General features: G+C 68.3%; 52 protein-coding genes, 1 tRNA gene, 1 other RNA gene and 1 riboswitch (1 of these 55 cut by a window edge). Of the genes, 27 read left to right on the forward strand and 27 right to left on the reverse strand.

The window, feature by feature from the left end; translation table 11 throughout:
- Together V7Q48_RS04440 and V7Q48_RS04445 are read left to right on the forward strand one after the other, a co-directional pair.
- The coding region (locus tag V7Q48_RS04440) for an aminotransferase class IV (protein ID WP_333836520.1) at window positions 1-724 on the forward strand (724 nt) is incomplete at its 5' end.
- Between the two features lie 5 nt (window positions 725-729).
- On the forward strand, window positions 730-1,905 hold the full coding sequence (locus V7Q48_RS04445) for a pyridoxal phosphate-dependent aminotransferase (RefSeq protein ID WP_333836521.1): 1,176 nt from the start codon (window positions 730-732) through the stop codon (window positions 1,903-1,905).
- A 227-nt stretch (window positions 1,906-2,132) separates the two neighbouring features.
- Here V7Q48_RS04445 and rnpB read toward each other — a convergent pair.
- The 4 genes from rnpB to V7Q48_RS04465 all read right to left on the reverse strand — a co-directional run bounded on the left by rnpB (window position 2,133) and on the right by V7Q48_RS04465 (window position 5,087).
- An RNA gene (gene rnpB / locus V7Q48_RS04450) (RNase P RNA component class A) lies at window positions 2,133-2,550 on the reverse strand.
- 10 nt (window positions 2,551-2,560) lie between these two features.
- The gene (locus V7Q48_RS04455; RefSeq protein WP_333836522.1) at window positions 2,561-3,265 is read right to left on the reverse strand and encodes an N-acetylmuramoyl-L-alanine amidase; all 705 of its coding nucleotides are present in this window, start codon (window positions 3,263-3,265) and stop codon (window positions 2,561-2,563) included.
- 25 nt (window positions 3,266-3,290) lie between these two features.
- Window positions 3,291-3,932, reverse strand: coding sequence for a histidine phosphotransferase family protein (locus V7Q48_RS04460; protein WP_333836523.1), 642 nt, complete (start codon window positions 3,930-3,932; stop codon window positions 3,291-3,293).
- 66 nt (window positions 3,933-3,998) lie between these two features.
- Entirely contained in the window at window positions 3,999-5,087 is a 1,089-nt protein-coding gene (locus V7Q48_RS04465) for a Mov34/MPN/PAD-1 family protein (protein ID WP_333836525.1), read from the reverse strand.
- Between the two features lie 55 nt (window positions 5,088-5,142).
- Between V7Q48_RS04465 and V7Q48_RS04470 the strand changes: the two genes are divergently transcribed.
- From V7Q48_RS04470 to V7Q48_RS04480, 3 genes are all read left to right on the forward strand, one after another.
- Complete coding sequence (locus V7Q48_RS04470; protein ID WP_333836526.1) at window positions 5,143-6,087, forward strand: RluA family pseudouridine synthase; 945 nt, start codon at window positions 5,143-5,145, stop codon at window positions 6,085-6,087.
- 115 nt (window positions 6,088-6,202) lie between these two features.
- Complete coding sequence (gene rpoH, locus V7Q48_RS04475; protein WP_333836527.1) at window positions 6,203-7,117, forward strand: RNA polymerase sigma factor RpoH; 915 nt, start codon at window positions 6,203-6,205, stop codon at window positions 7,115-7,117.
- A 124-nt stretch (window positions 7,118-7,241) separates the two neighbouring features.
- The gene (locus tag V7Q48_RS04480; RefSeq protein ID WP_333836528.1) at window positions 7,242-8,225 is read left to right on the forward strand and encodes a cation diffusion facilitator family transporter; all 984 of its coding nucleotides are present in this window, start codon (window positions 7,242-7,244) and stop codon (window positions 8,223-8,225) included.
- Between the two features lie 3 nt (window positions 8,226-8,228).
- Here V7Q48_RS04480 and V7Q48_RS04485 read toward each other — a convergent pair whose 3' ends face one another.
- Together V7Q48_RS04485 and V7Q48_RS04490 are read right to left on the reverse strand one after the other, a co-directional pair.
- Window positions 8,229-8,459, reverse strand: coding sequence for a hypothetical protein (locus V7Q48_RS04485; protein WP_333836529.1), 231 nt, complete (start codon window positions 8,457-8,459; stop codon window positions 8,229-8,231).
- A 57-nt stretch (window positions 8,460-8,516) separates the two neighbouring features.
- Window positions 8,517-8,843, reverse strand: coding sequence for a hypothetical protein (locus V7Q48_RS04490; RefSeq protein WP_333836530.1), 327 nt, complete (start codon window positions 8,841-8,843; stop codon window positions 8,517-8,519).
- Window positions 8,844-9,062: 219 nt separating this feature from the next.
- On the opposite strand from V7Q48_RS04490, the gene V7Q48_RS04495 reads away from it, so the two are divergent.
- The 6 genes from V7Q48_RS04495 to V7Q48_RS04520 all read left to right on the forward strand — a co-directional run bounded on the left by V7Q48_RS04495 (window position 9,063) and on the right by V7Q48_RS04520 (window position 16,810).
- A complete protein-coding gene (locus V7Q48_RS04495) occupies window positions 9,063-10,094 on the forward strand; it encodes an ArsR/SmtB family transcription factor (protein WP_333836531.1) in 1,032 nt (343 codons plus the stop codon).
- Between the two features lie 5 nt (window positions 10,095-10,099).
- A complete protein-coding gene (metF, locus tag V7Q48_RS04500; RefSeq protein ID WP_333836532.1) occupies window positions 10,100-11,041 on the forward strand; it encodes a methylenetetrahydrofolate reductase [NAD(P)H] in 942 nt (313 codons plus the stop codon).
- The gene (locus V7Q48_RS04505; protein WP_333836533.1) at window positions 11,038-12,102 is read left to right on the forward strand and encodes a homocysteine S-methyltransferase family protein; all 1,065 of its coding nucleotides are present in this window, start codon (window positions 11,038-11,040) and stop codon (window positions 12,100-12,102) included. The genes metF and V7Q48_RS04505 overlap by 4 nt, the downstream gene beginning before the upstream one ends.
- Before the next feature lie 26 nt (window positions 12,103-12,128).
- Window positions 12,129-14,747, forward strand: coding sequence for a methionine synthase (gene metH / locus V7Q48_RS04510; protein WP_333836728.1), 2,619 nt, complete (start codon window positions 12,129-12,131; stop codon window positions 14,745-14,747).
- 300 nt (window positions 14,748-15,047) lie between these two features.
- Complete coding sequence (locus V7Q48_RS04515; RefSeq protein ID WP_333836534.1) at window positions 15,048-15,500, forward strand: DUF2231 domain-containing protein; 453 nt, start codon at window positions 15,048-15,050, stop codon at window positions 15,498-15,500.
- Window positions 15,497-16,810, forward strand: coding sequence for a PQQ-dependent sugar dehydrogenase (locus V7Q48_RS04520; protein WP_333836535.1), 1,314 nt, complete (start codon window positions 15,497-15,499; stop codon window positions 16,808-16,810). Before V7Q48_RS04515 ends, V7Q48_RS04520 begins: the two co-directional genes overlap by 4 nt.
- Before the next feature lie 84 nt (window positions 16,811-16,894).
- Here the strand turns inward: V7Q48_RS04520 and rplT are convergent, their stop codons facing one another.
- The 6 genes from rplT to V7Q48_RS04550 all read right to left on the reverse strand — a co-directional run bounded on the left by rplT (window position 16,895) and on the right by V7Q48_RS04550 (window position 21,986).
- A complete protein-coding gene (rplT, locus tag V7Q48_RS04525) occupies window positions 16,895-17,257 on the reverse strand; it encodes a 50S ribosomal protein L20 (protein WP_333836536.1) in 363 nt (120 codons plus the stop codon).
- A 12-nt stretch (window positions 17,258-17,269) separates the two neighbouring features.
- Window positions 17,270-17,473 carry a 50S ribosomal protein L35 gene (rpmI, locus tag V7Q48_RS04530; protein ID WP_022676503.1) on the reverse strand — a complete coding sequence of 68 codons (204 nt, stop codon included), beginning with the start codon at window positions 17,471-17,473 and terminating at the stop codon, window positions 17,270-17,272.
- A 151-nt stretch (window positions 17,474-17,624) separates the two neighbouring features.
- Complete coding sequence (locus tag V7Q48_RS04535; RefSeq protein ID WP_333836729.1) at window positions 17,625-18,530, reverse strand: homoserine O-succinyltransferase; 906 nt, start codon at window positions 18,528-18,530, stop codon at window positions 17,625-17,627.
- 53 nt (window positions 18,531-18,583) lie between these two features.
- Window positions 18,584-18,696, reverse strand: a riboswitch (SAM-I-IV-variant riboswitch).
- 305 nt (window positions 18,697-19,001) lie between these two features.
- Window positions 19,002-20,285 carry a Xaa-Pro dipeptidase gene (locus tag V7Q48_RS04540; RefSeq protein ID WP_333836539.1) on the reverse strand — a complete coding sequence of 428 codons (1,284 nt, stop codon included), beginning with the start codon at window positions 20,283-20,285 and terminating at the stop codon, window positions 19,002-19,004.
- 75 nt (window positions 20,286-20,360) lie between these two features.
- Window positions 20,361-21,125 (reverse strand): SDR family NAD(P)-dependent oxidoreductase, encoded by a 765-nt coding sequence (locus V7Q48_RS04545; RefSeq protein ID WP_333836540.1) that lies wholly within the window; start codon window positions 21,123-21,125, stop codon window positions 20,361-20,363.
- Window positions 21,126-21,206: 81 nt separating this feature from the next.
- Window positions 21,207-21,986, reverse strand: coding sequence for an inositol monophosphatase family protein (locus V7Q48_RS04550; protein WP_333836541.1), 780 nt, complete (start codon window positions 21,984-21,986; stop codon window positions 21,207-21,209).
- Between the two features lie 223 nt (window positions 21,987-22,209).
- Here V7Q48_RS04550 and V7Q48_RS04555 point away from each other — a divergent pair, with 223 nt between their 5' ends.
- Window positions 22,210-23,142 carry a helix-turn-helix domain-containing protein gene (locus V7Q48_RS04555; protein ID WP_333836542.1) on the forward strand — a complete coding sequence of 311 codons (933 nt, stop codon included), beginning with the start codon at window positions 22,210-22,212 and terminating at the stop codon, window positions 23,140-23,142.
- Window positions 23,143-23,178: 36 nt separating this feature from the next.
- Here V7Q48_RS04555 and V7Q48_RS04560 read toward each other — a convergent pair whose 3' ends face one another.
- The 4 genes from V7Q48_RS04560 to ftsE are packed head-to-tail and all read right to left on the reverse strand — an operon-like array spanning window position 23,179 to window position 26,150.
- Complete coding sequence (locus V7Q48_RS04560) at window positions 23,179-23,886, reverse strand: lysophospholipid acyltransferase family protein (RefSeq protein ID WP_333836543.1); 708 nt, start codon at window positions 23,884-23,886, stop codon at window positions 23,179-23,181.
- 5 nt (window positions 23,887-23,891) lie between these two features.
- Window positions 23,892-24,443 carry a YdcF family protein gene (locus tag V7Q48_RS04565; RefSeq protein WP_333836546.1) on the reverse strand — a complete coding sequence of 184 codons (552 nt, stop codon included), beginning with the start codon at window positions 24,441-24,443 and terminating at the stop codon, window positions 23,892-23,894.
- A 25-nt stretch (window positions 24,444-24,468) separates the two neighbouring features.
- Window positions 24,469-25,398 (reverse strand): cell division protein FtsX, encoded by a 930-nt coding sequence (locus V7Q48_RS04570; protein WP_333836547.1) that lies wholly within the window; start codon window positions 25,396-25,398, stop codon window positions 24,469-24,471.
- The gene (ftsE, locus tag V7Q48_RS04575; protein ID WP_333836548.1) at window positions 25,395-26,150 is read right to left on the reverse strand and encodes a cell division ATP-binding protein FtsE; all 756 of its coding nucleotides are present in this window, start codon (window positions 26,148-26,150) and stop codon (window positions 25,395-25,397) included. The genes V7Q48_RS04570 and ftsE overlap by 4 nt, the downstream gene beginning before the upstream one ends.
- Window positions 26,151-26,314: 164 nt before the next feature.
- On the opposite strand from ftsE, the gene V7Q48_RS04580 reads away from it, so the two are divergent.
- Together V7Q48_RS04580 and V7Q48_RS04585 are read left to right on the forward strand one after the other, a co-directional pair.
- Entirely contained in the window at window positions 26,315-27,232 is a 918-nt protein-coding gene (locus V7Q48_RS04580) for an MJ0042-type zinc finger domain-containing protein (RefSeq protein WP_333836549.1), read from the forward strand.
- A 146-nt stretch (window positions 27,233-27,378) separates the two neighbouring features.
- Window positions 27,379-27,465, forward strand: a tRNA-Leu gene (locus tag V7Q48_RS04585).
- A gap of 333 nt (window positions 27,466-27,798) precedes the next feature.
- On the opposite strand, the gene V7Q48_RS04590 is transcribed toward V7Q48_RS04585, so the two are convergent.
- A complete protein-coding gene (locus V7Q48_RS04590) occupies window positions 27,799-29,193 on the reverse strand; it encodes an MFS transporter (RefSeq protein WP_333836550.1) in 1,395 nt (464 codons plus the stop codon).
- A 175-nt stretch (window positions 29,194-29,368) separates the two neighbouring features.
- On the opposite strand from V7Q48_RS04590, the gene V7Q48_RS04595 reads away from it, so the two are divergent.
- The 7 genes from V7Q48_RS04595 (at window position 29,369) to V7Q48_RS04625 (ending at window position 37,613) form a co-directional block, all read left to right on the forward strand.
- Window positions 29,369-30,283: an alpha/beta fold hydrolase gene (locus V7Q48_RS04595; RefSeq protein WP_333836551.1), complete on the forward strand. Its 915-nt coding sequence runs from the start codon at window positions 29,369-29,371 to the stop codon at window positions 30,281-30,283.
- Between the two features lie 184 nt (window positions 30,284-30,467).
- The gene (locus V7Q48_RS04600) at window positions 30,468-32,627 is read left to right on the forward strand and encodes a TonB-dependent receptor (RefSeq protein WP_333836552.1); all 2,160 of its coding nucleotides are present in this window, start codon (window positions 30,468-30,470) and stop codon (window positions 32,625-32,627) included.
- A 68-nt stretch (window positions 32,628-32,695) separates the two neighbouring features.
- On the forward strand, window positions 32,696-33,541 hold the full coding sequence (locus tag V7Q48_RS04605; protein ID WP_333836553.1) for an alpha/beta hydrolase family protein: 846 nt from the start codon (window positions 32,696-32,698) through the stop codon (window positions 33,539-33,541).
- An 11-nt stretch (window positions 33,542-33,552) separates the two neighbouring features.
- A complete protein-coding gene (locus V7Q48_RS04610; protein WP_333836554.1) occupies window positions 33,553-34,320 on the forward strand; it encodes an SDR family NAD(P)-dependent oxidoreductase in 768 nt (255 codons plus the stop codon).
- A gap of 137 nt (window positions 34,321-34,457) precedes the next feature.
- Window positions 34,458-35,672, forward strand: coding sequence for a class I SAM-dependent methyltransferase (locus V7Q48_RS04615; protein ID WP_333836555.1), 1,215 nt, complete (start codon window positions 34,458-34,460; stop codon window positions 35,670-35,672).
- A 10-nt stretch (window positions 35,673-35,682) separates the two neighbouring features.
- Window positions 35,683-36,039, forward strand: a complete 357-nt coding sequence (locus V7Q48_RS04620) for a hypothetical protein (protein ID WP_333836556.1) — start codon at window positions 35,683-35,685, stop codon at window positions 36,037-36,039.
- Complete coding sequence (locus tag V7Q48_RS04625) at window positions 36,036-37,613, forward strand: FAD-binding oxidoreductase (RefSeq protein WP_333836557.1); 1,578 nt, start codon at window positions 36,036-36,038, stop codon at window positions 37,611-37,613. Before V7Q48_RS04620 ends, V7Q48_RS04625 begins: the two co-directional genes overlap by 4 nt.
- 22 nt (window positions 37,614-37,635) lie before the next feature.
- Here the strand turns inward: V7Q48_RS04625 and V7Q48_RS04630 are convergent, their stop codons facing one another.
- Window positions 37,636-38,136, reverse strand: coding sequence for a VOC family protein (locus tag V7Q48_RS04630; protein WP_333836558.1), 501 nt, complete (start codon window positions 38,134-38,136; stop codon window positions 37,636-37,638).
- Window positions 38,133-38,843: a hypothetical protein gene (locus tag V7Q48_RS04635; RefSeq protein WP_333836560.1), complete on the reverse strand. Its 711-nt coding sequence runs from the start codon at window positions 38,841-38,843 to the stop codon at window positions 38,133-38,135. The genes V7Q48_RS04630 and V7Q48_RS04635 overlap by 4 nt, the downstream gene beginning before the upstream one ends.
- A 171-nt stretch (window positions 38,844-39,014) precedes the next feature.
- Here V7Q48_RS04635 and V7Q48_RS04640 point away from each other — a divergent pair, with 171 nt between their 5' ends.
- On the forward strand, window positions 39,015-39,953 hold the full coding sequence (locus tag V7Q48_RS04640) for a polysaccharide deacetylase (RefSeq protein ID WP_333836561.1): 939 nt from the start codon (window positions 39,015-39,017) through the stop codon (window positions 39,951-39,953).
- Between the two features lie 62 nt (window positions 39,954-40,015).
- On the opposite strand, the gene V7Q48_RS04645 is transcribed toward V7Q48_RS04640, so the two are convergent.
- The 6 genes from V7Q48_RS04645 to V7Q48_RS04670 form a co-directional block, all read right to left on the reverse strand.
- On the reverse strand, window positions 40,016-40,834 hold the full coding sequence (locus V7Q48_RS04645; RefSeq protein ID WP_333836562.1) for an alpha/beta fold hydrolase: 819 nt from the start codon (window positions 40,832-40,834) through the stop codon (window positions 40,016-40,018).
- A complete protein-coding gene (locus V7Q48_RS04650; RefSeq protein ID WP_333836563.1) occupies window positions 40,831-41,955 on the reverse strand; it encodes a zinc-binding dehydrogenase in 1,125 nt (374 codons plus the stop codon). The genes V7Q48_RS04645 and V7Q48_RS04650 overlap by 4 nt, the downstream gene beginning before the upstream one ends.
- Complete coding sequence (locus V7Q48_RS04655) at window positions 41,955-42,815, reverse strand: isocitrate lyase/PEP mutase family protein (RefSeq protein ID WP_333836564.1); 861 nt, start codon at window positions 42,813-42,815, stop codon at window positions 41,955-41,957. Before V7Q48_RS04655 ends, V7Q48_RS04650 begins: the two co-directional genes overlap by 1 nt.
- On the reverse strand, window positions 42,812-43,414 hold the full coding sequence (gene leuD, locus V7Q48_RS04660) for a 3-isopropylmalate dehydratase small subunit (RefSeq protein WP_333836566.1): 603 nt from the start codon (window positions 43,412-43,414) through the stop codon (window positions 42,812-42,814). The genes V7Q48_RS04655 and leuD overlap by 4 nt, the downstream gene beginning before the upstream one ends.
- Window positions 43,411-44,790, reverse strand: a complete 1,380-nt coding sequence (gene leuC, locus V7Q48_RS04665; RefSeq protein WP_333836568.1) for a 3-isopropylmalate dehydratase large subunit — start codon at window positions 44,788-44,790, stop codon at window positions 43,411-43,413. The genes leuD and leuC overlap by 4 nt, the downstream gene beginning before the upstream one ends.
- 76 nt (window positions 44,791-44,866) lie before the next feature.
- Window positions 44,867-45,655 carry an IclR family transcriptional regulator domain-containing protein gene (locus V7Q48_RS04670; RefSeq protein ID WP_333836570.1) on the reverse strand — a complete coding sequence of 263 codons (789 nt, stop codon included), beginning with the start codon at window positions 45,653-45,655 and terminating at the stop codon, window positions 44,867-44,869.
- A 224-nt stretch (window positions 45,656-45,879) separates the two neighbouring features.
- Between V7Q48_RS04670 and V7Q48_RS04675 the strand changes: the two genes are divergently transcribed.
- The 4 genes from V7Q48_RS04675 (at window position 45,880) to V7Q48_RS04690 (ending at window position 52,155) form a co-directional block, all read left to right on the forward strand.
- Entirely contained in the window at window positions 45,880-47,388 is a 1,509-nt protein-coding gene (locus V7Q48_RS04675) for an aldehyde dehydrogenase family protein (RefSeq protein ID WP_333836572.1), read from the forward strand.
- 203 nt (window positions 47,389-47,591) lie between these two features.
- On the forward strand, window positions 47,592-49,640 hold the full coding sequence (locus tag V7Q48_RS04680) for a hydantoinase/oxoprolinase family protein (protein ID WP_333836574.1): 2,049 nt from the start codon (window positions 47,592-47,594) through the stop codon (window positions 49,638-49,640).
- A gap of 14 nt (window positions 49,641-49,654) precedes the next feature.
- Entirely contained in the window at window positions 49,655-51,535 is a 1,881-nt protein-coding gene (locus V7Q48_RS04685; protein WP_333836575.1) for a hydantoinase B/oxoprolinase family protein, read from the forward strand.
- Window positions 51,532-52,155, forward strand: a complete 624-nt coding sequence (locus tag V7Q48_RS04690) for an isochorismatase family protein (RefSeq protein WP_333836576.1) — start codon at window positions 51,532-51,534, stop codon at window positions 52,153-52,155. Before V7Q48_RS04685 ends, V7Q48_RS04690 begins: the two co-directional genes overlap by 4 nt.
- Before the next feature lie 55 nt (window positions 52,156-52,210).
- Here the strand turns inward: V7Q48_RS04690 and V7Q48_RS04695 are convergent, their stop codons facing one another.
- Together V7Q48_RS04695 and V7Q48_RS04700 are read right to left on the reverse strand one after the other, a co-directional pair.
- Complete coding sequence (locus tag V7Q48_RS04695) at window positions 52,211-53,716, reverse strand: aldehyde dehydrogenase family protein (RefSeq protein WP_333836577.1); 1,506 nt, start codon at window positions 53,714-53,716, stop codon at window positions 52,211-52,213.
- Window positions 53,713-54,864, reverse strand: coding sequence for an FAD-dependent monooxygenase (locus V7Q48_RS04700; RefSeq protein ID WP_333836578.1), 1,152 nt, complete (start codon window positions 54,862-54,864; stop codon window positions 53,713-53,715). Before V7Q48_RS04700 ends, V7Q48_RS04695 begins: the two co-directional genes overlap by 4 nt.
- Before the next feature lie 231 nt (window positions 54,865-55,095).
- On the opposite strand from V7Q48_RS04700, the gene V7Q48_RS04705 reads away from it, so the two are divergent.
- A protein-coding gene (locus V7Q48_RS04705; RefSeq protein ID WP_333836579.1) for a maleate cis-trans isomerase family protein crosses the window boundary here: on the forward strand, window positions 55,096-55,354 show its 5' portion. It continues 512 nt past the right edge of the window; 259 of the gene's 771 nt are visible here — the first part of the coding sequence; its start codon is at window positions 55,096-55,098; the stop codon falls past the right edge of the window.

Genomic DNA, 55,354 nt, shown 5'->3' on the forward strand with positions numbered 1-55,354 from the left:
GGCCACCATGGGGGTGGGTTCGGCGGTGGTCGCGGATTCGGCGATGCTCGGCGAATGGCGCGAATGCGTCGTGAAGGGGAATTTCTTGCGCCTCAATGCCGGCAATGCCGACCTGATCGAGACCATGGCCTTCGATCCTGCCGAGGGCATCGCGCTGCTCGAGCGGCATCTCGAGCGGATCAAACAGAGCGCGCTGGCGCTGGGCTTCGCGTTCGATCGCCATGCGGTGCGCAACGCGATCCATGCGCTGTGCTTCGATCTCAATGCGCCCGCCAAGGTGCGGCTGGTGGTGGCCCGGAGCGGCGCCCATGCGCTGGAGGCCGCGCCGATGCCGGCCCCCTTTGCCAGCCCCGCGGTCTGTGCGGTGCTGTCCTTGCCGGTGTCCGAGAGCGACTGGCGCCTGCGCCACAAGACCAGCGACCGTGGTTTCTACGAAGCGGCGCTCAAGGCTGCGCGCCGTGCGGGTGCGCAGGAGGCCCTGCTGCGCCGCGACGACGGGCTGCTGACCGAGGGCAGCTTCACCAACCTGTTCGTCGAGAAGGACGGCGTGCTGGTCACCCCGCGCCGCGAACACGGCCTGCTGCCCGGCGTGCTGCGGGCCAGCCTGATCGAGGCCGGACGCGCGGTCGAGGGCGATGTCGTGCTGGATGACCTGGCGGGCGGTTTCTTCATCGGCAATGCGGTGCGCGGGTTGATGCCGGCCCGGCTTTTCGGGCAGGGCTGAGCGCCATGACCGACCAGACGACCAGCGCGGCATTGCGCCGCATCGCGCCCTCGCGCACCAATGCCATGACCGACCGCGCGATCGAGCTGCGCGCGGCGGGGCGCGACATCATCTCGCTCTCGGTGGGCGAGCCCGATTTCGCGACGCCGGCGCACGTGATCGAGGCAGCCAAGGCGGCGCTCGACGGCGGGCAGACGCGCTATACCGCGGTCGCCGGCACGGCCGCGCTGCGCGAGGCGGCGGCGCTGCATTTCGCGCGTGACCTCGGCATCGTGGTGCCGCCGGCGCAGGTCATCGTGACCGCCGGGGGCAAGCAGGCGATCTTCGAGGCATTGCTGGCGACGCTCGATCCGGGCGACGACGTGCTGATCCCGTCGCCGTGGTGGGTCAGCTATCCCGAGATCGTCCGCTTTGCCGGGGCGACCGTCGTCGACCTGCCGACCAAGGCAGCCGGTGGCTTCCGCATTACCGCCGCCCAGCTCGAGGCCGCGATCACGCCTGCCACGCGCTGGCTGCTGCTCAACAGCCCCGGCAATCCCACCGGCGCGACCTATCCGGCCGAGGAACTGGCGGCGCTGGGGGCGGTGCTGCGGCGTCATCCTCGCGTGCTGGTGCTGAGCGACGACATCTATGCGCCGCTGCGTTACGGCGCGGGCGCGCATGCCACGCTGAGCGTGGTCTGCCCGGACCTCGCCGATCGGGTGCTCACCGTCTCGGGCGTTTCGAAGAGCCACGCGATGACGGGTTTCCGCATCGGCGTCTCGGCGGGGCCGGCCTGGCTGATCGCGGCGATGGGCAAGCTGCAGTCGCACAACAGCGGCAATCCGTGCTCGATTGCGCAAGCGGCAGCGACCGCGGCACTCGCCGGCCCGCAGGACTTCCTTGGCGAATGGCGCGAACGCTTCCGCACCCGCCGCGACCGGGTGGTGGCGGCGATCAACGCGATCCCCGGCCTCAGCGCCCCGCTGCCCGATGGCGCCTTCTATTGCATGGTCGATGCCGCCCCGGTGATGGACCGCTTCGGGGATGACGAGGCGCTGGCGCTGCACCTGCTCGAACATGGCGTGGCGGTGGTCGCCGCCTCGGCCTTCGGCGGCGCGGCGGGCTTTCGCATCTCGTTCGCGGCAGACGATGCTGCGCTCGATGAAGCGCTGCGCCGGATCGCCACCGCGCTGGGCTGAGGCTGGAAATTTTTATGAGCCACCGCCGTTCGTCCTGAGCCTGTCGAAGGACGCTGACGCCGTGCGTGCCCTCGGGGCCCTTCGACAAGCTCAGGGCGAACGGGAAGGGGGACCGGCGTCGAACGCGCGATCTCCCTTATCCGCGGCACTCCAACTTCAAGCCACCGCCGCTCGTCCTGAGCCTGTCGAAGGACGCGCGCGCAACCTGCCATTCAAAACCGAAGATACGCGCCGGGGAGCCTGTAAGCCGGGTTCTGTCGTGCCGACGGTATCCCACGCGTGGACCGTATCGGCACGGGCAGCCATTCCTCTCGGCGACCTGTTGCCAGGCCGCTCCAGCAACCAACCCGGGCAACTGGCGCGAAACCCGCCTGCATTCGCGAGAATGCGTGTTGCCCCTATTCGGTCTTGCTCCGGGTGGGGTTTGCCATGCCGCTTCCGTTGCCGGTCGCGCGGTGCGCTCTTGCCGCACCCTTTCACCCTTGCCGGGGGCTGAAAGCCCCGTTGGCGGTCTGCTCTCTGTGGCACTTTCCCTTGCCCGGCTTGTGGCCGGGCCGGCGGGCGTTACCCGCCACCCTTGTTTCGTGGAGCCCGGACTTTCCTCGGCATCAGGCGAAGTGATGACGCGGCTGCCCGGCTCCCCGGTGCGTGGGCGTCACCTAGCATGGCCGAGGTCGCGCGCCAACAGCAGCTCGAACAGCAATGCACCGATCTGTCCGTCGACCTCGCCGTCGATCTTGTGCGGGCGCCAGCGGCGCTGGAACGCGGCGACGGCCGCGGCCTTGTCGCTGACGTCGTAGCCGAAGCGCTCGAGCGCCAGGAAGAACGCGCCCTCGTTGTCGTAGAGCAGGCGCATCTTGGGGCGCGGGCGCGAGAGCACGAGGTTGTAGCGGGCCAGCAGGTCCCAGTCGAACAGCTCGCCCGGATCCTGCTTGCGCGCCGGGGCCACGTCCGAATGGCCGACAACGTTGGCACGGGGAATGTCGTGCCGCCCGACGATGTCGCCCAGAAGCGGGACCAGTGCCTCCATCTGGGCATCGGCAAACGGGCGATACCCGAACTCGTGGCCGGGATTGACCAGCTCGATTCCGATGCTGGCGGAATTGACGTCGGTGATCCCGCGCCAGAACGCACGGCCGGCATGCCAGGCGCGCTGGCTCTCGTCGACGATGCGGACGATCGTGCCATCCTCGTCGATGAGGTAATGCGCCGAAACCTCGGCGGCCGGGTCCTTCAGCCGTTCCAGCGCTTCGGCGGCGGTGCGCATGCCGGTGTAGTGCAGCACGACCATCGACACCGGCAGCCGGCGCTCGTTGAAGTTGGGTGACGGCTCGTCGCGGTTCACCAGCCAGCGGTGCATGGCCAAGGCGGTGCCTCTCGCGCGGTCAGCGGACGGGGAGGACCGCGCCGAGCACCAGCGCCTCGGCTGCGACGTGGACCTGGAAGCCTCCGCCGAGCCCTTCGGCCAGCTGGTGCAGCATCGCGGCGGGCGCGGTGCGGCTGCTGAGGTCGGCAGGCGCCAGCGTTCCGGCGAGGGCCTGGCCCACGACGGGGTCGAAGGCGATGCGCGGCCCGGTGGCACGGATCACCAGTTCGCTCGCGCCGTTGCGCACTTCGCCGGCGATGTCGAGCACGCCGCCACGCACCAGCGCTTCCATGCCGATCAGCGCGAGGTTGAGCAGCGTCTTGATCGCGGCCTTGGGCAGCATGTCGTCGGGCATCGCCCATTGCACGGTGACGCGCGGATTGGCCGCGACCAACGCATCGACGAGGCCTCGCGCCTCGGCCACCGGCACCATCTCGCCAAAGCCGCCCGCCGCGCCGAACGCCAGGCGGAAGAAGCGCAGCTTGTTGGCCGAGCTGGCCGCGCTCTGCTCCAGCAGCTCGAAGCACTTCTGCCGCATTTCGGGGTCGCGCTCTTCGGCGAGCAGTTCGAGTCCGTTGGTCAGCGCGCCCACCGGGCTCAACAGGTCATGGCAAAGCCGCGAGCAGAGCAGGCTGGCGAGATCGAGGGAGGCGATGGTCATGGAACGTGGATAAGCCTTTGCCAAAACGCAGCGCGCGCTGTCGCGCCGCCATGCGCACTGTGCGCCTTACCCGTCCGCAACGCGATAGGAAAGCGCTGCGAAACCGGAGGGAGCGTCGCACCAGAGTGTAACCGCCCCTTGCGCGACGATCGCCCAGATCCGCCCATCGCCCGCAGCCTGCGCCTGATCGGTGGCGGAGGGGCGTGCAAGGCCGTTGGGGTGCGAGTGAAAATAGCCCAGCACCTGAGGGCCGCCTGCCCGCGCGGCGCGGTGTGCCGCGATCAGCGCGGCGGGGTCGATCTCGAAATGGCGCAGCGGATCGGGCGCCACGTTGGCGGTGGGGATCGCCTGGGCGATGTGGCTGCCGTGGCCGAGCAACAGGCCGCAGGCCTCGCACGGGTGCGCGGCGTGGGTGGCAGCGAGGATGGCGGCGTGAGCGGCACGGACGAGCGTGGCGTGGGGTTGCGGGGATTTCTGCCCTCCGTTCGTCCTGAGCTTGTCGAAGGACAAGGGCGCCGGGCGTGATGGCAGGAGCCCTTCGACAGGCTCAGGGCGAACGGTGCCTGGTGGGGTGTGGCTGGTGCCGGTTTGCGGGTGCTCCGGCCCTCCGTTTGTCTTGAGCTTGTCGAAAGACGCGGGCGTTGGCCGGGGCGGGATGGGCCCTTCGACAGGCTCAGGGCGAACGGAGTTTGGTGGGGTTTGGCTGGTGTAGACTTGCGGGCTTTCCCGCCCCCCGTTCGTACTGAGCTTGTCGAAGGACGCGGGCGCTGCGTGTGGTGGGGGATGCCCTTCGGCAGGATCACGACGGGCGGTCGATGGGGCATCCAGTCTATCCCCGTTCGGGCTGAGCTCGTCGAAGCCCCCTCCCGCCTGGCCCTGGCGGTTTTTGGCCAAGGCGCTTACCCTTGCCCAGTCCCCGGCAATCAGCGCTTCCTTCTTCGCGCGCGACCAGCCCTTGATCTTGCGCTCAGCGGCGAGCGCCTCCTCCCTGGTGCCGAACCTTTCGTGCCACACCAGCGTGACGGGGCGCCTCGTTAGGGTGTAGCACGGCATCGTGCCCGCATCGTGCTGCGCGATCCGGCGCTCCAGGTCGTCGGTGTGGCCGGCGTAGAACGATCCGTCCGCGCAGCGCAGCAGGTAGGCGTGGAAGCTCATCGCCCATGACCATACCCTTGTTTGCGGGCCCTTCCATCCCCATATCCCCTTTCCAATGGGGGATTTCGAAGACATTCTGACCGGCGCGATCGGGGCGCCCGGACGGCTCGACAAGGCACTGGCGGAGGCCAGCGGACTGTCGCGCGAGCGGGTCAAGGCGCTGCTCGAGGACGGGCGCGTCGAGCTTGATGGCAAGCCGGCGCGACAGGGCTCGCTCAAGGTGGCCGAGGGCGCCGCGTTCGCCATCCGCGTGCCGGCGGCCGCCCCGCTCGAGACCGTCGCGCAGGACATTCCGCTGACGGTGGCCTATGAAGACGCGGCGCTGATCGTGATCGACAAGCCGGCCGGGCTGGTCGTCCATCCGGCGGCGGGCAATCCCGACGGGACGCTGGTCAACGCGCTGCTGCATCATTGCCGGGGCGAATTGTCGGGCATCGGCGGCGTGGCGCGTCCGGGGATCGTCCACCGGATCGACAAGGACACCTCGGGCCTCTTGGTCGTTGCCAAGAGCGACGCCGCGCACGAGGGGCTGGCGCGCCAGTTCGCCGATCACTCGATCACGCGCGCCTATCGCGCCGTCACCGCCGGCCAGCCGATGCCCGCCGCCGGTACGATCCGCGGCGCGATCGCGCGATCGACGCACGATCGCAAGAAGATGGCGCTGGTCGAGGACGGGCGCGGCAAGCATGCCGTGACTCACTACCGGACGCTGGCACCGCTCGATGGCGCCGCATTGGTCGAGTGCCGGCTCGAGACGGGGAGAACCCACCAGGTGCGTGTTCACCTTGCATCAAGGGGTCATGCGCTATTGGGAGACCCTGTCTATGGACGCGCTCCTCCCCGTATTCGCCCCGTATTGGCCCGACTCGGCTTTGCCCGTCAGGCTCTTCACGCGGCAGAACTGGGGTTCATTCACCCGATCAGCGGTGAAGCGCTCCATTTTACCAGCCCGACGCCCGTCGACATGCAGGAACTGATAATCGAACTGGGCGGTTCTTGACGGTATTCATGGTCTATATCGATCACTGTGTACCAAAAGGATGTGTGGCCCCACCGGGGAATGCTCGTTAGAGGTTTTCCATCGGGGAACTGACGCGACGAAAGGATGTGTTCAGGTGAGCAGGAAGACTTCAGTGGCCAAGGCCCCGGCCAGCGTTCCGGCTCTGGGTGGCGAGGCCAGCCTCAATCGCTATCTCTCGGAAATCCGCAAGTTTCCCGTGCTGACGGCTGAGCAGGAATACATGCTCGCCAAGCGCTACCAGGAGCATGCCGATCCCGAGGCGGCCGCCCAGCTGGTGACCAGCCACCTGCGACTCGTCGCCAAGATCGCCATGGGCTATCGCGGCTATGGCCTGCCCGTGTCCGAGCTGATTTCCGAGGGGAACATCGGCCTGATGCAGGGCGTCAAGAAGTTCGAGCCCGATCGGGGTTTCCGCCTTGCGACTTATGCGATGTGGTGGATCAAGGCCTCGATGCAGGAATTCATCCTGCGCTCGTGGAGCCTCGTCAAGATGGGCACCACGGCCGCGCAGAAGAAGCTGTTCTTCAACCTGCGTCGCATGAAGAAGAACCTGGAGGCGTTCGAGGACACCGATCTCTCGGCCGAAGACGTGCGGACGATCGCGACCAACCTCGGCGTGCCCGAGCAGGAAGTGATCAACATGAACCGCCGCATGATCATGGGTGGCGATGCCAGCCTGAACGTGCCGCTGCGCGAGGACGGCGAAGGCACCTGGCAAGACTGGCTGCAGGACGATCGTCCGCTGCAGGACGAGACCGTCGCCGATGCCGAGGAAGCGCACTTCCGCCACGACATGCTGGTCGAGGCGATGGGCAGCCTCAACGAGCGCGAGCGCCACATCCTGACCGATCGCCGCCTCGTCGACGATCCCAAGACGCTGGAAGAGCTGAGCCAGGTCTACAACGTCAGCCGCGAGCGCGTGCGCCAGATCGAGGTGCGCGCCTTCGAAAAGCTGCAGAAGGCGATGCAGCGGATCGCCGGCGAACGGCACCTGTTGCCCGCCGCCTAAGGTCAGGCCGGAACTCGAGACAGGCCCGGTACCGCCCAGCGGTGCCGGGTCTTTCCGTTTCGGGCGCTTGCGCGTTGCCGGGTTTTAATTTTGCCGCGCCGCGCTTTGCCGGTAAGCGGGCGTTATGTCTGCCGGCCACCACCATCACGCGCACGATCATGCCCACGGCCACACACCCGGCCACAATCACGGGCATGGGCACGGGCACGGGCACGGGCACGGGCACGGGCACAGTCATGCCCCCGCGAGCTTCGGCCGCGCCTTTGCCATCGGCATCGCGCTCAACACCGCGTTCGTTGCGGTCGAGACCGGCTATGGGCTTGCCAGCGGGTCGATGGCGCTGGTCGCCGATGCCGGGCACAACCTGTCCGACGTCCTGAGCCTGTTCATGGCCTGGGGCGCCAGCGTGCTGGTCTCGCGCCCGCCGCAGGGGCGTTTCACATACGGCTTCAAGTCCAGCTCGATCCTCGCCGCGCTCGCCAATGCCGGGCTGCTGGCGCTGGCGCTGGGCGCGATCCTGGTGGAAAGCCTGCGCCGGTTGTGGGCGCCCGAGGCGGTGGCGCCGGGGCCGGTGATGATCGTCGCCGGTATCGGCATCGTCATCAACGCCGCCACCGCGCTGCTGTTCATGCGCGGCAGCGAGCACGACCTCAACCTGCGCGGTGCCTATCTGCACATGGTGGCGGATGCGGCGGTCTCGGCCGGCGTGGTGCTGGCGGGGCTGGCGATCTGGTACACCGGCTGGTCGTGGATCGACCCGGTGGTCAGTCTTGTCATCGTCGCGGTCATCGCGGTGGGCACCTGGGGCCTGGCGCGCGATTCGCTCAAGCTCGGGCTGCAGGCGGTGCCTTCGGGCATCGACCCGGCGGCGGTGTCGAACCATCTCGCGGCACTGCCCGGCGTCACGCGCGTGCACGACCTGCATATCTGGCCGATGAGCACGACCGAGACCGCGCTCACCGCGCACCTCGTCATGCCCGCCGGCCATCCCGGCGACCGCTTCCTGGTCGAGCTGGGCCATGCGCTCGAGCATGATTTCGGGATCGGCCATACGACCGTGCAGATCGAGACCACGCTCGATTGCGAAGGCTGCTCGCTCGGTTGCTGATTCTCAGCCGGCGGTGTCGTCGGCGGCTGCGCTGGCCGCATCGGCGGGCGCAGTAGCATCGGCTGGCGCCGTGGCATCGACCAGCGGCGGCGGGGCCGGGCGGCTGTCGAGCATCGCAGCGGCTTCGTCGAGGGCGCGCGCCTCGCCCCGGGTGACCCCGCCGGGGCCGGGATCGCTGTCCTGCTGGCACGCGGCGAGCAGGAGGCAGAGCGCAAGCGTCAGGGGATGCCGCATTGTCGGGCGCGTCGGGGCAAGGGACGGGCGGAGGCGCCTTGCCCCCGCCCGCGCCGCTTACATCTTCTGGCCAGCGGTGTCGGCAGCGGTGTTGCCGGCTTCGGCGGCGGCGGCTGCAGCCTTGGCAGCGTCAGCTGCGGCAGCGGCATTGTCGGCCGCGCTGCGCGCCGCATCCTCGGGCGTCTGCGCGGCGGCGCTGGCGTCGGCGGCCGGTGCGTCGACCGGGGCAGGCGCCGCAGCCGAGACGTCGGTGGCCGGCAGGTCGTCGGCGGGCATTTCCACGGTGTCGGCCGTCGCTTCCGACGAGGCATCGTCCGAGTGGCCGCAAGCGCTGAGCGACAGGGCGGCCGCGCCGAGCACGGCAAGCGGGAAGAGCTTCTTCATCGTGGGTCCATCCTTGTTCCGGTGAGCGAACGGCGGGGCGCTGCCCATGCCGTTCGATCCATCAGCATCGGTATTATCGGCGCACCACGATCAAGCCAATGGCAAACTTGGCAGTTCATCGCAGGGCATGCGTGGGGCCGGGGAGATCACGATCGTATGTGTTGCAAACGGATATAAGGAAATCTTTATATGCGTTGACCGATATAAAGAATGCTTTATATGGCCATGATCATGAACCTGCTAGAATCCTTGCGCGCCCTGGCAGATCCCACGCGGCTGCGGATCATGCGGCTGCTTGCCAGCATGGAACTTGCCGTGGGGGAGCTGGCACAGGTCTTGGGGCAAAGCCAGCCGCGTGTCTCGCGCCACGTCAAGATCCTGTGCGATGCCGGGCTGGCCGAACGCCGGCGTGAAGGCGGCTGGGTGTTCCTGCGCGCCGCCATTACCGAGCACGTCCAGCGCAGGGGCAGCCGCTCCGAACTCGGCGCCGCGCTGGCGCGGGTGCTGGCCCTGGCCGAGCAGGAGGACGAGGATTTCGCGGCCCAAGTGCGCGAGGATCGCCAGCACCTCGATGCCATCCGCGCCACGCGCGAGACCAGCGCCGCCGATTACTTCGCACGCCACGCGGTCGAATGGGATCGCCTGCGCAGCCTGCACATCGCCGATGGCCCGGTAGAGGCAGCCCTGCTCGCCATGCTCGAGGCCGCCTGTGGCACAGGCCCCGGCCACCTGCTTGACGTCGGCACCGGCACCGGGCGCATGGCCGAACTGTTCGCGGCGCGCGCCGCGCATGTCACCGCGCTCGACAAGAGTCCGGAAATGCTGCGTCTGGCGCGCACGCGGTTGCAGGATCTACCCGCGGGCCGGGTCGACCTGGTGCAGGGCGATTTCCTGGCGCTGCCCTTCGCCGCGGCGACCTTCGATACCGTGCTGTTCCACCAGGTGCTGCATTATGCCCTTGCGCCCGAAGCCGTGCTGACCGAGGCCGCGCGCGTCACCGCGCCGGGTGGGGTGATCGCCATCGTCGATTTTGCCGCGCACGACCGCGAGGACCTGCGCCTCGCCCATGCCCACGCGCGCCTCGGCTTTTCAGATGCGCAGATGGCCAAGCTGCTGGGCGATGCCGGCTTTGCCCCGCTCGCTGAACGTGCGCTTGCCGGGACCGAACTGATCGTCAAGCTGTGGACCGCACGCCGGCTCGAAAGCGAGGCCGCCGCCGCCCCTGCCACTCCTGCCTTTTCCAAGAGTTGACCGCCATGACCCGCTACGACCAGTTGCGCGAAGCCCGCACCGCGCTCGACACGCCGCTGTTCGCCGGCCTGCCCGGCGACATCCGCGTGAGCTTCGAATTCTTCCCGCCCAAGACCGATGCGCTGATGGCGCAGCTGTGGGACGTGGTCGAGACGCTGGCGCCGCTCCAGCCCGAATTCGTTTCGGTGACCTATGGTGCCGGCGGGTCGACCCGCGACCGCACGCACGACACCGTCGCGCGCATCATCCGTGAGGCGCGCCTGCCGGCCGCTGCGCACCTCACCTGCGTCGATGCCAGCAAGGCCGAGATCCGCGCCGTGGCCGAAGCCTATTGGGAGGCGGGCGTGCGCCACATCGTCGCGTTGCGCGGTGACATGGGCGCGCCGGGCGTGCCCTTCACTCCGCATCCCGAAGGCTTTGCCAATGCCGCCGAGCTGGTCGCCGGATTGAAGGCGATCGCCCCGTTCGACATCTCGGTCGCCGCCTACCCCGAAAGCCACCCGGATTCGCCCAGCGTCGAGGCCGACATCGACAACCTCAAGCGCAAGATCGACGCCGGGGCCAGCCGCGCGATCAGCCAGTTCTTCTTCGAACCCGAGACCTTCTTCCGCTATCAGGACAAGCTCGCCGCCGCCGGGATCACCGCGCCGGTGTTGCCGGGCATCCTGCCGGTCTCCAACTTTGCCCAGACGCGCAAGTTCGCGGCCGCCTGCGGCGCGGCGCTGCCGGGTTGGATGGAGAGCCTGTTTGCCGGGCTGGACACGCATCCAGCCTCGCGCCAGCTGGTGGCCGCGACCGTCTCGGCCGAGTTCTGCCGGCGGCTCTATGCGGGCGGGGTGCGCGATTTCCACTTCTATACGCTCAACCGGGCCGAGCTGAGCTACGCCATCTGCCACCTGCTGGGCCGCCGCCCGGCACCCGTCGCCACCCTGGAGAACGCGGCATGACCCGGCTAGCCCCGAGCGCAGCGCGCCAGGCGCTCTTCGCGCAGGCTGCGCAGCGCATCCTCATCACCGATGGCGCCTTCGGTACCGAAATCCAGAACCGCAAACTGACCGAGGCGGACTATGCCGGCGATCTGGGCCTCGGTCACGACCAGAAGGGCAACAACGACATCCTCGCCCTGACCCGGCCGGACGTGCCCGAGGCGATCCACCGCGCCTATTTTGCGGCCGGGGCCGACATCGCCGAGACCAACACCTTTTCGGCCAACCGCATCAGCCAGGCCGACTATGGCGCCGAGCATCTCGTGCGCGCCATCAATGTTCAGTCGGCCGCGCTAGCCCGCCGGGTCGCGGACGAGTTCACCGCGAAGGATGGCCGCCCGCGCTTCGTCGCCGGCGCGATCGGGCCGACCAACAAGACGCTGTCGCTCTCGCCCGACGTCAACGATCCCGGCTATCGCGAGATCGACTGGGACTTCCTGGTCGAGGTCTATCGCGAGCAGGCCGAGGCGCTGGTCGAGGGCGGGGCGGACTTCATCCTGGTCGAAACGGTGTTCGATACGCTCAATTGCAAGGCCGCGATCATGGCGGTGAAAAAGCTCGAGCAGCAGTTGGGGCGCGAGGTGCCGATCATGCTGTCGATGACGCTGACCGACCTGTCGGGGCGCAACCTGTCGGGCCACACGGTCGAGGCGTTCTGGTACGCGGTGCGCCATGCGCGGCCGATCACGATCGGGCTCAACTGCTCGTTCGGCGCGACCCAGCTGCGCCCCCACGTCAAGACGCTGGCCGAGATCGCCGACACGCTCATCATGATCTATCCGAACGCCGGCCTGCCCAACGAACTGGGCGAGTACGACGAGGCGCCCGACACCACGGCCGGCCTCGTCGGCGAATGGGCCGTGGCGGGACAGGTCAACGTGCTGGGCGGCTGCTGTGGCTCCACCCCGGCGCATATCGCCGCGATGGCGCGCAAGGTCGCCGGGCTGCCCCCGCGTGAGGCCGCCCGCCCCGAACCGCTGACCCGCCTTGCCGGCCTCGAACCTTTCGTGATGACCCAGTGATGACCACCGACCAGACCCTTCAGGATATGCCCGGCACGAACTCCGGCGCGCGCTTCGTCAATGTCGGCGAGCGCACCAACGTCACCGGCTCGGCCGCGTTCAAGAAGCTGATCCTGGCAGGCGACTATGCCAAGGCGGTCGAGGTCGCGCGCCAGCAGGTCGAGAATGGTGCGCAGGTCATCGACGTCAACATGGACGAGGGCCTGCTCGACGCGGTCGAGGCGATGACCACGTTCCTCAAGCTGATCGCCGCCGAGCCCGACATCGCGCGCGTGCCGGTGATGATCGACAGCTCCAAGTGGGAGGTGATCGAGGCCGGCCTCAAGTGCGTATCGGGCAAGCCGATCGTCAACTCGATCTCGATGAAGGAAGGCGAGGCCGCGTTCCTCCATCACGCGCAGCTGTGCATGGACTATGGCGCCGCCGTCGTCGTCATGGCCTTCGACGAGAAGGGCCAGGCCGACACGCGGGATCGCAAGGTGGAGATCTGCGCACGGGCCTATGACCTGCTCATGGGCATCGGTTTCCCGCCTGAGGACGTGATCTTCGACCCCAACGTCTTTGCCGTCGCCACCGGCATCGAGGAGCACGACCGCTACGCGCTCGACTTCATCGAGGCGACGCGCGCGATCAAGGCGCGCTGCCCCCACGTCCACATCTCGGGCGGGCTGTCGAACCTCTCGTTCAGCTTCCGCGGCAACGAGACGGTGCGCCGCGCGATGCACTCGGTGTTCCTCTACCACGCGATTCCGGCCGGCATGGACATGGCGATCGTCAACGCCGGCCAGCTCGACATCTACGACCAGATCGACCCCGTGCTGCGCGAGGCCTGCGAGGACGTGCTGCTGATGCGGCACCCGGAGGCGACCGAGCGCCTGATCACGCTGGCCGAAAGCTACAAGGGCCGCGACACCGTGGCCGAGAAGGCCGCCGAGGAATGGCGCGGCTGGGACGTGGTGCGGCGGCTGGAACATGCGCTGGTCAAGGGCATGGACCAGTTCATCGTCGAGGACACCGAGGAAGCACGCAGCCTGATCGCGGCGCGAAACGGCCGCCCGATCGAGGTGATCGAAGGCCCGCTGATGGAGGGCATGAACACCGTCGGCGACCTGTTCGGTTCGGGCAAGATGTTCCTGCCGCAAGTGGTCAAGTCCGCACGCGTGATGAAGAAGGCGGTGGCGCACCTCATCCCCTATATCGAGGCCGAGAAGGAAGCCGGCGCGCGCGCCAAGGGCCGGATCGTGATGGCGACGGTCAAGGGCGACGTCCACGACATCGGCAAGAACATCGTCGGCGTCGTGCTCCAGTGCAACGGCTATGAGGTGATCGACCTTGGCGTCATGGTGCCCTGGGCCAGGATCCTCGAGGTGGCGCAGGCCGAGGATGCGGACATCATCGGCCTGTCGGGCCTCATCACCCCCTCGCTCGACGAGATGGTGACCGTGGCCGAGGAAATGCAGCGCGCCGGGCTGACCATTCCGCTGCTGATCGGCGGGGCGACCACCAGCAAGGTCCACACCGCGCTGCGCATCGACCCGGCCTACGAGGGCGCGGTCGTGCACGTACTCGACGCCAGCCGTGCCGTCGGCGTCGCCAGCCAGCTTTTGTCCGACACCCAGGCCGAGAGCTTCATCGCCGCGACCGCGGGCGAGTACCAGCATGTGCGCGATGCCCGGGCGGGGAAGGGTGGCTCGAAGTTGCTTAGCCTCGAGGACGCGCGCGCCAACGGCTTCGTCGCCGACTTTGCGCACAAGCCGGCGCCGCCGGCGCAGCCGGGCCTGCATGTCTTCGACGACTGGAATCTCGCCGAGCTGATCGAGACGTTCGACTGGACGCCGTTCTTCCGCGCCTGGGAACTGGCCGGCACGTATCCCGCCATCCTCGACGATGCGGTGGTCGGCGAAAGCGCGCGCAGCCTGCATGCCGATGCGCTGGCGATGCTGGACCAGATCGTCCGCGAGAAGTGGCTGACGGCCAGGGGCGTCTGCGGCTTCTGGCCGGCGGCGCGGCATGGCGATGATGTCGTGCTGCATCCCGTGGACGACGAGCGCATGGTGCGCCTGCCGTTCCTGCGCCAGCAGTTCGCCAAGAGCCGGGGCCGCGCCAACTTCAGCCTCGCGGACTTCGTCGATCCGGCGGGCGACTGGCTCGGCGGGTTCGCGGTCGGCATCCACGGCATCGAGCCGCACCTCGCGCGCTTCCAGGCCGGGCACGACGACTATTCGGATATCCTGCTGAAAGCCCTCGCCGACCGCTTCGCCGAAGCCTTTGCCGAGCGTTTGCACAGCCACGTGCGCACCACGCTGTGGGGCTATGCCCCGGGCGAACAGCTGACCAACGAAGCGCTGATCCGCGAGGAATACCGGGGCATCCGCCCGGCGCCCGGCTATCCCGCGTGCCCCGACCACAGCCTCAAGCCGATCCTGTTCGACCTGCTCGACGCGCCCGGCAACGCCGGCATTACCCTGACCGAAAGCCAGGCGATGCTGCCGACTGCGGCGGTCTCGGGGTTCTACTTCGCGCATCCCGATAGCCAGTATTTCGGCGTGGCGACGATCGGCCGTGACCAGCTGGCCGACTATGCGGCAAGGCGCGGGGTGGATCTGGCGGTAGCGGAGCGCTGGCTGCGGCCTAATTTGGACTGAGGGGCGGGGCTCTGGGGCCCTTCGACATGCTCAGGGCGAACGGGGGTTGGGTAAGACGATTCCTCCCCCACCGCTCGGGCTGAGCCTGTCGAAGCCTCGGGCTGGCAAGCGCCGCGCTCGCGCCCTTCGACAACCTCAGGGCGAACGGGGGTTGGACAGGATGTCCTCTCCTGTACCGTTCGGGCTGAGCCTGTCGAAGCCCCAAGCGCGACACCCCAGCAACCTTTTGCCACACCACGCGTTTCGCGAAGCAAATCCGGTGCAACCCCTGTGCGCCGGCCCTCTTTGCGGAGACGCCTGATGGACTCTCGTCCTTTCCGGCCCCGGCTGACGATCGGCGGCGTGCCGGTCCATGCGATGCTGGTGCCATTCCCGATCGTCTGCTTCACCGGGGCGATGCTCACCGACATCGCCTATGTGAACAGTCCCCAGGTCCAGTGGGCCAACTTCTCGCAGTGGCTGCTCGCCTTCGGCCTCGGTTTCGCAGGGCTCGCCGCGATCTGCGGGCTGGTCGACTGGTTCGGCAATCGCACGGCGGCACGTCCGGGCAGCGGCTGGCTGCACATGGTCGGCAACGTGGTGGTGCTGGCGCTCGCGCTGATCAACAACTTCGTCCACTCGCGCGATGGCTGGACCGGCGTGGTGCCGACCGGGATTACGCTGTCAGTGCTGACCGTGGCGATCATGGTCGTGACCGGCTTCATCGGTCATCGCATGGCTTATGTGCACCAGCGCGCGCAGGTGCGGGCATGAGCGCGCGGCTGATAAGGGCGCTCGTCGCCACCGCGCTCGTCACCGGCGTCGCCGCCTGTTCCAAGCCGGAATTTCCGGCGCACGAGCAGTATGGCAACCAGCCTAGGCTGCCGGCGCCCAAGCAGTTCCTGTTCCCGCCGATGGGGCTGGCAACGCCGATCGGCTGGAAGGCGAACGAGACGCCGACCGTGCCGCGAGGCTTCGCGATCCAGGGTTTCGCCCGCAATCTCGCCAATCCGCGCTCGGTGTTGGGCCTGCCCAATGGCGACGTGCTGGTGGTCGAAAGCGGCGATCCGGGCCTGGCGCCGGTGCTGCGCCCCAAGGACATCGTGTTCGGTCTGACGATCGGCGCCGTCCATGGTGACACCAAGCCTGGGAACCGCGTACTCCTGCTGCGCGACACCAACGGCGACGGCGTCGCCGACCAGCGCTTCGTGCTGGCGGACAAGCTGTTCTCGCCCTTCGGCATCGCCGTGGTCGACCAGACGCTGTATGTTGCGGCAACCGATGCCATCCTGGCCTATCCGTTCCGCACGGGTGATACCAGGCTGGGCGGTCCGGCGCGGGTGCTGGCCGAGCTGCCCGGAGGGCCGATCGACCACCACTGGACCAAGAGCCTGACCGCAAGCCCCGATGGCACCAAGCTCTATGTCGGTGTCGGTTCGAACAGCAATATCGTCGAGAACGGGCACGAGGCCGAGAAGGACCGCGCGCGGATCTTCGAGGTCGATCGCCAGACCGGAGCGATGCGGCCCTACGCCACGGGCCTGCGCAATCCCAATGGCCTGACGTTCCGGCCCGGGACCAACGACCTGTGGACAGTAGTCAACGAGCGCGACGAGATCGGCAACAACCTCGTGCCCGACTACATGACGCACGTTAAGCCCGGCGCGTTCTACGGCTGGCCGTGGAGCTGGTATGGCCAGCATGTCGACGTGCGCGTCAAGCCCGAGCGGCCCGACATGGTCGCCCGCGCCACGCCGCCCGACTATGCGCTGGGGCCGCACGTGGCCGCGCTCGGCCTTGCCTTCGCCAATGGCGGTGCATTCCCGGCGCGCTATCAGGGTGGCGCCTTCGTGGGCGAGCACGGCAGCTGGGACCGCACCCAGCTCAACGGCTACCAGGTCGCCTTCGTGCCGTTTGCCAACGGGCGCCCCGCGGGCAAGCCCGAGGCCTTCGTCAGCGGCTTCCTCACCAAGGACGAGAAGTCGGCCCATGGCCGCCCGGTCGGCCTGGGCTTCGACGCCAAGGGCGCGCTGCTGGTGGCGGACGACGTGGGCAACACCGTCTGGCGCGTCACCGCGCGCTGACGAAATACCAGAGAAGGGCGCACGAAAAAGGCGCCCGGTCCTTGCGGATCGGGCGCCTTTTCCTGTGCATGTCGCGTGAGGCGATCAGGCGGCCGGAAGGGCTGCCTTGGCCTGCGCGATGACGGCCGCGAACACGCCGCCTTCGTTCATCGCCAGATCGGCCATCGTCTTGCGATCGAGTTCGATCCCGGCCAGCTTGGTGCCGTGAATGAACTGCGAATAGGTCAGGCCTTCGGCGCGGACCGCAGCGTTGATGCGCTGGATCCAGAGGGCGCGGAAGGTCCGCTTCTTGACCTTGCGGTCGCGGTAAGCATACTGGCCAGCCTTTTCAACGGCCTGGCGAGCGACGCGGATCGTATTCTTGCGACGGCCGCGGTAACCCTTGGCCTGGTCGAGAATGCGCTTATGCTTGGCACGCGTAGTCGTGCCGCGCTTGATACGGGACATGGATCAGCCTCCTCAGTTCAGCCCGTAGGGCGCCCACTTCTTGATAACCTTCGCGTCGGCGTCGGAAATCACGTCGGTGCCACGGTTCTGGCGGATGTACTTGGCGTTGTGGCTGATCAGGCGGTGACGCTTGCCGGCCACGCCGTGCTTCACCTTGCCCGTCGCGGTGAGCTTGAAGCGCTTCTTCACACCGCTCTTGGTCTTGAGCTTGGGCATTTTCGTCTCCTCGTTCAACGCGGTGTTCCTGCCGTGGCAGCCCTACATGGCCAGGCCGGAACGCGATACCGCGTGGATGAAGGGGCGGCCCTTAACGATGAGGGCCGGGTTTGGCAACTTGATTCGGGGACACACCCCAGAGCGGCGCGCCTCAGGCCTCCTGCCCGATCTGCGCGAGATCGAACGGCGTGGTCTGGTAGACCTCGTTGATCCAGTTGCCGAACAGCTGGTGGCCGTGCGTGCGCCAGGTGTTGCGCGGCAGCTGTGCCGGATCGTCGCCGGGATAATAATGCCGTGGCAGCACGCGCTCGCCGTCGCGGCGGTATTCGGTGTCGAGCGTCAGCGTATCGTACTCGAGGTGGTTGAGCATGTGCAGCGCCTTGTGCGCCGGATCGTCGATCAGGCACGGCCCGACCTCGACGCTGTCGAGCAGCAGGGTCAGCTGCGGCGGCAGGTCCTCGCGGCGGATCTCGCTCCAGCGCGAGACGGGCACGGGCACTACATCGGACAGCCCGCGCAGCCAGGGGCTGCTGGGGCGGCGGTTGTCGTGGTCGAACACGCCATGCGCCTTGGCACCCAGCGCATGCTTGGGCACGCCGTGGAAGTGCTGCAGCGCGGCCATCGCGCCCCAGCAGATCGTCAGCAGGCGATGGCAGTGGCTCTGGCTCCACGCAAAGATGCGGCTCAGTTCCTCCCAATAGGTCACGTCGCCGTAGTCCATGGTCTCGACCGGGGCGCCGGTGACGATGAGACCGTCGAAGCGCTCGTCCGCCACGTCATGGAACGGGCGGTAGAATTCCGAGAGGTGGCCGGCCGAGGTCGTCTTGCTGACATGGCCCGACAGGCGCACCAGCTCGAGCTCAATCTGCAGCGGCGTCGCACCGAGCAGGCGGGCAATCTGCGTCTCGGTGGTGATCTTGTCGGGCATCAGGTTGAGCAGCGCGATGCGCAAGGGGCGGATGTCCTGCCGCGCGGCTTCGCTCTCGCTCATGACGATCACGCCCTCGGCTTCGAGGGTGCGGCGGGCGGGGAGGGTATCGGCAATCCTGATGGGCACGGGCACGTCTTTCCACAAAGGGCACGCAACGCGAGCTGGAAAGAGACGCCGGGCTTGCTCCGCTTGGTTGCCGGATAGGCCACATCCTCCCTTGCGGGGAGCGCCACCTTGCCCGGAAACCGGCAGGTTGGCGTTGGGGCGTCATCCCCAACTCTTGATGCTGGTGGTGCGTTTAGCCTTGCCGGGCCTGCGTGGCAATGGGGTTATCGGGATGCTCGGGATCGGCGCGTATGGCCCGGCACGGGCGGCGCATGCGTCCTTCGACAGGCTCAGGACGAACGGAGGTTGGGAAGGGAGAAGGGCGTGATGGGTGGTGTGTGGATTCGCGCTGGCGGACCCACAACACCCATTCTCCCGTTCGCCCTGAGCCTGTCGAAGGGCCTCCGCCGGCACGGGCGGCGTTTGCGTCCTTCGACAAGCTCAGGACGAACGGAAAATGGGAGGGGGGCATCTCATTCCCCCTCCACCTCATTACTGCGCGGCTTTGACCACTTCGCCGCCCTTCATCACGAAGGCGACGTTTTCCAGCGTGCGCACGTCGGCCAGCGGGTCGCCGTCCACGGCGATGAGGTCGCCATAGCGGCCCGTCGCGATCGCGCCGACGTCGGCGGTGCGGTCCAGCGCTTCGGCGGCGCTCTTGGTGGCGGCCTGGATCGCCTCGATCGGGGTCATGCCCCACTCGACCATCTTGGCGAACTGGCGGGCGTTGTAGCCGTTGGGATAGACGCCGCCGTCGGTGCCGAACAGCAGCTTGACCCCGGCGGCATGGGCTGCGCGGAAGGTCTCGCGCTGCTTGCGGCCGATCATCTTCTCCTTGGCGAGGCTCTCGGCGAAGACGCCGTTCTTCTCGCCTTCCGCCAGGATGTAGTCGTCGTTGTAGATGTCCATGTCGAGCCAGGCGCCCTTGGCCTTAGCCAGCTTAAAGCTTTCCTCGTCGGCGAGGCTGGCATGTTCGATCGTATCGATCCCGGCGCGCAGCGCGTCGTTGATCCCTGCAGTGCCATGGGCATGGGCGGCCACGCGCATGCCGAGCATGTGCGCCTCGTCGGCCACGGCCTTGAGCTCGTCGAAGCTCATCTGCTGCGCGCCCACGGAGTCGGTCTTGGAGAACACGCCGCCGGTCGCGCAGATCTTGATGACCTCGGCGCCGTACTTGCGCATCTTGCGCACTAGCGCGCGGAATTCCTCGGGCGTGTTGGCGATCTGCGGCGAGGGCACGGTGATCGAGGGCGGGAACTCCGTGGAATCGCAGTGGCCGCCCGTCGCGCCGAGCGCATAGGTCGCGGGCACGATGCGCGGGCCGGGGACATAGCCGGCCTCGATGCCCTGCTTGATCGCGACGTCGTCGAAGTTGCCCGAGCCGACGTTGCGCACCGTGGTGAACCCGGCGTCGACCGTCTTTCGGGCATTGGCAACGCCGATCACGGTCGAGAAATTGTCCGTGAATTCGAGACCGCGATAGCCGCTCAGCGTCGGGTCCGAGGTCAGGTGGACGTGCATGTCGATGAGGCCGGGCAGCAGCGTGCGCTGGCCGAGGTCGATCACCTCCGCACCGGCGGGCACGGCATCGCCCTGGCGGCCGACCGCGGTGATGCGGCCGTCGGTGATGGTGACCTGGGCCTGGTCGACGCGCTTGCCGGCCAGGACGTCGATCATGTGCGCGGCGCGCACGACGACGGTCTTCGCGTTGGCCAGGCCACCGGTCATCGCGATCAGCGCGGCCGCTCCCAGCGCCACGCTCTTCAACTTGCTCATGGTACGTCCTCTTCTTCGGGGGATGAGGACAAGGTTGCATGCGCAACCGGGCGCGGCAAGCCGCTAGTTTGAGATCTATTGCGCGTAGATCATCCGCCGCGTCATGCCGCCGTCGACCACGATCTGCTGTCCGGTGACGAACCCCGCGTCGGGGCTGGCGAGCCAGGCGATGGTCGTGGCGATGTCTTCGACCGTGCCGACCCGGCCGACCGGATGCTGCGCCTTGTCGGCTTCGCTGTGCTGCGGCTCGCTGGCCTTGTCGCTGCGCTGCCACGGGCCTGTCTCGATCCAGCCGGGCAGCACGGCATTGACCCGCACCGCCGGGCCTAAGCCTACGGCCATGGCATGGGTCAGCGCGCAGAGGCCGCCCTTGGCCGCGGCATAGGCATAAGTGTCGGGCTCGGACTGCAGCGCGCGCGTCGAGGCGACGTGGACCACGCTCGCACCCTCGCGCCGGCGCAGCAGCGGCAGCGCGGCGCGGGTGCAGAGGAACGCGGCCGTCAAAGAGCTGTCGATCCAGCCCTGCCACGCCGCCAGCGTCAGGTCTTCGAGCGGGCCGCTCACCGGGTCGGCGATACCGGCATTGTTGACGAGGCAATCGACCCCGTCGGTCGCCCAGCCGGTGATGCGCCCGAACGCGCGCTCTACCGCCCGCTCGCGGCCGACGTCGCAGGCCACCGTCATGACGCGGCCGCGCGGCAGCATCGTGGCCAGTTCGCGCAAGCCTTGCGCATCGCGGTCGAGGGCGGCGACGCGCCAACCGAGCGCTGCGAAGTGGAGCGCGGTGCCGCGGCCTATGCCGGCGGCGGCACCGGTGATGACGACAGTGCGGGTGGTCATGGCAAGGCCATGACGATGGTGCGGGTGGTCATGGCCTAGCCAACGCGCCAGCCGCGCACGGCGTTCCTGAAGGGAGCGGGCTCAGTGGCCCGCGGCAAGTGCCTCGATCGCGTCGTCGAGCCGGGCCGGATCGCCGAGCGCAAGGACATGGCCCTCGGAGCCTGCATGCAGCGGCTCGCCGTTCCAGTCGGCCATGGTGCCGCCCGCGCCCTCGACCACCGGGACCAGCGCGGCCCAGTCATGGATCTTGAGCCCGGCCTCACAGACGATGTCGAGCTGGCCGGTGGCGAGCATGGCGTAGTTGTAGCAGTCGCCGCCCATCACCATGCGGCGGTAATCGGTCTTGCCGGCCAGCGCCATGAAGTGGTCGCCCTCGTGCTGGCTGAAGTAGTGCGGCCCGGTCGTGGCGATGGTCGCCTCGGACAATTCGCGGCAGGGGCGGGTGCGCACCGGCACGTCGTTGAGCGTCGTCGGCCGGCCCGAGGCGCCGATCCAGCGTTCGCCCGCGATTGGCTGGTCGATCACGCCGAGCACGGGAAATCCGTCGACCAGCAGCGCGATCAGCGTGCCGAAGATCGCGCGCCCGGCCAGGAAGCCCGCGGTGCCGTCGATCGGATCGAGCACCCAGGTGCGCCCGGTGCTGCCCTCGCTATTGCCGAATTCCTCGCCGATGATGGCATCACGCGGCACTTCGGCCTTGAGGATCGCGCGCATCGCCTCTTCCGCGGCGCGATCGGCGAGCGTGACCGGGGAGGCATCGCCCTTGCGCTCCGCTTCGACGTGGCGGAAGTGCGGCCGGATCGCAGCCCCGGCGGCGTCTGCCAGGCGGCGGGCGAGGGCGATGTCGTTGTCGAGGTTCATGAGGGCTGCTTCGCCGATCCCGCCGGGCGGGTCAAGCCGAGCGCGGACCCCCGCAACCCCGGTCTCGTTCAACCCGTCACACGGGCCAAATTGCGATTCCCGTCGCAACGTGGTTAAAGCGATCAACGCACGGCACGATGCGACGGGAAAGGGTCGCATTTTCGTGACAGCTGCCGTGAGCAGTACGGGTTTTCAGGGGGCTGAAACTTCGATGAACCGGCAGATGAAACCCGCCGTGGACCGGGCGCTCGCGCCGGCGGCGGGCGTGACACGCGATGGACAGCCGCTGTCCTACAACCGCGCGCCGGCGGCCGATCTCGCGCCGTGGGTGGCCCGGCTCTATGTGACCAAGGTGGACGTGCCGGCGGATTACACGCTGCAGTGCGGGCTTTTCGCCGACACCTCGTGCATCCGCGTCCAGCTGCGCGGCACGTGGACCGCCGGTACGCGTGACGGCCTGCGGCACGCGATGGAGGCGGCGCTGTTCTTCGGCCCCAACAGCCGCAGCATGCCGGTGGGCGTGACCGGCAGTTTCACCAGCGTCGGCCTCTTGCTGCGTCCCGGCGCCTGCCATGCGCTGTTCGGGCTGGCCGTGCCGGACTATCTCGATCGCTTCGATGCGGTCGAGGTGCTCGGGTTTTCGTCAGCGGCATGGATGGCGCAGTTCGCACCCGATGCGACGCCGGAGGACTGGTGCCTGGCGATGGAGGCGCAGATGCGCGCCGCGATCGCATGGCGCGGCGCGGTAGAGATCGACCCCGTCACCGCGCGCTTCGAGGCGGCGGCGCTGGCCGACCCGTCGATCGCCGTGGGGGAATTTGCCGAGCGCAACGGCATCCCGCAGCGCCGGCTCGAGCGCATCGTGCGCCGTGACTTCGGCATTCCGCCCAAGCAGGTGCTGCGCCGCGCCCGCGCGCTCGACATGGCCAGCCACCTGCGCGGCGTCGCGGACGCGGCGGAGGCTGATACGCTGGCGCTGCGCTATTACGACCAGAGCCACCTGATCCGCGAGTTCACGGCGCTGTTCGGCATCTCGCCGCGCCAGTTCGTCGAGCAGCCGCAGCCGCTGATGACGCTGTCGCTCGAGACGCGCCAGGCACGGCGCCTGGAAATGATCGAGCGGATCGCGCCCGGCGGTGTCAGGCCCTGGCAGTAGGGCGGGGGCAATACGCGAGGGCAGTGATGAGCGGCGTCAGTTTCGCGGCGCGATGGCGTCGAGCACGCGCGCCTCGATTTCCTCGCGCGGGAGGCCTGCCGGGATCGGCTCGCCGATGACGTAGCGGATCGTGCCGCGGCGCTTCCACCGGCGGTGATAGAGCGCCCCGCTGTGCACCGCGACCGGCACCACGGGGAGCGACAGCAGCTTGTAAAGCCCGGCAAAACCCGATTGCAGCGGATAGCGCGCGTCCGAGGGCACGCGCGTGCCTTCGGGGAAGATCGCCAGCGGTCGTCCGTCTGCCAGCCGCGCGCGTGCATGGGTCAGCATCGAGCGCAGCGTCTTGGCTCCGGCTTCGCGTTCGACGCCGATGAGGCCATAGGCCCAGCCCGCGCGTCCCCACACCGGGATGCGCATCAGCTCCATCTTGGCGAAGATGCAGGGGCGGTGGAACACCTGCGGCAGGTCGATCGCCTCGAAGAAGCTCTCGTGGCGGATGGCGTAGAGCACGGGGCCGGTGGCCTGGGTGCCCTCTACCTCGACGTGGATGCGCAGGACATGGCGCACCAGCCACCGGTGCGTGCCCGTCCAAGCCTGCACCATCGCGAAGACGCCGCGCGGCGCCACGGCCAGAACCACCGCGAGCGCCAGGAGCAGCCCCACGGTGAAGGTGTAAAACGCGACATAGAAGACGAGGCTGCGCACCACGTCACCGATGCTTGCTGGGCGGTCGGTCTTCGCCATCGTCTTCACCATCCCGCCAGCCACGCGATCATGCGCGCCAGCAGCTTGTTGTATTCGAGGAATAGGATGCGCAGGCTCGGCCGCGAGGGTACCGCATCGCGCACGATCGTCACCCCTCGCGGGGCGCTGACCCAGAGGTCGAACGTCGCGCGGCGCATGTGCCAGTCGGTGGTGACGAGGCGCACGCTGTGGATGTGGTTGCGCGCGATCCACGCCGTGGCCTCGCGCGCGTTGGAGCGGGTGTCGACGGAATCGAAGCCGAGCGTGATGCAGCACGCCAGCGCCCGGCGCGACACCTTGTATTCGGCGGCGAACTCGGCCGGGCGCACCTGGCGATCGACGCCGCTGACGAGCAGGCGGTCGGCTTTGCCTGCGGCCAGCACGTCGAGCGCACGCGGTATTCTCCCTCCGCCGCCAGTCAGCACTACGACGCCGTCGGTGCGCGTGCCCGCAGGCGCAGGCTGCGGCAGGAACCAGGCGAACCACAGGAAGCCCAGCATCCAGGCGAGCAGCACGGTCGCAGCGATGCGACGGAACAGGCCGGGCGGTTTTCTCATGACGGCTGGCTCATCGGTGGGCGCTTCATAGCATGCGCCGCAAGGCGGCAAGCACGGTCAGTCGGGCCGTGACCATCACCAGCAGCACCCCGGCGATCGGAATCGCGACCAGCACCATCCAGTCGGTCCAGGCCAGCGAGCCTTGCGCGACCATGCCCGATCCGAGTGCCGAGAACTGGCGCCCCAGGCCCAGCGTGGTGACGACGCCGGCGAGAAGCCCGACAAGCCCGCCCATCGCTGCATCGGTCGCCATGGAGCGCTGGAACACGCGGGCAATCTGCAGGTCGGTGGCGCCGAGCATGTGCACCACCTCGATCGTCTCGCGGTGAATGCCCAGCGCATTGCGCGCCGCCAGCAGCACGGCCGAGGCCGTGGCGAAGGCGAAGAGCGCGATCAGGCCGCCGGCGGCCCACTGCAGCGCGCCGATCGCGCGGAATACGGGGGCGAGCCAGCTCGACTGCGCATCGACGTGCGCCGCAGGGGCGTGCTTCGCGAGTGCTGTCCGCAGCGCGTCGAGGGCCGCAGGCGTGGCCGCTGCGCGCAGCCGTACATCGATCAGCGCCGGGATCGGCAGGGCATCGAGATCGTCGCCGGTGCGCGTCCCCAGCCAGGGTTCGACCAGCGCATTGAGCTGGTCCTGCGGCACCGCCTCGACGTGAAGGACGCCGGGCGCCCGGCGCAGCACGTCGAGTGCGGTTCGGCTCTGGCGCTGGCGTTCGGCGGGCGCGGCCGAGACGATCTGCACCGTGACGCCGCCCTCGAGATCGGCGCTGGCGGCGGCCGCTGCATGACGCAGCGCCAGCGCGCTTGCCGCGGCGACCACCGTCAGCGCGATCATGATGGCGATGACCCAGGGCATTGGTCCCGACAGGCGCGCCTCGGGCAGGAGGCGCGATTCGCCTTCTCCGCCGAGCGCGCGCAGGCGCCGGGGCAGGGTGGCCGCCAGCTGTTTCATGGCAGGTCTGCCGCGTCGAGCGCCGCGGCCGCGTCCTGCCGCTGGCGCCGCGGCGGATAGCGCAGCGCACCGGTCGGGTCGGCCAGCTTGCCCTTGTCGAGCCGCATGATCAGCGAATCCGGAACCTTGCGGATGAGGTGCAGATCGTGCGTGGCGACGACGACCGTGGTGCCGAGCCGGTTGAGGCTTTCGAACAGGCGCAGCAGCTTGATCGCCATGTCGGGATCGACGTTGCCGGTCGGCTCGTCCGCCACGAGCACGTCGGGCCGCGCGATCACCGCACGCGCGATCGCCACGCGCTGCTGTTCCCCGCCCGACAGCGTCGCGGGGCGGGCATCGAACCGGTCGCCCAGGCCCACCCATTCGAGCATGTCCGACACCGGCTTGGCGATGTCCTGCTCGGCCTGGCCGGCGACGCGCAGCGGCAGCGCCACGTTGTCCCACGCCGAAAGGTGCGGCACGAGCCGGAAATCCTGGAAAACGACCCCGATCCGGCGGCGAAAGCCGGGAAGCCGTTCACGCGGGAGCGTGATCGCGTCAGTGCCGAACATGCGGATCAGCCCGCGCGAGGGGCGCTGCGCGAGGTACAGCAGCTTGAGCAGGCTGGTCTTGCCCGCGCCGCTCGCCCCGGTGAGGAAGTAGAAGCAGCCCGGATAGAGCGTGAACGACACGTCCGCCAGAACCTCCCGCCCGGCGCCATAACGCAGCCCGACATTGTCGAACTGGACAATCTCGGCAGCAGGCTGGTTCATGGACGGAAGGACGGTTCCCTTGGGGTTTGCCAGCGCCATGCAGCGGTGCCGGCTCTGCAACAACGGCTATACGCAGCAATGCATGTGGAAAAAAGGGCGTAACGGCGTTTTGCACCCCTTGACCCTATTGTTTCGGCCCTGCGCGCCATGCTTAGACGGGCGTCATGATAATCGCCTGTCCCGCCTGTGCGACGCGCTATGTCGTTCCCGACAGCGCGATCGGTGTGGACGGCCGCACCGTCCGCTGTGCCCAGTGCCGGCACAGCTGGTTCCAGGCCGGCCCGGAACTTCCGCCACGTCCATCGTCTGATGCCCCGCCTGCAGCCGCCCCGGCGGCGCAGGCTGCGGCACCTGCGGGCCAGGTCGATCCCGCACCCGCCCCGGCGGCCCCTGCGCCTGACAATGCCCCCGCTCCGGCCGACCTGATGACGCCTGCGTCGGCAACCCGGACCAGCGGCGCGTCAGTGCCTCCGGCGGCGACGCCCGACATGGCAGCCATGTCCGCCCGCGCGTTGCCGGTCCGCGGCACGGCCGCGGCGAGCGAGGCCCCCGTTGCGCCGCAACCCGCGGCCCAGCGTCCTGCCCCGCGCGAGCCGGTCACCGAATTCGTCTCGCCCGTTTCGAGTTTCGAGCACGAGCCCCCGTTCCGCCCGCGTCGTAACCCGGCCCGGCTGTGGACTGCGGCGGGCATCACCTTTGCCGTGGCGGTCGCGCTGCTCATCGGGCTCGTCTCGTGGCTGGGCCTGCCTGACTGGCTGCCGGTCAGCCGCCCGACCTTCGGCAGCACGCGTCCCGACCTCGTGCTCTCCTTCCCGCCTGCCCGGCAGGATCGCCGCACGCTGCCCAACGGCACCGAATATTTCGGGGCCAGTGGCACGGTGACGAACGTCGGCAAGGAACTGCGCGAAGTGCCGCCGATCCTCATCGTGCTGCGCGATGCCAAGAACCGCATCGTCTACACCTGGGACGTCGCCCCGCCGCGCGAAAAGCTGCGTCCGGGTGAAAGCGTGACCGTGAACGAGGCCGTCACCGACGTGCCTCGCAGCGCAAAATCGGCGGAAATCGGCTGGAAGCCGGACTGAACGGCAGAAGGTGCCGGGCTGAAGACATCGCCGTATCGGCCTGGGGATAAAAAAATCGCGTCGCCTGTTGCAGCCCCCATAACCCTCTGCTAGTGGCGCGCTCCTACCCCGACGGGACGGCGCCAGACGCTTTCCCGGAACGATATGCGGTCGTGGCGGAATTGGTAGACGCGCAACGTTGAGGTCGTTGTGGGCGAAAGCCCGTGGAAGTTCGAGTCTTCTCGACCGCACCATCAGCCCATAGAGGCTGATCCGGAAAAAACCCGAGATGGCCGGGCAAAGCCATAACTTCCCTAGAGAAGATCCATGACGGTTTGCAGGCATCGGTGACGCTGCCGTAGCCCGGTGCGTTTGCGCGCTCGCCAGGCAAAGGCAGAGGCGGGCGAGCGCTGGGCATGGTGCTTCGACCGGCTCAGCACGAACGACGGGGGTATGGTTGTCCCTGCCCTCGGTCGCCCTGAGCTGGTCGAAGGGCCAGGTCGGCAAGCACGCGACTGCTGTCGTCGTCCGTTGAATGCTTCAATGTGCAGGCTGCCCGCCGGGATAGCGCCCGGCGGGCATTTCTATCAATGCGCGGCGGTGCGCCTGTCGGTCGCGGCGCGATACTGGCGGAAGGTCAGCAGGCTGAGCGCCATGATGCCTGCCGGGATCAGCGAGTACGTCGCGAGGATGCCGGTGAGCGCCGACGCACTCTGGGCTTGGATGCCGCCGGTCGAGGCGGAAAAACCGCTGGCGCTCATTACGATGCCCGACAGCAGCGGCGCGATCGCGAAGGACAGTTTCTCGGTGGCGGTGAAGATGCCCGAGAAGACACCCTCGTTGAGCTGGTTGTTGCTGCGCACCTTGGCGCCGTTGACCGTGTCGGTGAACATCGAGAGCGTGAACAGCAGGAAGCCGCTGTTGAAGATCGCCAATGGCAGGGCTCGGACGAGGACGATCGCCTGCTGGGTCGAGATCGCCTCGCCGAACGGCAGGCGCAGCAGCACGTCGTCACCCGGCGTGATCCAGAACGCGGTGATGCTGAGCAGGATGTAGCCGAGGTTGCTGATCAGGAAGCACGCGGGATTGCCCCAGCGCTTGGCCAGCGCAAGCCAGAGTGGCTGGCTGAGCAGGCTGCCGAGCGACATCATCAGCACGAACGGCAGGATGAGGTTCACGTTGCCCACGCACAGGATGAAGACGAAGCTCACCACGGTGAAGCTGCACCCCTGCGAGATGCACTGCAGCAGGTAGGTCAGGGTCAGCCAGCGGAAATCGGGCTCGCGCAGGGCGTGGAGGATGTTGCGGAACATGCCTTCGCCGGGCGTTGCCGCCGTCGCGCAATCGGCGCGGCCGTGCATGGTCGCCGCCGTCGTCAGCATGGTGACGAGGCACAGCGCGGCGAGCACCAGCGTGGTGACGCGCCAGGCGTGCATGCCGCCGCCGAAAAGGCCGATCAGCGGCTGGGCAAGCCCGATGCCGGCGATCACGCCGACGATGGCGCCAATGATGCGCGCGGCGATCATACGGCTGCGCTGGTGCCCGTCGGCGGATACCTCGGACGACAAGGCCAGGTAGGGCACCGAGAAGGCGCTGAACCCGGTCGAGGCGAGGAAGAACAGGAAGCTTACCAAGCCGGCGCTCACCGCCGGGTCTTTCGCAACGGGCACGAAGAACATCGCGGCAAAGCCGATGCTGGTGATGATGGCCCCCGCGATCAGGAACGGCGTGCGGCCCCAGCGCGCATTGAACCGGTCGGACATCGCGCCGACGAACGGGTCGCACAGGATCAGCCAGAGCTTGGGGACGATCACCGCCAGGCCCGACATCCACGGCGGCACGCCCAGCATCGTCGACATGAAGATCGGCAGCAGCGTGGCCGGGGCATCGCGGAAGACCTGGCCGCCAACCTGGCCTATCCCATAGCGCCACAGCGTGCCGAAGGAGATCATCCGGATGGGAGGCGCAATGGGCTGGGTCATGGAGTCGTTCCGGAAAGCGAGGTGCACAAGGTCGGAACGGTCGCGACAATGTCGCGATGACGCCATCGACCCCGAGGGTTTGGCCATCAGGCGGAGAACCGCGCAACGTCCGCAGGTCGGATAGGCGCGCCGGCGGTCGCTGGTCAAACAACCAGGGCGGGGGCATAGCGTGGCCATGTCTTCGCATGATACCGATACCCCGCCGGGCGGCTTCCCCACCGAGGCCGAGCTGCGGACACGCCATGCCCTGCCGTCGTCGCGCTTTATCGAGGTGGCAGGGCAGGTGCTGCATGTAGTCGATGAAGGCACAGGGCCGGCGATCCTGTTGCTTCACGGCTCCTATGCCTCGCTGCGGCAGTGGGATGACTGGGCTTGTGGCCTGCAGGCCGACCATCGCGTCGTACGGTTTGACTGGCCGGCGTTCGGGCTGTCTGCGCCCGATGCGACAGGGCGTTATGACGCGGCGCGCAAGCTGAATCTGATCGACGCCCTGGCCGATACGCTGGCGATCGACCGCTTCGTGCTGGTTGGCACGTCGAGTGCGGGCGTCCCGGCCGCCGCCTATGCTGCCGAGCGCGCAGGCCGGCTTGACGGGCTGATCCTCAACAACATCGCGGTGGGACCGCTCGAGCACGATCACGACGCGATGCCCGAAGATTTGCGGGCCGCGATCGCTGCTGAAGCGCATCACCCGCACTGGCACAGCGCCGCGTTCTGGGGCGCGGTGCTGCGCGCTAACTTCGCCGATCCGTCCCGCGTGACCGACGCGCTGGCACGCCGCTGGAGCGAGCTCAACAATCGCCAGTTCCCCGGCGCGGTCCTGCCGGACCCGGCCCAAGCCGCCGAGGAATTCGCCCGCACGCCCGGCGATCTGGCGCGAATCGATGTGCCCACGCTTCTGCTCTGGTCCGATCGCGATCCCGAAACCCCGCTCGAGCGCGAGGGACGCCGCGCGCTGGCGCTGCTCGCGACGCCGGACAAGGTGCTGCAGGTCGTGGACAACTGCGGCCACATGATGCCAGACGAGCGCGGTGCGCCAGCACTCGACGTGGCCCGCCCGTTCATCGATCGGGTCAGCCGCCGCGCATAATCTGGTTTGCTGCAGCTGCGAAAAAGTTCACCCAAAAAACGAGGCGAATCGCCGCTGTGCGGTCAAACCCATGATGGTCGATTTACCTTAATCAGCGTCGGAGTCAGCTTTGTGACGGACGTATCACACGGCGTACAACATAAGACGCGAAGGGGTGGAAATCATGATGATGAGAGCCTTACTCATGGCAGCGGTTGCAGCATCGGCCTGCACCTGGGCCGACGTAGCCGCAGCCCAGCAGGTTGACGCCGCAGCTCCAGGCGCGGCCCCTGCCGCGCCCGAAACCGGCGGCGAGATCCTCGTCACGGCGCAGCGCCGCGAACAGTCGTTGCAGGACACCCCCGTCGCGGTCACCGCCATCACCAACGACATGCTCAAGCAGCGCGTCGTCGTGCAGGTCCAGGACATCGCGGCCAGCACCCCCGGCCTTCAGATCACCCCGGTGACCGCCTCGCCGAACGCCATCGCGATCAGCATGCGCGGCGCGCTCGAGGTCAACGGCGGCAGCATCACCTCGGAATCGCCCGTCGCGATGTACATCGACGACGTGTACCAGTCGCGCCTGTCGGCGGCGAACTACGACCTCGCCGACATCGTGCGCGTCGAAGTTCTGCGCGGCCCGCAAGGTACACTCTATGGCCGCAACTCGATGACCGGCGCGGTCAAGCTGATCACCCGCCAGCCCAACGGCGAGAAATGGGTCAACACCGACGTCAGCTATGGCACCTTCGAGGAAGTGAAGGCCAAGGTCAGCGCCGGCGCGCCGCTGGGCGAGCACATCGCCATCGCCGCCTCGGGCTTCTACGACGTGCGCAACAAGGGTTGGCAGTACAACGAGTCGCTCAAGACCGACGTGGGCAAGTGGCACAAGTACGGCGCGCAGGTTGCCGTGGGCATCACCGATGTGCCCGGCCTGGAAGCGGTGCTGACCGGCCGCTATGGCGCCAGCCTCACTGACGGGCAGTATTTCGTGCCGCTCAACCTTGCGACCAACGAGTCGCTGCTCGGCAACTTCTACAACACCAACACCCCGCGCAAGCAGTACGGCAACGCCCGCCAGGACAGCGTGTCGCTGCGCCTCGGCTACGACTTCGGCGCCGTGACGCTGCGCTCGATCACCGCGTACAGCCATCTCAGCGACAAGCTCAGCCTCGACTTCTCGGGCGGCTACACGCTGCCCGGCACGAACCAGGTGGTGACCGGCTTCAACCGCCAGAGCATCGCCGGGCAGCACCAGTTCAGCGAGGAGCTGCAGCTTCTCGGCAAGGCGGCCGATGGCCGGCTGAACTGGATCGCGGGCATGTTCTACTACGACGAAGACGCGCACCAGTCGTTCATCAAGGACGACTTCGCCGCATTCGGCCTGACGTTCCTGCCCTCGACCTATTCCACCGTGTCGAAGAGCCTCGCGTTCTATGGCCAGGCCGACTACAAGCTCGTCGATGCGCTGACCGTGTCGGTCGGACTGCGCTACAGCGACGACAAGAAGTCGTTCGACTCGCTGACGCCGAACGCGGCTGGTCCGAACGCCTTGCTGGTGCCCGGCTCCAATGCCTTCAAGGCCCATGTCTGGACCCCGCGTTTCAACATCCAGTACGACATCAACCCTGACACGATGATCTACGCCACGATCTCGAAGGGCTATCGCGCCGGCGGCTTCAACTCGCTGGTGGTCGCCAACCCGTCGATCTTCGGCAGTTCCTATCGTCCCGAGACGGCGTGGTCCTACGAGGCCGGCCTCAAGGCCCAGGCTTTCGACCGCAAGGCCCAGCTCAACGTCGCGGCCTATTACGAGACGCTGAGCGACCTGCAGACGCTGGCTGACGCCGGTGGCGGTTCGTTCATCTTCCAGAACGCCGCCAAGGCGCGGGTCTGGGGCGTGGAAAGCGAACTGACGCTCAAGCCGGTGCGCAATCTGTCGCTGTTCGGCAGCCTGACGTACACGCACGACAAGTATGCCGAGCTCGACCCGTCGACCCAGGCGGCCCAGAGCGGTGCCTATCGCCTGCCGCTCCTGTCGCGCTGGCAGTACCAGGTCGGTGGCAACTACACCGTGCCGATCGGTGATGACGAACTCGTGATGGCGGGCGACTTCAGCTATCGCAGCAAGTTCTTCACCACCGTGTCGCTGTCGCCGTACAGCCTGATGGGCCCGATCGGCCGCGCCAATGCCTCGGTCACCTACAAGATCGACGGCGGCCGCGTGGAGCTCTACGTGCAGTCGAAGAACGTGCTGAATTCCAAAGACTACTTCACCGGCTTCGACTTCATCCCCGGCGTGTTCGGGTACAAGCTGCCGATGGAGCCGCGCACGGTCATGGGCGGTTTCCGCTTCAAGTACTGAGCCAGACGCTGCACTCACGGACCGGCACCCTCGCAAGGGGTGCCGGTTCCTCGTTTCAAAGGCCGCCCATGCCGTCCGATCCCGCTGCCCCAGGTAAGACCCACGCCGGGCCGCTCGTACATACCGTGGCGCTGGCCAGCGGTCGCGAGGCGGTCATCGAGGTCTTTCCCGCAAGTACGCCGCGCCGCGGCACCATCGCCTTCTCGCATGGCTTCGAAAGCGAGCCCGGCGCGTACCTGCGGATCATCACTCCTTGGCAGCAGGCGGGCTACGATGTCTTGGCACCGCTGCATGTCGACTCGCGCAGCCATCCCTTGCGCGAGGACTTTCCCGGTCTTGCGACCTGGGGCTGCCGGATCGAGGACATGCACGCCCTTGCGAGCCTCGTCGACGGCCCCTATGTCGCCGCCGGGCACAGCTATGGCGCGCTGATCGCGCTGGTGCTGGGCGGCGCGCATGGCAGGTTGCTCGACGGCATGACGGGGCCACTGCACGACCCGCGCGCGCGGTGCGTCGTCGCCTGGTCGCCGCCCCCGATCATCGCCGAGTTCATGGAAGCCGAGGGCTATGCCGGGACCACGGTTCCGACCCTGGTCCAGACCGGGGATGCGGACCTGATGCCCGGTTGGCCCGAGATGGACGAGGGCTGGCGCGTCCATCTCGACGCGCATCTCCAGGCCCCAGCCGACGGCGATCGCTACCTCGCCTTCCTCGAGGGTGTGGACCATTATTTCGGCAACGCGATCTGTGAGCCCGGCCGTGCGGTTCCGCCCCAGCTCGAGCGACTGGGCGACATGGTCGATCTCAGCCTCGCGTTCATCGCCGCCTTCCATCCCGCAGTCGATGGCGAGGCGCGGCAGCGGCTGGACGATCGGCTGGCCGACCATGGCCCGGTACAACTGACCCGCAAGTAAGGACGCGCAGAATGGCAAGATTGGATCAGCGGACCGCCCTCGTCACCGGCGCGGCCAAGGGCATCGGCAAGGCCGTGGCGATCCGGCTGGCGGAAGAGGGCGCCCGGGTCGTGCTGACCGACATCGACGCAGCCGGGCTCGACGAAGCGGTGCGCACGATCACCGATGCCGGCGGCGCGGCGATCGGGGTCGTGGCCGATGCGACCGAGGAAGCCGATGTCGACCGCGCCATGGCCGCGGCGCGCGAGCGCTTCGGGCCGGTCGACGTGCTGGTCAACAACGTGGGTGTCGGGAAGGCCGGCCGGATCTGGGAGCTTTCGGTCGAGGACTGGGACATGGTCATGCGCGTCAACCTGCGCTCGATGTTCCTGTTCACCCGCGCGGCGGTTCGCCCGATGATGGAGCGGGGCTACGGGCGCATCATCTGCATGTCGTCGGGTGCGCGCGAGGGGACGGTGTGGAACTCGTACTACCGCGGCGCCTGCGCCTACTCGACCGCGAAGGCCGGGGTACACGGTTTCATCCGCGACATGGCGATCGAACTGGCCGAGCACGGCATCAACGTCAACGCTGTCGCCCCCGGTCCGATCGATACAGAACTGGCCGGGCCGTACCTCAAGCAGATGGACGCCGACGGCATGGTGCTCTCGCCCACGCGCCTGACGCCGCTAGGCCGGCTGGGCACGCCGCGCGAGGTGGCCGATGCGGTGCTGTTCCTCGCATCGGACGAGGCGAGCTACATCACCGGCATCACCCTCGACGTGCTCGGCGGGCGCTGAGCGCCACGACACCGATCGACGGCAGTATCACCGACTGTCGGATAAACCGGGCGCGATGCTGACCACGCCATGGCGTTGCATCTAGCGTCGGCCCAGACCAGAATTCGCCGGGTCACACGGCTTTCGGAGAACGACAGATGCTCAACACGTTTCAACAAGCCGACCACGGTGTGTTGCCCGAAGCGACGCCCGAGGAGGCGGCCCGCCAGGAGTTCGTGAAGAGCCTCAAGCACTTCATCCAGCAGGGCATCCTGCCCGGCCTTGGCCCGGTCTATCGCACGCGCGCGGCCAAGCGCTTCGAGAAGGAAGCCGGGCGCGCGCCCGCCGACCGGCACGACATCCGCAAGGCCATGGTCCCCGACACCTATTTCCAGCACTATGCCGCGGTGAACCGGATCAGCCAGGAGCTGCTCTGGGACAGCGTGATCGACAGCATCGACCGCGAGGGCGACGCGCTGATCGAGCGCACGGCGGCGGCCACGGCCGCCAACGCCGGCGAGCTGCGCATCGCGGAGGGCTTCGAGGTCCCGCGCTATGTCTCCTCGCTCGACATCCACTGCATGCCCGGCGGCTACGTCGGCCGGCCCGGCCATGATGACCTGCGCCTCGGCGCGCTCTACGACCGCGGCGTGTTCCTCTACGCGATGGGCTACACCGGCCCCGACAACGATGACATGGGCCGCTCGGTCTGCCACTACATCAAGGCGCGCCTCAAGGGCTTTTCGCCCAAGCGCATCCTCGATCTGGGCTGCACCGTCGGCCACTCGACGCTGCCTTACAAGGAGCTGTTCCCCGAGGCCGAAGTCTGGGGCGTGGACGTCGGCGGCCCGATGGTGCGCTTTGCCCACGCGCGCGCCGGGGCGATGGGCCTCGATGTCAACTTCGCGCAGATGAATGCCGAGAAGGTGGATTTCCCCGACGGGCACTTCGACCTCGTGGTCAGCCACATCCTGCTGCACGAAACCTCGGGCAAGGCGATGCCGCAGATCTTCCGCGAATGCCACCGCCTGCTCGCACCCGGCGGCTACATGATCCACGCCGACCTGCCGCCGTTCGACCTGATGGACCCGTTCACGCAGTTCATCCTCGACAACGAGACCTACTACAACAACGAGCCGTTCTGGGGCGCGATGCGCGAACTCGACCAGGTCAAGCTGGCGCGCGACGCGGGCTTCCCGGCCGAGACCATCCGGTTCGACACCGCACCGATGGCCGTGATGATGTTCGCGCAGAGCGAGGCGGCCGGCTACAGCGCGGAGGCCTCGGAATCCGTGGCCGAGCGCGACTTCGTCGCCGGCGAATTTGCCCCCGGTGGCGGCTGGGAAGTGCTGATCGCGCAGAAGCAGGATTGAGGATCCCCACATGACCGATGAAATCGCGCCGATGCTGCGCAGCGCCAAGGGCAAGCGCCCGAGCTTCTACGATACCCCCGGCCTCGACCAGATGATGTCGATGATCATGGTGCTGGCCGGCGAAGTGTCGGTCCTTGCTGACCAGGTCGATCTCATGCAGCGGGTCGCGGCCGAAAAGGGCCTCGACCTTGCCGGTGGCATGAAGACCATCACCCTCGACCAAGACGCGCTCGAGGCGCGCGAGGCGCGCCGCCAGGCCATGCTCGATCGCCTGTTCTATCTCATGCGCAAGGAGGCCGCCGAGGCCGAGGCGCAGGAGACCAGCGAGGGCTACAGCCAGGTCATCGCGGACATCGCAAAGGGATGAGCGTCGCGGTCATGGACAACGTAGGTCTTGCCGGCCGCATGGCGGCGATCGTCGGGCCGGCCAATGTCATCACCGGCGAGGCGGTTGTCGCGCTGGCGACCGACGTGTTCCGCGCCGCGGAGATGCCCATCGCGGTGGTGCGCCCGCAGGCGGTGGAGCAGCTGCAGCAGGTCGTCGCGCTCGCCAATGCCGAGGGCGTGGCTTTCACCACCCGCGGCGGCGGCGCGTCCTATACCGATGGCTACAGCAGCCGTGACGAGGGGCAGCTGCTCATCGACATGGGCAGCCTGAACCGCATCCTCGCCATCGACGTCGAAAACGGCCATGTCACGGTCGAGGCGGGCGTCACCTGGGCGAACCTGCGCGAGGCGCTGGCGGCCCGTGACCTGCGCACCCCGTTCTGGGGGCCGTTCTCGGGGCTGGCCGCGACCATCGGCGGCTCGATGTCGCAGAACACGATCAGCCACGGCTCGGCGCTCTACGGCATTTCGGCGGACAGCGTGCTGTCGATGGATATCGTCACCGCCGATGGCTCCTTGCTGCGCACCGGGCCAGCGGCCGCGGGCGCCATGCCGTTCATGCGCCACTACGGGCCCGATCTCACCGGCCTGTTCACCGGCGACTGCGGCACGCTCGGCGTCAAGGCGCGGATCACGCTGCCGGTGCTTGCGCGCCGCCCGCATCACCGCCCGATCTCCTTCGCCTTCGACAGCTTCGAGGCGATGCACGACTCGATGCGCCTGATTGCGCGCGAGCGGATCGAGGATACGCACTTCGCGCTCGACGCGGCGCTGTCGCAGGGCCAGATCGCGCGGCAGGAACGCGCGGGCGCAACGCTGGGCATGGCGCTCTCGATCCTGCGCAGCTCGCCTTCGCTCCTGTCGGGCGTGCAGCAAGTGGTCAAGGCCGGGGTCAGTGCACGCCGCCAGATCGCCGCCGCGAAGTACATGACGCACTACATCGTCGAGGGCTTCGACGATGCCGAGGTGCGCGCGCGGCTGCACCGCATTCGCGAAATCAACCAGGACCTCGGCCGCGAGATCGCCGCCACGGTTCCGGCGGTGGTGCGCGGCATGCCCTTCGCGCCGCTCTACAACACGCTGGGCCCGGCCGGTGAGCGCTGGGTGCCGCTGCACGGCAACCTGCCGCATTCGGCGACGAAGGACTTCCACCGCGCCTACGTCGCGCTGCTCGATGCCCGTGCCGCGGACATGAAGCGCCTCGGCGTGTGGTGCGGGACGATGTTCGGCGCGATCGGCTCGGGTGGCTTCCTCTACGAGATCGCGATCTACTGGCCCGATGCGATCACCGCCTATCATACGGCGGCGGTCCCGGCGGATTACCTCGCGAACCTGCCCAAGCATGCCGAGAACCCCGAGGCGCGGGCTTTCGCCACACAGTTGAAGCAGGACCTCGTCGATCTTCTCGTGGCCCACGGGGCGGTGCATTTCCAGATTGGCCGCGCCTATCCCTATGCCGACCGGCTGGAGCCGGAGGCTTTGCAGCTCGTGCGCACCATCAAGCAGCAGCTCGATCCCAAGGGCCTGGCCTCGCCAGGCAACCTCGGGCTCTGAGATTGCCGGGCCGGGAGGGGCGTCAGGCTCCCTCCCGCCCGGTCAGCTCCTGCTCGGCCGGATCGTTCTCGACCAGGTTGAGCAGGACGCCATCGGGGTCGCGCATGCACACCTCGCGCTGGGCCCGGTGCGGCATGCGGAACACTTCCGGCTCGGGCGACCAGGTGGCGCCGGCGGCGCGCAGGGCCGACAGGGCGTGATCCATGTCACGTACATAGAACACCAGCGCGACTTCGCCGATGCGGGCAGGGCCGGTCGCCATCGGCACGACCTCGGGCGTCAGCGCCGGGTCGATCAGGAACAGCCCGATCATGCCGTAGTTCGGCCCGCCGCTCTTGACGATCCGCACGGTGAGCGGACCATGGTCGGCAAAGCCGATAATGGTCGAGGCCGAAGGGTCGGTCAGCACGCCTTCGTAATAGATCTCGGTGAAGCCCAGCGCGGCATAGAATGCCGTGGCGCGCGGCAGGTCGCGCACGAAGATCGTGCCGCGGATGAGCGAGGAAACGGGGCGTTCGGTCATGCGGTCGGCCTTTCGTCGGTCCAGTGCGTGAGTTCGTACCAGGTGGGGATCATCGACCAGCGCATCAGCAGGAACAGGTTGTCCTCCTGCCGGACCCACAAGTCCGCCGGCGGCCAGTCCTCCCGCCAGCGCAGGGCATAGCGACGCGCGGCGAACCGGCCGGCGGTGACCTCGATCGTCTCCTCGCCGATATAGGCGGCGTCGATGAACAGGTGCGCGCCCGCGGTCGCTTCATCGCCGTTGGGCGAGATCGAGTTGGTCACGGTCTCGATCGGCAGGAACTGGCCCGGTGCCGCCGTGCCGCGCTGCTCGACGATGAGCGCATCGCCCTGCAGCGGATGAAGCCCGAGATAGGGCAGGCGCTGCTGCGTGGCGATGAACTGCTGCGCCAGCGGAGTGCCCCGGATGCTGGCATCGATGGTCACGCCGCCCGGTGCGACACGAAACCACAAGGCGGCCTCGGCACGGCCTCCGCGCAGGATCCGGCAATAGCCTTCTTCCGGCAGCCAGGCGTGATCCATCGACAGCGACACGTCGCGCAGCAGGTCGGCCTCGTCGATGCGGCACAGCGCGCGCAGCAGGTGGCCACCTTCGTGGCCAACCAGTTCGAAATGCTCGTGGCCGACGTTCTCGCCATCCGCGTCGCGATAGGCAATGCGGCCGCGCAGACTGCGGGGCGGGGCGGCGGTCGGACCGGGTGTCGTCATGGCCGGATGATATTGCCTCCCAGGGCAAACGCCGTACACCGGGGCGGAACTGTCCGACAGTCGGGCAGGCGGGGCAGCGCCATGTTCGCGCGCGCGGCGGCTTTGCAGTGTTGGCGCACTTCATGGCAGCGGGCGGTGCAAGAGCGTCATCCCTGCCATGACCGACGGAAAATGCATCCAGCCGGAGTCGCCTCGATGGAATACGATTACGTCCCGCTGCCCAAGCGCAATCCTCTCAAATGGCCCAACGGCGCCCGGGTCGCGCTGATCCTGACGTTCAACCTCGAGACCTGGGACCTCGTCAAGGATACCGACAAGCCCTATTACGCCGGCGGCCCGTCGATCCTGCCCGACATCCTGCCCGGCAACACTCCCGACTTTCCCAACTATACCTGGCGCGAATACGGCCAGCGCGTCGGCCTGTGGCGGCTGATCGACCTGTTCGACGAACTGGGCGTGAAGGCCAGCTGCACGACCAATGCCGTCACCTTCGAACGTCGCAAGGAAATGACCGACGCGGTGCTCGAGCGCGGCTGGGAGCTGCTCACGCACAACTGGGAGCAGGGCGAGCTGCTGACCAACTTCGCCAACGACCCGGCCAAGGAGCGCGAGATCGTCCTGCGCACGCTGGCCCAGTTCGAAAAGTTCACCGGGCGCAGATCGAAGGGCTGGCTGTCCTCGTCGCTGCGCGGCACGATGCAGACCGCCGATATCCTCGCCGAGCAGGGCTGCACGTTCTACTGCGACATCATGAACGACGATCAGCCGTATCTGCTGCGGACCCCGAACGGTCCGATCGTCTCGGTGCCGTACTCGAACGAGATCAACGACTTCACCTTCATCACCCGCAAGAACTACACGACCGACGAATATCGCGACGTGCTGATCGAGGAACTCGACGTGCTTTACGCCGAGGGCGAGAAGACCGGCCGCATCATGAACCTGGGCCTGCACCCGCACGTCTCGGGCCGCGCGCATCGCATCCGCGCGCTGCGCGAGTTCATCGAGCACGCCAAGTCGCTGCCGGGCGTCTGGTGGGCGACGCGCGAGGAAATCGCGGAATGGTATCTCGCCAACCACGAGAGCCACATTCCGGGCCAGCTGGGCTGAAAAAAGGGCGGGGAAGCACGATGCTTCCCCGCCCTTTTCCTGTCAGGCCCGCCAGCTCCCTGTCAGGGGCGTGGGGGCAAACCGTCGATGAAGTCCGCGATCGCATCGGCCCAGGCCTGTGGTTCCTGGTCGCAGATGTCGATGCCCCCACCTGCGATCTCGGCCCAGGCGAAGTCCGGGCGCAGCGCGCGCGCGGCAAGCGCATAGGGGTGCGTCATGTCGCCGGTGTTGGTCAGCAGCAGCGTCGGCTGGCGCAGCGCGCACATGCGCGGCTCGTGCCGATACGTAAAGGCCGCGTTGTGGCCATAGTGATAGGCGCCGCGGTGATAGGCCTGCATGGCCTGGATCACATACTCGCTGATGCGATCGGGCCCGATCGTCCCCTCGGCGAGCATTTCGCGGATCGCGGCGATCTGCGGGAAATGCGCGCCGCCGGGCTTGGCGACGAAAGCCCGTTCCTTGCTGACCAGCTGGTCGAAGCCGGCCTGCCGCTCATCCTCGGTAATGATCATCGGGCCGGCGAGCACCACGGCGGTGACGCGCTCCGGATGCGCCAGGGCGCATTCGGTCGCCACCAGCGCCCCGGTGTGGTGTCCCGCGAACACGGCGTCGTCGATGCCCAGCGCGTCGAGGACCGGCATTACCGCACTGGCATAGTCGGCGATGGTCGGCTCGTGGGGCGGCGCGTCGGACATGCCGAAGCCGGGCATGTCGATTGCGACCGGGCGCAGGCCACGGGCGATCAACGGCGCGAACACCGCATCGAACTGCGCCGATTGCATGATCGCCTGGTGCAGCAGGACCAGCGGGCGCCCCTCGGGCGCCGCCTGGTAATGCACCTGGCCGAACGGGCCGTCGGCGTAGCCACGCCGCATCGTCATGGCCGCATCACCTGGCGGATGGCGCGCCCCTGCGCCAGTTCGTCCATGAGCCTGTTGATCTCGCCCAAATCGTTGATCGACGTCAGAAGTTTTTCCACCGGCATCCGTCCTTCCTTCCACAGGGCGATATAACGGGGAATGTCGCGCGCGGGCACGGCCGATCCCATGTAGCTACCGATGAGTGTTTTTCCGTCGGCCACCAGCGAGATCGCGGGAATGTCGAAGCGCTCGGCCGGGTTGGGCAGGCCGACCGTGCAGACCCGGCCCCCGCGGCGTGCGGCCTGGTAAGCGGCGGTCAGCACCGCGGCGCGGCCGACCGTCTCGACCACGACATCGGCGCCGCCGCCGGGGAACAGCGCGGGCAGCGCCGCGTCCGCCGCATCGGGGGCGAGCGCGGTAGCACCGAGCGATTCGGCGATCGCGCGCTTTTCGGCCGAAGGGTCGACCGCGACGAGCGTGGACACCCCGATCGCCCGTGCCGCGAGCAGGGCGGACAGCCCGACGCCGCCGAGGCCGTAGATCAGCACCGTCTCGCCGGGCCGGACCGCGGCCGAGTTGAACACCGCGCCCGCGCCGGTAAGAACCGCACAGCCGAACAGCGCCGCGATCTCGGGCGGAAGGTCGCGCTCGACCTTCACCGCCGAGCGTCGGTCGACCACCGCATGCGTGGCGAAAGCGGAAATGCCGAGGTGGTGATGCACGTCGCAGCCGTCGTGGTGCAGGCGTCGCCCGCCGTTGAGCAGCCGCCCCTCGCCATTGGCCGCAGCGCCCGCGCTGCACATGTAGGGTTCGCCCGCCCGGCAGCGTGCGCATTCGCCGCAAGCCGGCAGGAACGCGAGGATCACGCGGTCGCCCACCGCGAAATCGGCATCGTCGGCACTGCCGAGTGCCTCGACGATGCCCGTCGCCTCGTGGCCCAGCGCCATCGGCATGGGGCGGGCGCGGTCGCCGTTCACCACCGACAGGTCGCTATGGCACAGGCCGGCGGCATCGATGCGGATCAGCAATTCGCCGGGCAGCGGCGGGTCCAGCTCCAGCTCGGCGAGCTGGAGCGGCGTGGTCTGGGCATAAGGCAGCGCGTGGCCGCCCGATTGTTCCAGCAGGGCGGCCGTGATGCGCATCAGTCGGCCTGCCCCCACTTGCGATCGAACGCCCAGACGTCCTCGAACCCGATCATCGAGCAGAACGTGCGGAAATCGAACACCGGCGGTTCGCTGGGCTCGCCCACGCCATGGTCGCGCAGCTGGATCAGCGCCTGCTCCATGGCGGACGCGGCGACCAGGCTGGTCAGCGAGGGGTAGATGCCGAAGGCGAAGCCGATCTCGGCGAGCACGCTGGCGTTCAGCGGCGGGGTCAGGCCGCCATTGGCGATGTTGACGAGAACCGGCAGGTCGAAGGTCTCGCAGACCTTGCGCATTTCCTCCTCGCTCTGCAGAGCTTCGGGGAAGAGGATGTCGGCACCGGCCTTGGCATAGGCATCGAGCCGGCGCAGCGTGCCGTCGAGGCCTTCGGACTGGCGGGCATCGGTGCGGGCGATGACCAGCATGCTCTCGCGCGCCTCGACCGCGACCTTGATCTTGTCGGCCATGTCCTGCGCCGCGATCACGCGCTTGTACGGCGTGTGGCCGCACTTCTTGGGGAATTCCTGGTCTTCGAGCTGGATCGCCGAAACGCCGACCGCCTCGTAGCCGCGTACGGTGTGGTGGACGTTGAGCAGGCCGCCATAGCCGGTGTCGGCGTCGGCGATCAGAGCCGCCTTGGACGTGCGCTTCACGGTCGCCATGCGGTCGACCATCTGCGAATAGCCGACGATGCCGGCATCGGGCAGGCCATAGGCCGAGGCGGTCAGCCAGTAGCCGGTGCCATAGACGATGTCGAAGCCGACGCGATCGGCGACGGTGGCAGCAATCATGTCCTGCACGCCGGGCACGGCGAAGAACTGCTTGGTGGCGAGCTTGTCGCGCAGACGGGTATCGGTCATCGGGGGGATCCTTGCCAGAGCCAGGGGGCGGCGCTGCGTTGCGCCGTTTCGAAGGTGTCGATGGCCTGCGCGTGCAGGGCCTCGATGCGGGCGATCTCGCTCCATCCGTTGAGCAGGGCCTCGCGCTGGTGCGGCGCGACGGCGAAGGGCAGGGGGGCATCCCCGCCGACCGTCAGCGTCTGCGTCTCGAGGTCGACCGCAAACCGCTCGCCGGCATCGGCGCGCGGGTGAAGCCCGGCGACGATCGCCTCGTCGAGGCGGACCGGCAGCATGCCGTTCTTGAAGCAGTTGGAGTAGAAGATCTCGCCAAAGCTCGATGCGATCACCACCCGGATGCCCAGGCCATCGAGCGCCCAGGGCGCCTGCTCGCGACTGGACCCGCAGCCGAAGTTCGGCCCGGCCACCAGGATCGGCGGCGCCGTGGTCACCTCGGGGGCGAGCGGGAAGCCGGGGGGCTCGCGCCAGTCGTGGAACGCATAGCGGCCCAGCCCGTCGCGCTCGGTGATGAGCAGGAAGCGGGCGGGATAGATCACGTCGGTGTCGACGTCGGCCTGGGGCAGCGACAGCGCGGCGCCCTCGACGCGGATCAGCGGGGTCATCGGCCCATCTCCCGGACATCGACGATGCGGCCGGCGACCGCGGCGGCGGCGACCATTGCCGGGCTCATCAGGTGGGTGCGTGCGCCCGCGCCCTGTCGGCCCTCGAAATTGCGATTGGAGGTCGAGGCGCAGCGGCTGCCTTCGGGCAGGCGGTCGTTGTTCATGGCAACGCACAGCGAGCAGCCCGGCTCGCGCCATTCGAACCCGGCGTCGACGAAGATCCGGTCGAGGCCCTCGGCTTCGGCCTGCCGCTTGACCGGGCCCGATCCCGGCACGACCAGCGCGCGCACGCCCTGGGCGACATGGCGGCCCTTCACCACCGCGGCGGCACTGCGCAGATCCTCGATCCGGCCATTGGTGCAACTGCCGATGAAGGCATGGTCGATCGCCAGGCCGGCGATACCGGCGCCGGCGGCCAGCCCCATGTAGCCCAGCGCGCGGTCGAGCCGGGCATCCCCCGCCGGGATCGCGGCGTCGATGGCGATGACCTGGTCGGGGCTGGTGCCGAAGGTCACCTGGGGGGCGATCTCGTCGGCGCGGATGCGGATCTCGCGGTCGAAACGGGCGTCGGCATCGGATGGCAGCGTTTGCCAATAGGCAAGGGCCGCGTCCCACATCGCGCCCTCGGGTGCACGCGGGCGGCCCTGCAGGTAAGCGAAGGTCACGTCATCGGGCGCGACCAGTCCGGTGCGCGATCCGGCCTCGATCGCCATGTTGCACAGCGTCATGCGCCCTTCCATCGACAGCGCGGTGACCGCCTCGCCGGCATATTCGATGGCATGGCCGATCGCGCCCGATGCGCCGATGCGCCCGATCAGCGCGAGTGCCATGTCCTTGGCCGAGACGCCGGGGCGCAGCGCACCCTCGAAGGTCACGCGCATCGTCTTGGCGCGCGTCTGCCACAGCGTCTGCGTCGCCATGACGATGCCGCACTCGCTGGCGCCGATGCCGAAGGCCAGCGCACCGAAGGCGCCATGGGTCGAGCTGTGGCTGTCCCCGCAGACCAGTGTGACGCCGGGCAGCGTAAAGCCCTGCTCCGGCCCGATGACGTGGACGATGCCCTGCGTCTCGCCAAGCAGCGGCAGGTACTCGATGCCGAACTCGGCGCAATTGCGCTCGAGCAAGGCGATCTGGGCGGCGGCCTGGGGATCGGCGATCGACTCGCGGCCGCGGGTCGGCACGCTGTGATCGGCCACCGCCAGCTGCGTCTGCGTGCGGCGGACCGTGCGGCCCTCGCGGCGCAGCATGGCGAAGCTCTGCGGGGTGCTGACTTCGTGCAGCAGGTGGCGATCGATGTAGAGGAGCGTCTGGCCGCTGTCGTCCTCCCGGACGACATGCGCCTGCCAGAGCTTGTCGTAGAGCGTCTGTCCCGTCATGCGCTGCGACTACCGCGGGGCCGCTGCGGGCAGTAGCAGCGCCCGCGCCTTTATCCGCCCCGCGAGCAGTCCCGCTTCAGTGCCGCCCGCCGGCGTTCGACAGGTCGGCGCTGATGGCGGCGGCGTGGCGCTTGAGCACGGGCAGGTAGCGCTCGATTGCGGCATCGATCTTCATTGCGCTGACGAAGAACACCATGGTCATGGCCGCCTCGAATTCGCCCTTGTTGAAGATCGGCACGGCGATCGACGAGGTCTTGCCGGGGGTGCGGTTGAAGTGGTTGCGGCCCTGCACGGCATATCCGGCCGCACGGATCTTCTCGACATCGAGGCTGGTTACCGCCGAGCGCAGGTATTCGGGATCGACCTCGGGGGCCTCGTGAATCCAATTGATCAGCATCTCGCGCTCTTCCTCGGCGGCATAGGCCAGCGAGAGCTTGCCCGAGGCGCTGTCGAGGATGGGCAGCGTGAAGCCGGGATAATAGTTCTCGAACGTCAGCGCGGTATTGGCGTGGGTGCTGTCGCGCAGCATCATCCGCCGGCCGACGCGGATCGCGATCGAGATCGGCCACCCGACCTCGCGGGTCAGCTCGAGGATGTGCGGCCGCGCGGTCGCCACGAGATGGTCGCGGTGCTGGAAGCCGTGGGCCAGGGTCTGGACCAAGGCCGTCGCCCGATAGCGCTTGCGCGACGGTTCCTGCTCGATAAGCCCTTCGAACAGCAGCGTCTGTACGATGCGGCAGGCGGTGGGGTAGGGGATGCGCGAGGCTCGCGAGATTTCCATCATCGTGAGCGAGCCCTGTTCGTTGATGGCCTTCAGCGCGGCGATCGACCTGCTGATGGACCGGATGGGAACGCCCTTTTCCATGATGCGACTCCTCGATGACACTTCGATGACCGACAGGTGATCATGGAGTCCTCGAAGTGCGGTCATAAAAGCCAAGTTTATCCGACAGGCGGATAATGTCCATAAGCGCGCCACCCTCGCGCAGATTTGTCGGAACAATGTCGGCGTTGCAGCGTGCGCCGTCCCGCTTTTGCGAAGGACCGCCTCGCACGCCGGTTCGACCTGCTCCATCCGAGGAATTGCCCGTGCTCCAGATCACCCGTCCCGCCCTTCGGCCCGAATCGCTGTCCTTCCTCGATCGCCGTGCCGGTGGAACCGGCCTGTTGATCGACGGTGCGTGGGTCGCGGCCACGGGCGGGGCCACGCTTGCCACGCTCGACCCGGCGACGGGGATGGAGCTCGGGCGCATCGCCGATGCCAGCGAGGCCGACGTCGATGCCGCTGTTGAGGCGGCGCGCCGTGCCTTGCCGCGCTGGAAGGCGACGACCCCTGCGGAGCGCGCCCGGCTGCTGTGGCGCATCGCGGACCTGATGGAGGCGCGGATCGACGACCTCGCCGAGCTCGAGACGCTCGACCAGGGCAAGCCGCTGTTCGTCGGGCGCTGGGCCGAGATCCCGGGCGCCATCGCGCAGTTCCGCTTCTTCGCCGGCCAGGCGATGGCGATCGAGGGGCAGGTCATCGACAGCTCGATCAACTACCAGCCCGAGGGCAAGCAGGTCCGCAGCTGGACCCTGCGCGAGCCGGTCGGCGTCGTCGCGGCGATCGTGCCGTGGAATTCGCCGCTGGTGCTGACGGCGATGAAGCTCGCGCCCGCGCTGGCGGCAGGCTGCACGCTGGTGCTCAAGCCCGCCGAGGACACGTCACTGACCGCACTGCTCTTGGGCGAGATCATGATGGAGGCCGGCCTGCCCGCAGGCGTGCTCAACATCGTGACGGGCCTCGGCAGCCGCACCGGCGCCTGCCTGGCGCAACATCCCAAGGTCGCCAAGATCGCCTTCACCGGATCGACGCAGACCGGCCGCGCGATCATGGATTCGGCCAAGCAGGACTTCAAGCGCATCACGCTGGAGCTGGGCGGTAAGTCGCCGGCGATCGTCATGCCTGACGCGGACCTCGACCTCGCGGTGCCCGGCGTCGCCAATGCGATCTTCTTCAACGCAGGCCAGGTCTGCATCGCCGGCTCGCGGCTCTATGTTCACCGCTCGATCTACGACCGCGTCATCGAGGGTGTGGTCGGCTACGGCCAGGGCCTTGCCATGGGGCATGGCCTCGATGCGACAACGCAGATGGGGCCGCTCGTGTCCGCGCGCCATGCCGAGCGCGTGGCCGGCTTCGTCGCGGGGGCACGCCGCGATGGCGCGAGCGTGCTTTCGGGCGGCGATCTGCTGGGCGATGCGGCGACCTTCATGGCGCCGACCGTGGTCACCGATGTCCGCCCCGACATGGAGATCGTGCGCGAGGAGGTGTTCGGCCCGGTCGTCGTCGCCCAGCCTTTCGACGACGTCGACGAAGTCATCGCCGCGGCCAACGACAGTCAGTACGGCCTTGCATCGAGCGTCTGGACATCCTCGCTCTCGACCGCGCATCGCATGAGCAGCGCAATCGAGGCCGGCACGGTGTGGATCAACTGCCACGCGATGTACGATGCCTCGCTGCCGATCGGCGGGATCAAGCGCTCGGGCTGGGGGCGCGACAGCGGCCGCCAGGCCCTCGATTCCTACCTCGAATGGAAGACCATCTGCGCCGTCCTGTAAGGGGCGATCGCCGATACTGCTGCAACGCAAGGCCCGCCATGGCGACATGGCGGGCCTTCGTGCGTCCGGGGGTGCGCTCGTGCCCGGCACGATGACCGCTCAGCGAGCAAATCCGACCCCCGGCTGGTCTCTCCTGCGGGGTTTCGAGAGGATGGCGCCATCACGGAACACTCGCGGGCAGGACCCGTCACAGGAGCTTGGAAATGGCCTATCGCTTGGGCGTCGACGTCGGTGGCACGTTCACCGACCTGTTATTGTTCGATCAGGCCAGCGGGGCATTCTGGCGTCACAAGACGCCGTCGACGCCGCATGACAGCAGCGAGGGGATCCTGAACGGGGTGATGGCGGTGTGCGACAAGGCGGGGGTGACGCCGGCGGACATCGAGTATTTCCTGCACGGGACGACGGTCGCGACGAACGCGGTGCTCGAGGGCAAGGGCGCGCGCGTGGGTCTGGTGGTGACCGAGGGGTATCGCCAGGTCATGCAGATCGCGCGCAGCTTCGTGCCGGGCGGGCTGGCCGGGTGGATCGTGTGGCCCAAGCCTGAGCCGCTTGCCGCGCTCGAGGACACCTTCGAGATCAAGGGGCGCATGGATGCGCGAGGCCGCGAGCTGCGCCCGATCGACGACGCGGACATCCGCCGCCAGCTGGAGAAGCTCAAGGCGCAGGGCGTCGAGGCGCTGACCGTCAGCCTGATGAACGCCTATCTCAACGGCGCGCACGAGCAGCGCGTGGGCGAACTGGCCGCCGAGATCCTGCCCGGCGTGCCGGTGTCGCTCAGCCACGTCGTGCTGCCCGAGATGCAGGAATACGAGCGCACGCTGACCACCGTCGCCAATGCCGCGGTGCGCCCGGTAGTGGGCCGCTACGTGCGCAACCTGCGCTCGCGGCTGCGCGAGGCGGGCATGGCGGGCAAGCTCTCGCTGCTGCGCTCCGACGGCGGGCTGATGACCTCGGAAAAGTCCGAGGAGCATCCCGTCTCGCTGCTGATGTCGGGCCCGGCGGGCGGCGTGACCGGCGCGATCTGGGTCGGGCGCAATGCCGGCATCCGCAACATCCTGACGCTCGATGTCGGCGGCACCTCGACCGACGTCGCGCTGATCGAGAACCTCGAGGCGCGCCGCGTGCGCACCACCGAGGTCGGCCACCTCGCGGTGCGCGCCTCCGCGCTCGACGTGAAGACGGTGGGCGCGGGCGGCGGCTCGATTGCCTACGTGCCCGAGCTGACCGGGGCGCTGCGCGTCGGCCCGCAGTCGGCAGGCGCGGTGCCCGGGCCGGTGGCCTATGGCAAGGGCGGCACGCTGCCCACCGTGACCGATGCCAACGTCGTGCTCGGCTACTTGCCCGAGGCGCTGCTGGGCGGCACCTTCAAGCTCGACCGCGCCGGCTCGATCAAGGCGGTGCAGGGCATCGCCGATGCGCTGGGCATCGACCTCTACGCCGCCGCGCGCGGCATCATCGACATCGTCAACGAGAACATGTTCGGCGCGCTGCGCATGATCTCGGTGCAGCAGGGCTATGACCCGCGCGACTTCGCGCTGATGGGCTTCGGCGGCGCCGGGCCGATCCACGTCAACGCGGTCGCGCGGCTGATGGGCAGCTGGCCCGCGGTCTCGCCGGTCTCGCCCGGCGTGCTGTGCGCGCTCGGCGATGCGACGACGCAGATGCGCACCGAGACCGCGCGCTCGTTCTCGACGCTGGCCTCCAGGACCAGCGCCGATGCGCTGGCCGCGATCCTGGCCGAGATGGAGACGCAGATCCGCGGCGAGCTCGAGGCCGAGGGCGTCGCGCCCGAGGAGATCACCATCACCTTCGAGGTCGACATCCGCTATGCCGGCCAGGCCTTCGAGGTGCCGATGCCGGTGACGCTCGCGGTCCTGCGCGACCAGGGCCTGGCTGCGCTGACCGGCCAGTTCGACGAGGAGCACCGCCGCCTCTTCACCTTCAACATGGACAGCGAGCACGAGATCGTGAACCTGCGCGCGGTCGCGCTGGGCCAGGCGCTCGACCTGCCCGCCGCGCAGCTGCCGGTCGGCAACGGCGATCCGGCCGCAGCCAGGATCCGCGACCACGAGCTCTACATGGACGGGCGCATGCAGCCCGCCGTGATCTACGATCGCGCCCTGCTCAAGGCGCAGGACGTCATCAGGGGGCCGGCCATCGTCATCGAGATGGATTCCACCACCCTGATCGAGTCCGACTGCATCGCCACGGTCGACGCCGTCGGCAATATCCTGATCACCCTGGCCTGAAGGAGCGGATCGCCATGACCGCACGGATCATCCAGAGCAACGACACCGCCTTCGCCAAGCAGGCGATCGACCCCGTCACGCTCGACATCATCGAGAACGCGCTGCGCAACGCCCGCGTCGAGATGGACGCCACCCTCGTCCGCACCGCCATGTCGCCCGGCATCCGCGAGCAGGGCGACGCCTTCCCGCTGATCGCGGACCACAAGGGCCGCATGATCGTGGGCCAGTTCGGCTCGTACATCGGCCCGTTCCTCGACGGCTTCGACGGCACGGTCGAGGAAGGCGACCTCATCATGCTGTCCGACCCTTACTCGGTGGGCGGCGCGGTGAGCCACTGCAACGACTGGCTGGTGCTGCTGCCGGTGTTCAAGGACGGGCGCCTGATCGCCTATACCTCGATGTTCGGGCACCAGTCGGACATCGGCGGCATGGTCGCCGGCTCGATGCCGATCGATGCCACCTCGATCTTCCAGGAAGGCGTGCGCATCCCGCCGATCAAGATCTACAAGCAGGGCGTCTACAACGAGGACCTGATCCGGCTGATCATGCACCAGGTCCGCACGCCCGACTGGTGCAAGGCCGACCTCAACGCGCTGATCGCCTCGTGCCGGGTCGCGGCGCGGCGCATCGTCGAGATGGCCGAGCGCTTCGGCGACGACGTGTTCGTCTCGGCCTGCGAGGAACTGCTGGCGCGCAACCACAAGGCGATGCAGCAGCTGATCGACACCGCGATCAGCGAGGAGAAGGTCAGCTTCGAGGACTACATCTGCGACGACGGGCTGGGCTACGGGCCCTACAAGATCCGCTGCACGATGTGGCGCGAGGCCGGGCGCGTGGTGCTCGACTTCGACGGCACCGACCCGCAGAGCCAGGCCTCGATCAACTTCTTCCTGAACGAGAACATGATGCGCATGTTCTTCGGGATCTACATGATCATGGTCTTCGACCCGCAGATCCTGTTCAACGACGGCTACTACGACCTCATCGACGTGCGCATCCCCGAAGGCTCGCTGCTCAAGCCGCGCTTCCCGGCCGCGCTCTCGGGACGCACCCATGCGCTGGGGCGGATGTTCGACATCCTGGGCGGGCTGCTCGGGCAGAAGACGCCCGAGTTCCTCACCGCCGCCGGCTTCTCCTCCTCGCCGCACCTGTTCTACTCGGGCTTCGACAAGGCGGGCGAATACTTCCAGCTGTTCCAGATCGGCTTCGGCGGGATCCCCGGCCGCCCGCTCGGCGACGGGCCCGACGGGCACTCGCTGTTCCCCAACTTCACCAACGTGCCCAACGAGTTCCTCGAGCGCTACTTCCCGCTGGTGATCGAGCGCTACGAGACGGTGGCGGACAGCGGCGGCGCGGGGCTGCATCGCGGCGGCAACGGCATCGTCATGTCCTACCGCTTCCTCGAGGCGGGCAAGATCGCGATCCACGACGACCGCTGGTTCGTGCCGCCGTGGGGCGTCAACGGCGGGGCGCCGGGGGCGCGGGCCCGCAAGATCCTCGAGAAGCCCGACGGCACGCAGCACGTGGTCGGCAACAAGGTCGAGGACCTCGAGGTCGAGGCCGACGACATCCTGCACTTCGTCACCTGGGGCGGGGGCGGCTGGGGCGACCCTCTCGAGCGCGATCCCGCGCTGGTCGGCAAGGAGATCGTCCAGGGCCTCGTCACCGCCGGGGGCGCGCGCGCCTATGGCGTGGTCGCCGCCGAAAACGGTGAGGTCGACGAAGCCGCCACCAAGGCCCTGCGCGAGGACATGCGTGCCGCACGCGGGGCGATCGAGGTCTTCGACTTCGGCCCTGACCTCGACACCCTGCGCGCCACCTGCGAGGCCCAGACCGGCCTGCCCGCACCCCGCCCGCCCCGCTGGCAGCACGCCCTCCAGGACGCTGCCGAATGAACGAGGCCCTCACGTCCAGCTACGCCGGCGCCTTCGACGGGGCCCTGCCTTTCGGCACCCGACCCGCGCTGCTCGTCATCGATGTCGTGGTGGCCTATCTGACGCCGGGCTCGCCGCTCTACGATCCCGCGTTCGAGGCCGCTCTGGCCTCGAACGAGCGGCTCGTCGCCGCGGCGCGCAAGGCCGGCATGCCGGTGATCTTCACCAATGTCGTCTATCAGCCCGGCGGGGCGGATGGCGGGCTGTTCTATGCCAAGGTGCCCGCGCTGTCGGCGTTCCAGCGCGGCTCGCCGATGGGCGCCTTCCCCGACACGCTCCAGCCGCTGCCCGGGGAGACCATCGTCTCCAAGCAATATGCCTCGGCATTCTTCGGGACGTCGCTGGCCTCGACGCTGGCGGCGCAGCGGATCGACAGTCTGCTTATCACCGGGTTCTCGACCTCGGGATGCGTGCGCGCCACCGCGCTCGATGCACTGCAGAGCGGCTTCGTGCCCTTCGTGGTGCGCGAGGCCTGCGGCGACCGCCACGCTGCGCCGCACGAGGCCAACCTGTTCGACCTCCAGGCCAAGTATGCCGAAGTCATCGACGAGGCGCGTGCGCTCGCATTGATCGGCGGCTGAGCAAGCCCGGCAACGACGAACGCCCCCGCAGCCGATGCGGGGGCGTTCGCGTTTCCTAGAGGCGGACGGTGACGGCCTTGGTCTCGAGGAAGGCGTCGAGGCCGTCCTTGCCGAACTCGCGCCCCCAGCCCGATTGGCCATAGCCGCCGAACGGGACATTCGTGCCCACCGCGCCATGTGTGTTGATCGAGACGTGGCCCGAGCGGATCCGCGCCACGAGGCGGTGTGCCGTCGCGAGATCGCGCGTCCACACGCTGCCCGAGAGGCCGTAGATGCTCTCGTTGGCCATGGCCGCGATCACGTCGAGGTCGAGCGTGTCGAAGCGGCGCACCGCCATGACCGGGCCGAACACTTCCTCGCGCTCGATAGCCATGTCGGCGCGCGTGTCGGCCAGGATCGTCGGCTCGACGAACCAGCCCGGGCGATCCACCCGCCGGCCACCGGCGACCAGGCGCGCGCCTTCGGCCTCAGCCCGCGCGATATGGCCGAGCACCTTGTCCCTGTGCGCCTCGGAGATCAGCGGCCCCTGATGCGTGGCGTCCGACAATCCATGGCCCAGCACCATCTGTGCGGCGAAAGCGGCCAGTCCCTCGAGCAGGCGGTCGTGGATGCCGGCGTGAACGTAGATGCGCGTGCCAGCCATGCAGTTCTGCCCCTGGAGGAAGAACGTCGCCATCGCCACGCCCGGCACCGCGACGGCGAGATCTGCGTCGGGCATGACCACGACCGGCGACTTTCCGCCCAGCTCGAGCGAGACCTTCTTGAGATTGCCCAGCGCGGCCTGCACGATGCGCCGGCCCGTCGCGGTCGAGCCGGTGAAGCTGATCTTGTCGACCCGGGGATGCTCGGCCAGCGCTGCGCCGGCATCGGCGCCGAAGCCGTTGACGATGTTGACCACGCCCGCAGGCAGCCCCGCCTCGAGGATCATGTCGCCCAGCGCGAGCAGCGAGAGTGGCGTCTCCTCCGACGGCTTGATCACCGCGGTGCAGCCGGCGGCGAGAGCAGGGGCCAGCTTGAGGATCGCGGTCGACAGCGGCACGTTCCACGGCACGATCAGGCCGGCGACGCCGACCGGTTCGCGCAGGGTATAGGTCAGTGCCTCGCCCGTGTCGGCGATGTGCCGCGGTGGCGGCATCGTGGTGCCCTCGATGCGCAGCACCGCACCGGCGTAATAGTCGACCATCTCAATGCAGTTCGCCACCGTCAGGCGGGCGATGCCGACGGGCATGCCGTTGTCGATGACGTCGAGTTCGGCGAGCAGCCCGGCATGGGCTTCCATCACGCGCGCGAGCCGGAAAAGCAGCGCGGCGCGATGGCCCGCCGACAGGGCGGCCCAGGCCGGGAAGGCGCGGCAAGCCGCGGCGACGGCATCGTCGACGTCCCGTGCATCGCCGACCTGGAAACGGGCGAGTTCGAGGCCGGTCGCCGGATCGAGCGTGACATGGTCACGGCCGCCATGGGCATCGACCCAGCGGCCGTCGATCAGCAGCTTGTGCGGCTGCGCCAGGAAGGTGCGCGTCTCGGGCGCGATGGTGTTACCGTCGAAGGGAAGGGCGCTCATACAGCAACGGTCCTGCAGTCATAGGTGAACAGCCCAAGCGATTCCTCGTCCCGCATGCCGGCCAGGCCGAAGCTCTCGGTTTCCTGCCCCTGCATGCGATCGGCGTTGGCATTGCTTTCGGCCTGAATGAAGCTGGTGCGTTCGTGGCGCGCGGCGACATAGCGACGCAGCGCCTCGGCAACGCTCGCGCTGTCGTCCAGCACGCGCGAAAGCACGACGGCATCCTCGATCGCGCAGGCTGCGCCGTGGCCGAGGAACGGCGTCATCGCGTGGGCCGCGTCGCCCAGCAAGGTGACCCGGTCCTCGATGATCCAGTTGGTCAGCGGCTGGCGCGCATGGATCGCCCACTTGAACAGCGCCCCGTGCCCGGCGGCGGCGATCATCGCCCGGACCTCGTCGCACCAGCCCTCGTACGTGGCGGAGAGATCCTCGACGCTGGCCGGGATGCTCCAGCCTTCCTCGGTCCAGCCTGGCTGGCGCGCGAAGAACACGCAGTTGAGCAGCGTCCCGCCGCGCACCGGATAGCGCGTGACCATGCGGCCGGGGCCGATGTGGATGCCGGGGTAGTCCGCCAGGGGTGCCAGGCTTTCGTCCACCGGCAGCAGGGCGCGCCATGCGACGTGGCCGGTGAAGTGTGCCGGGCTGTCCTCGAAGCGGCGGCGGATCGCGGATTTGACGCCATCGGCACCGACCACGAGATCGCCTTCGAAGCGGCGGCCGTCGGCGAGGATGACGGCTGCCCCCTCGCTGTCGACGACCTGCGCGCCGGTGTGCAGCGCAACGCCGGCCTCGCGCGCGGCATCCAGCAGCAAAGCGTGGAGGTCGGCGCGGTGGATGGTCACGTAGGGCGCGCCGTATTTTGCGCGCTGGTCCGCGCGTTCGACCGCGCGCAGGATGCGCCCGTCCTCCCAGTGCTGGATGCGCTGGCGGCGTGGCTCGATCCCGGCGGCGGCCACGGCCTCGCAAATGCCGATATGGTCGAGGCCTTTCATGGCGTTGGGCGAAAGCGTGACGCCCGCGCCGATCTCGCCGAACTGCGGTGCGGCCTCGAGCAGGGTGACCTGAAAGCCCGCCTGGGCCATCGCCACGGCCGCGGTCATGCCGCCGATCCCGCCCCCTGCGATGACGATGTCTGCCCTGCCGCTCATTCCGTTCTCCTGTTCTCGCCATTGCGCGCATGTCGCGCGACGGGGCGCCAAAGCACCTGATCGCAATCCGCAGCCTACCGCCACTATCCAGCGCCGGCGCGCCACGGACAATGCATGTTCGGCTGTCGGATAGTCAGCTTTCCTGCGCCGGACAGACCCGCGGAAGCGGCTAGGCTCGGGGTCCAGAGAGATCGGGCGAGCGCCGTCACGCGTTCGCAGGAGGACCGAAACATGACACATTCGACCGGCAGGCGGAATGCCGACAGCCTGGGTTTTCGCCAGAAATTCGGCGTGCTCGGACCGTCGACCAACACCGTCGTGCAGCCGGACTTCGACGACATGCGACCGTTCGGGGTGACCAACCACTACAGCCGCATCGTCGTCTCCAATCCCGCTGCGGTCTCGAACGAGACGTTCATGGCCGGCGTTGCCGAGATCGACCGGCACACCGCCGATGCCGTGACCGGCGTGATGACCTGCGAGCCGAACT

Source organism: Novosphingobium sp., assembly GCF_036803765.1.
GTDB lineage: Bacteria > Pseudomonadota > Alphaproteobacteria > Sphingomonadales > Sphingomonadaceae > Novosphingobium.

What these genes read in the sequence shown, in the direction of transcription:
- V7Q48_RS04445 (WP_333836521.1), top strand. Translation starts at nt 730, where the DNA reads ATGACCGACCAGACGACCAGCGCGGCATTGCGCCGCATCGCGCCCTCG.
- V7Q48_RS04455 (WP_333836522.1), bottom strand. Translation starts at nt 3,265, where the DNA reads ATGCACCGCTGGCTGGTGAACCGCGACGAGCCGTCACCCAACTTCAAC.
- V7Q48_RS04460 (WP_333836523.1), bottom strand. Translation starts at nt 3,932, where the DNA reads ATGACCATCGCCTCCCTCGATCTCGCCAGCCTGCTCTGCTCGCGGCTT.
- V7Q48_RS04465 (WP_333836525.1), bottom strand. Translation starts at nt 5,087, where the DNA reads ATGAGCTTCCACGCCTACCTGCTGCGCTGCGCGGACGGATCGTTCTAC.
- V7Q48_RS04470 (WP_333836526.1), top strand. Translation starts at nt 5,143, where the DNA reads ATGGGGGATTTCGAAGACATTCTGACCGGCGCGATCGGGGCGCCCGGA.
- V7Q48_RS04480 (WP_333836528.1), top strand. Translation starts at nt 7,242, where the DNA reads ATGTCTGCCGGCCACCACCATCACGCGCACGATCATGCCCACGGCCAC.
- V7Q48_RS04485 (WP_333836529.1), bottom strand. Translation starts at nt 8,459, where the DNA reads ATGCGGCATCCCCTGACGCTTGCGCTCTGCCTCCTGCTCGCCGCGTGC.
- V7Q48_RS04490 (WP_333836530.1), bottom strand. Translation starts at nt 8,843, where the DNA reads ATGAAGAAGCTCTTCCCGCTTGCCGTGCTCGGCGCGGCCGCCCTGTCG.
- V7Q48_RS04495 (WP_333836531.1), top strand. Translation starts at nt 9,063, where the DNA reads ATGGCCATGATCATGAACCTGCTAGAATCCTTGCGCGCCCTGGCAGAT.
- metF (WP_333836532.1), top strand. Translation starts at nt 10,100, where the DNA reads ATGACCCGCTACGACCAGTTGCGCGAAGCCCGCACCGCGCTCGACACG.
- V7Q48_RS04505 (WP_333836533.1), top strand. Translation starts at nt 11,038, where the DNA reads ATGACCCGGCTAGCCCCGAGCGCAGCGCGCCAGGCGCTCTTCGCGCAG.
- metH (WP_333836728.1), top strand. Translation starts at nt 12,129, where the DNA reads ATGCCCGGCACGAACTCCGGCGCGCGCTTCGTCAATGTCGGCGAGCGC.
- V7Q48_RS04515 (WP_333836534.1), top strand. Translation starts at nt 15,048, where the DNA reads ATGGACTCTCGTCCTTTCCGGCCCCGGCTGACGATCGGCGGCGTGCCG.
- V7Q48_RS04520 (WP_333836535.1), top strand. Translation starts at nt 15,497, where the DNA reads ATGAGCGCGCGGCTGATAAGGGCGCTCGTCGCCACCGCGCTCGTCACC.
- rplT (WP_333836536.1), bottom strand. Translation starts at nt 17,257, where the DNA reads ATGTCCCGTATCAAGCGCGGCACGACTACGCGTGCCAAGCATAAGCGC.
- rpmI (WP_022676503.1), bottom strand. Translation starts at nt 17,473, where the DNA reads ATGCCCAAGCTCAAGACCAAGAGCGGTGTGAAGAAGCGCTTCAAGCTC.
- V7Q48_RS04540 (WP_333836539.1), bottom strand. Translation starts at nt 20,285, where the DNA reads ATGAGCAAGTTGAAGAGCGTGGCGCTGGGAGCGGCCGCGCTGATCGCG.
- V7Q48_RS04545 (WP_333836540.1), bottom strand. Translation starts at nt 21,125, where the DNA reads ATGACCACCCGCACTGTCGTCATCACCGGTGCCGCCGCCGGCATAGGC.
- V7Q48_RS04550 (WP_333836541.1), bottom strand. Translation starts at nt 21,986, where the DNA reads ATGAACCTCGACAACGACATCGCCCTCGCCCGCCGCCTGGCAGACGCC.
- V7Q48_RS04555 (WP_333836542.1), top strand. Translation starts at nt 22,210, where the DNA reads ATGAAACCCGCCGTGGACCGGGCGCTCGCGCCGGCGGCGGGCGTGACA.
- V7Q48_RS04560 (WP_333836543.1), bottom strand. Translation starts at nt 23,886, where the DNA reads ATGGCGAAGACCGACCGCCCAGCAAGCATCGGTGACGTGGTGCGCAGC.
- V7Q48_RS04565 (WP_333836546.1), bottom strand. Translation starts at nt 24,443, where the DNA reads ATGAGAAAACCGCCCGGCCTGTTCCGTCGCATCGCTGCGACCGTGCTG.
- V7Q48_RS04570 (WP_333836547.1), bottom strand. Translation starts at nt 25,398, where the DNA reads ATGAAACAGCTGGCGGCCACCCTGCCCCGGCGCCTGCGCGCGCTCGGC.
- ftsE (WP_333836548.1), bottom strand. Translation starts at nt 26,150, where the DNA reads ATGAACCAGCCTGCTGCCGAGATTGTCCAGTTCGACAATGTCGGGCTG.
- V7Q48_RS04580 (WP_333836549.1), top strand. Translation starts at nt 26,315, where the DNA reads ATGATAATCGCCTGTCCCGCCTGTGCGACGCGCTATGTCGTTCCCGAC.
- V7Q48_RS04590 (WP_333836550.1), bottom strand. Translation starts at nt 29,193, where the DNA reads ATGACCCAGCCCATTGCGCCTCCCATCCGGATGATCTCCTTCGGCACG.
- V7Q48_RS04595 (WP_333836551.1), top strand. Translation starts at nt 29,369, where the DNA reads ATGTCTTCGCATGATACCGATACCCCGCCGGGCGGCTTCCCCACCGAG.
- V7Q48_RS04600 (WP_333836552.1), top strand. Translation starts at nt 30,468, where the DNA reads ATGGCAGCGGTTGCAGCATCGGCCTGCACCTGGGCCGACGTAGCCGCA.
- V7Q48_RS04605 (WP_333836553.1), top strand. Translation starts at nt 32,696, where the DNA reads ATGCCGTCCGATCCCGCTGCCCCAGGTAAGACCCACGCCGGGCCGCTC.
- V7Q48_RS04610 (WP_333836554.1), top strand. Translation starts at nt 33,553, where the DNA reads ATGGCAAGATTGGATCAGCGGACCGCCCTCGTCACCGGCGCGGCCAAG.
- V7Q48_RS04615 (WP_333836555.1), top strand. Translation starts at nt 34,458, where the DNA reads ATGCTCAACACGTTTCAACAAGCCGACCACGGTGTGTTGCCCGAAGCG.
- V7Q48_RS04620 (WP_333836556.1), top strand. Translation starts at nt 35,683, where the DNA reads ATGACCGATGAAATCGCGCCGATGCTGCGCAGCGCCAAGGGCAAGCGC.
- V7Q48_RS04625 (WP_333836557.1), top strand. Translation starts at nt 36,036, where the DNA reads ATGAGCGTCGCGGTCATGGACAACGTAGGTCTTGCCGGCCGCATGGCG.
- V7Q48_RS04630 (WP_333836558.1), bottom strand. Translation starts at nt 38,136, where the DNA reads ATGACCGAACGCCCCGTTTCCTCGCTCATCCGCGGCACGATCTTCGTG.
- V7Q48_RS04635 (WP_333836560.1), bottom strand. Translation starts at nt 38,843, where the DNA reads ATGACGACACCCGGTCCGACCGCCGCCCCGCCCCGCAGTCTGCGCGGC.
- V7Q48_RS04640 (WP_333836561.1), top strand. Translation starts at nt 39,015, where the DNA reads ATGCATCCAGCCGGAGTCGCCTCGATGGAATACGATTACGTCCCGCTG.
- V7Q48_RS04645 (WP_333836562.1), bottom strand. Translation starts at nt 40,834, where the DNA reads ATGACGATGCGGCGTGGCTACGCCGACGGCCCGTTCGGCCAGGTGCAT.
- V7Q48_RS04650 (WP_333836563.1), bottom strand. Translation starts at nt 41,955, where the DNA reads ATGCGCATCACGGCCGCCCTGCTGGAACAATCGGGCGGCCACGCGCTG.
- V7Q48_RS04655 (WP_333836564.1), bottom strand. Translation starts at nt 42,815, where the DNA reads ATGACCGATACCCGTCTGCGCGACAAGCTCGCCACCAAGCAGTTCTTC.
- leuD (WP_333836566.1), bottom strand. Translation starts at nt 43,414, where the DNA reads ATGACCCCGCTGATCCGCGTCGAGGGCGCCGCGCTGTCGCTGCCCCAG.
- leuC (WP_333836568.1), bottom strand. Translation starts at nt 44,790, where the DNA reads ATGACGGGACAGACGCTCTACGACAAGCTCTGGCAGGCGCATGTCGTC.
- V7Q48_RS04670 (WP_333836570.1), bottom strand. Translation starts at nt 45,655, where the DNA reads ATGGAAAAGGGCGTTCCCATCCGGTCCATCAGCAGGTCGATCGCCGCG.
- V7Q48_RS04680 (WP_333836574.1), top strand. Translation starts at nt 47,592, where the DNA reads ATGGCCTATCGCTTGGGCGTCGACGTCGGTGGCACGTTCACCGACCTG.
- V7Q48_RS04685 (WP_333836575.1), top strand. Translation starts at nt 49,655, where the DNA reads ATGACCGCACGGATCATCCAGAGCAACGACACCGCCTTCGCCAAGCAG.
- V7Q48_RS04690 (WP_333836576.1), top strand. Translation starts at nt 51,532, where the DNA reads ATGAACGAGGCCCTCACGTCCAGCTACGCCGGCGCCTTCGACGGGGCC.
- V7Q48_RS04695 (WP_333836577.1), bottom strand. Translation starts at nt 53,716, where the DNA reads ATGAGCGCCCTTCCCTTCGACGGTAACACCATCGCGCCCGAGACGCGC.
- V7Q48_RS04700 (WP_333836578.1), bottom strand. Translation starts at nt 54,864, where the DNA reads ATGAGCGGCAGGGCAGACATCGTCATCGCAGGGGGCGGGATCGGCGGC.